We start from the raw sequence: 57,671 nt of genomic DNA on the forward strand, positions 1-57,671 counted from the left end.
TCATAGGCGGCACGGGAAGCGTTGCGCAGAACTTCGGATGCGTTGAACTGCTCCCGGCCTTCTAACGCTGACTTATACCGTGAAGTCGCTGCGAGCATGTCACCGATGCTGTAGAAGCACGCGCCGAGGTTCTGGACGATATCGACTTCGTCAACCGTGCCGTCGAACTCCTTGCGTAGCTGCTGCAGCCGGTAGATCGCTCGCTCCGGGTCTCCGCTCCAGCGGGTCACTTCCGTGTCCAGCAGTCGTAAGCGGATATTGCGTGGGTCCATGAGGCGGGCATCGGCAACAAGTTCGGATGCAGCTGCCAATCGGCCTTGAGCGATCAAAGCCACAACGCGGTCTCCGGCCTCCCCGTTCTGCGCGGTCTCTTGAGCCAGCTGCTCGTCCACGACGATGGGCCGCAAGTCGGGTAGGCGGAACTCAACACCCGGGATGCCCGTGCTAATGCTTTCCGTCTTCCTCACGCAGCAACCTCCTGGAATGCTGTAAACAATAGGTGATCCTCCGGGCCTTCAAGGATGCCCGGTCGCGCAAGACCGTCCAGCACGACGAAGCGCAGCAAGCGACCGCGCGCTTTTTTATCACGTCGCATGGTTTCTAACAAGCTTTGCCAGCGGTCTCCCCGGTAGTTTACAGGTAACCCCAACGAAGTGAGGATTTCGCGGTGGCGGTCCGCTGTCGCATCATCGAGCCGGCCGACGAGCCGGCCCAGTTCCGCGGCGAAGACAAGCCCCACGGACACCGCCGCTCCGTGGCGCCACTGATAACGCTCGGCATGCTCGATCGAGTGCCCGAGCGTATGGCCGTAGTTGAGGAACTCACGACGGCCCGCTTCCTTGAGGTCCTGAGACACGATGTCCGCTTTGACCTTGATGGTGCGCTCAATCAGTTCGAAGAGGCGTTCACTTGCCGGATCGGTGGCTTCGTCAACGTCTTCTTCGATGAGCTCCAGAATCCGAGGGTCGGCAATGAAACCAGATTTCACGGTTTCAGCCATTCCGGTCACGAGCTCGTTTCGCGGCAAGGTATGCAACGCATCGAGGTCCGCAAGAACGCCTGCCGGCGGGTGGAAAGCACCCACGAGGTTCTTGCCTTCAGCGGTGTTGATACCGGTTTTGCCGCCCACCGCAGCATCCACCATGCCCAAGTATGTGGTTGGGATGTGTACAATACGGACACCACGCAACCAGGTTGCGGCAACGAAACCAGCCAGGTCAGTCACCGCGCCTCCACCGACCGATACCACCGCGTCGGTGCGTGTGAAATCCGCCTGCCCCATGACCTGCCAGCAGAAAGACGCAACCTCGACCCGTTTGCCTTCTTCCGCATCGGGGATCTCAGCCGAAAGGGCTTCGACGTTGTCTTGAAGCAAGAACTCACGTACGGCTTCGCCTGTGGCGCGCAAAGCACGCGGATGGATGATGAGGACCTTCTGGACCTTCTCACCCAACATGGGACGCAAACGGTTTAAGAGGCCACGGCCAATCACCACGTCGTAACCAGTTCCATCCGAATGGTCGACGCGGACGGTGCTCACGCGCTCAGTCATAGCGGTGTACTCCTCTAAGGATTGCGGGTGGATACGGAATGAGTGCTGGATGCGGCATCGAGCATACCTTGCAGGGTTTGCGCGACTTCTCCCGGACGCATTGTGGAAGTGTCGATCGGGCCGATGCCGCATTCGCGATACAGCGGTTCGCGTTCGGTTCTAATTGCTTGCCAGCGCGCGAACGGGTCATCCCCTGCCAGAAGGGGTCTTCCGGTTCCCCCGCGCATACGGCTGAGGGCGACGTGCGGGGAAACATCGAGCCAGAAAGTCACCTGATCTTGCAGGAGTTCACGGTTCTTCGCGGCGAGCACCACACCGCCGCCGGTCGCGATAATCTGTGGCTTCTTGCGTGCCAAAGCACGCGCGAAAATCACTGATTCCGCTACACGAAACGCGTCCATCCCGTGTTGTTCAATGTATGCCGGGATCGGGCCGTGCTCTGTGACGAACTCATCATCCAGATCCGTCCAAGCGCAGCCCAGTAGCTCAGCGAAGGACCGCGCCGCCGCGGACTTACCCGAACACATCGGACCGATCAAGACGATATGCCGGGAAAGGGCTGCAGGCTGTGAACTCGCAGAAGCTGCGCAGTTCAGGACCGGTTCACTACGCCCGCCGGCAGGTGGTTCAGTGTGTTGCGTCATCGGCAGATGTGTCAGGATCAGATGCGCGAGCCGAAATGTCATCAGCAGTCTCGCGGTAGTTTTCGATGTTGGCGCGGACCTCTTCAACAGAGTCGCCACCGAACTTCTCAAGGACCGCGTCAGCAAGAACCAACGCGACCATCGCTTCGGCAACCACACCGGCTGCTGGAACTGCGCACACATCCGAGCGTTGATGATGCGCTTTGGCAGGCTCGCCGGTAGCCACGTTGATGGTGCTCAGCGCCCGCGGAACCGTGGCGATCGGCTTCATGGCCGCACGCACACGCACCGGCTCGCCGTTGGTCATGCCGCCTTCAATACCACCAGCGCGATTGCTCAAGCGCACCGCGTGGCCTTCAGCGTCGAGGGAAATCTCGTCGTGGGCCTGGGACCCGCGGCGGCGAGCGGTCTCGAAACCATCGCCGACCTCGACACCCTTAATCGCTTGGATCCCCATTAGCGCTCCGGCAAGGCGAGAATCCAGCCGACGATCCCAGTGCACGAAAGAACCCAAACCAACCGGGCAACCGGTAGCGATGACCTCAACCACACCACCGAGGGTTTCGCCCTCGGAATGTGCCGCATCGACCTCAGCGACCATCCGCTGGGAAGTTTCAGGGTCAAAGCACCGCAACGGATCAGCATCAAGTACCTCAACATCGGCTTTGGTAGGCAGCAACGCGTCAGCTGGGGAGGCGACCTCGCCGATCGCGGTGGTATGCGAAACGAGTTCGATGCCGAGGCTGGCTAAGAACTTCGACGCGACTGCCCCCAAAGCCACGCGTGTAGCGGTTTCGCGGGCGCTCGCGCGCTCAAGTGCCGGGCGGGCCTCTGCGTAACCGTACTTCTGCATACCGGCTAGATCAGCGTGCCCCGGACGAGGGCGCGTCAGGGCCGCGTTGCGGGCTTTACCCTCCAGAACCGAAGGATCGACCGGGTCCGGGTTCATGACATCCTGCCACTTGGGCCACTCGGTGTTACCCACCTCGATAGCAACAGGCCCACCCATCGTCACGCCATGGCGGACACCGCCCAGCATCGTGACCTCATCTTGCTCGAACTTCATCCGAGCGCCGCGGCCATAACCGAGCCGCCTGCGAGCCAAGGCCGCCTGAACCTCAGGCGTCGTGATCTCTACACCGGCGGGCAAGCCTTCAAGGATGCCGACCAGCGCTTTACCGTGGGATTCACCTGCTGTAAGCCAACGCAACATTGTGCCATCATCCCACAACCACCGTGTCCGTACCGTCTGGTGTGATGCCCACTACGTCACAAAGCGTTGCCAACGATTCTTCGCGTGGCTCAAAGCCGATGAATCTGCGGCCCTGTTCAACGGCCTGGTGAACAAGCATCGCGAGACCATGGACCGCTACCCCGCCGCCTTCGCGCCACAGCTCGACAAGTGCCGATGGCCAACCGGCATAGGCGACATCCAGGAGGTAAGAATCCGGTGAGACAAGGTGGGCTGCTTGTTCGCTCCACTGTTGGATAGCTGGCGCAGGAAGCGTAGAGATCAAGACAGCTGGTTTCAACAGCGAATTAGTCAGTGATCTCAGCTCACACAGTTCAATGTGCAAGCCATAGGCTGCTATCACGCCGGAGAGTTCGTCGCGGGCTTTCTGCGGATCCCTGACCGCTACCACGACCCTGGTTGCTCCCCACTCCATGAGGGCAGCGATAGCGGCAACGCTTGTGCCACCACCGCCTAAAATCGCCGCGGGTTCGTTGCGAAGACGCTCAGGCTCAAAACCTGCTCTCATTAACGCCTGCTTGATGCCATCGACGTCAGTGTTATCCCCCACCAAGGCGAGTTCGCCATCGGGTGTGTGCCTGACCGTCACGGTGTTCAGCGCACCCGTGAGCTTACCCCGTTCCGATACCGAATCCATGAACGGGACCATGGCTTTCTTCATCGGCATCGTCACCGATAACCCCACCCAGCCAGGTTCGCTACGAAGCATCGAAGCTAAGTGTTGGGCATCCTCCGGCTGGGCCTGGATACGGGAATAATGCAACTCGACGACCTCAGCTGCTACATCGCTCGCTACAGCGTTACGCAGTTTCGCCATCGCGGTATGAAGCTGAGGGGAACGCGAATGATCGATAGGGTCACCGATCACAGCAGCCCGGAACACCCCTGCAGGAGCCTCCAATGAACGCTCCAGCGGAACATCAGGCATTGCATTCATCCGGATGATCAGCACACCACTTGCGGTACTCACGCACGTAGCGTTCGTGCTGCTCGAGGTTATCCGAATACTTCGTCTCACCCGTGGTCAGGTTGACCGTAACCCAGTAATAGTCGCCGCTCTCATCAGGCTTCGCAGCGCCAGCGATCGCGACAGGGCCAGGGGAACCGATCGGGGTTGGGGGCAAGCCTTGATGGGTGTAGGTGTTGTACTTGTTCTTCTTGTCTTCCAACTCGGATTGGGTCAAGTGGACCGTAGTTTTATCCAGGCCGTAGGCCACTGTCGAGTCCAGCTGGAGGTATCCGCCGGTCTCTCGGTTGTCCTTGTGCAGGCGGTTCTCGATGATCCCTGCAACGTGCGGGTAGTCATCCCGCGGAGCCTCGCCTGCGATGATCGAGGCGATCTTGAGCACACGGTACTGCTCAGCCGGGTCCGTCACGCCGTTCTTCTTGAGTTCTTCCTTGGTCTTATCAATCAGGGTCTGAAGGACCTGTTCAGGTTTAGTCTTCAACGGGAAGCGGTAGTCCCCCGGATGCAGATAACCCTCAATGTTCTTCGCTTCCTCAGGCAGGCCGAAGCGTTCCGGGTCGTTAGCTAGTTCTTCCAATGTGGCTCTTGGAATATCGGTTCCTTCAGCTATCGCTTGCAAAGCAGCATCCAGGCGCACATTGGCAGGTAGTGCAAAATACGTGACTGCTTCACGGTCAGTCAACATCTTGATTGCCGCGTCAGAGGACATCTCTTTACGCAACTTGTATTCGCCAGGCTGGAAGACCGGTGTTGGTGAACTCGCACCGACCTTCTTCACAAACGTGGATGCGTCCATCACAACGCCACGGTCTTGAAGGTGAGCGGCAATCTGACGGGTGGTCCACCCCTGCTCGATCGAGACATCAACCTGCCCCTGACCACTTCCTACATAGTCAGGATCCGGTTTATTCAGCTCGCGATGCAGGAAGAAGCCAGCGCCACCAACGACCAGGATCAAAACTAAAACGACCGCCACGAGGTTGAAGCGGCGGCGTTTACGGCGGCGGCGGCGCTCGGTGAGGTCAGCCTCGGATTCAGAGAAGAAATCTTCGGCCGGAAGATATCCCGCCGGCACATCGTCGAAATGACGAGCTAACGCGCCAGCGAACCCAACATCTTCAGTGTCGTGTTCAGCAGCTTCTGCATCGGCTTGTGAAAGCCATTCACGCTCATCAAAATCAGCGTCAGGTTCCGGCCGGGAAGAAAAAGCAGCATGCGAGCTAGACGCTGCGCCTGCTGGTGCGGCACCCGGAACCACAGCGAGAGTCGAAGTCCCACCTGGAGCTAAATCGAGCTCGTCATCGACGTGGTTCTCAAAAGAAGGAGTGTCCTGCAGATCGTATTCGTCTGAGAAGTCAGCTTCTAAAGGTTCGTCCAGGCGGGTATCTAAGGGAGCCACCGGCTCAAGCTGTGCCGCCAAATGCATCTCGATGACCGCATCAGTGACCCGGCAGTGACGCCCCACACCGGTGAAACGCGAAGCACCATGAGAGCGCGTCGATTCGGCACGGCGGCGCGCTCGACGCGAGGAATAACCCTCTGGTGGTATGTATGTCACTGATTAATCCTTACGTGTCATCTGCAGATAACGAAACCATAACGCACAACGAGCTTATCGAAAAGACGAGCAAAAGCCCCAACCAGTGAATTCTTGGAGCTATCGCTCAGACAATCAACCCGTTATAGCCTCGGCGATGGTCTTACCTGCCCAGCTATCGAGCCGTTTCTCTGCATCCAAAGCATTCTCGAGGATCTCAACTGCCGCGGCCTGGTCAATCACTGACCGTGAGGACTTCACGCTACGGCCTGCCTGATGCAATTGGCGCTGCGCCGAAACCGTGCTGAGCCGTTCATCAACCAAACGGACACGGATCCCATCAAGCATGCGCTCCAAGCCGCGGGCGAACCGTACAGCGTCCTTCGTGGACGGAGTGTGTTCCCCACCCAGATTCACCGGCAACCCAACATAGACGCACACCGCCTCATACTCGCGTGCTAGATCAGCGATGAACCGCAAGTCAGTGCGCTGCTTCTTATCGCGTGGCAATGTTGCCACGGGGTTAGCCATGACCCGGTCAGGATCGCTTTTGGCTACCCCCACGCGAGCTTTGCCGACGTCGACCCCGATGCGGGGGCCACGTTCAACGAAAACGTGGCCCCCGCCCTCGGAATCAGCCTCCGGCGCCAAAGAATCAGCCACGCTCAGCTACCTCGCGGCGGATACCTGCCAACGCCTCCGGGACCGCCTCAGCGTTCTGGCCACCGCCCTGAGCGACATCGTCCTTACCGCCGCCGCCACCGCCAAGAGTCTTCGCCGCAGAACGGACCAACTGACCAGCCTTGATGCCTTCAGAACGAGCTGCCTCATTCGTGGCCACCAGAACCATAGGCTTGCCCTTAGCAACACCGATCACTGCGACAACGGCAGCGTCTGAGCCCAAACGGTCACGCAAAGGCAACGCGAGCGAACGCAAGTCATCCGCGGATTCGACGTGGCCTGCGTCGTGGGCAATCAAGCGGACTCCACCTACGTCTTCGGCGGTATCAACCAGCGCGGCCGACGCGGCTTGTAGCTGTTCACGCCGCAGCTTCTCAATCTCCTTCTCGGCAGCACGCAAACGCTGAACCGTCTGGTCGATGCGTTCGCGCAACTGATCGGCAGGCACGCGCAGCATCTCCGTGAGGTCAGAGACCAGCGCACGCTCAGCGGCGTTGTGGCGGAAAGCATTCATGCCCACGAGTGCCTCGACACGTCGGTTACCCGCACCCACTGAGGCCTCACCGAGCAGAGAGAGCGTACCGACCTTTGCAGTACGTGCAACGTGGGTGCCACCACAGAATTCACGCGACCAAGCGCCATCGATCTCAACCACACGCACCGTATCGCCGTACTTCTCACCAAAGAGGCTCGTGGCACCCAGCGCAAGGGCTTCGTCCTTTTTCATCACGCGCGTGATGACCTCGAAGTCCCGGTCGATCGCCTTGTTGGTGACCTCTTCAATCTCAGACTGGGTTGCACGCGAGAGTGCCTCAGCCCACGTGAAGTCGAAGCGCAAATAGCCTTCCTTGTTGAAGGAACCGGACTGCAACGCCTCCGGGCCAAGCACCTCGTGCAAAGCCGCGTGAACTAAGTGGGTCGCGGTGTGCGCTTCTTCGCCTGCGTGGCGGCGTTGGGCATCCACCGCGGCACGCACCACAGCGTTCTCCGGTAGTTCACCCTCACGCACCGTCACCGTATGGACCGACAAGCCCTTCACCGGCGCCTGAACATCGGTGACTTCAAGAACGAAACCATCGCCGGTGATCACACCGGTGTCAGGGGCCTGACCGCCGGCTTCGGCATAGAACGGGGTTTCATCCAGGACGAGCTCAACCGTGCTACCCTGCTCGGCAACAGGAACACGAACACCATCGCGAATCAGCCCGCGCACACGCGATTCGGTGACAAGCTCGTCATAACCGGTGAAATGCGTATTTCCTTCTTCTACCAGCTCGTGATAAATCGCGATATCGGAGTGGCCTGACTTCTTCTTTTTAGCGTCAGCCTTAGCACGTTCACGCTGCTCAGCCATCAAAGCCCGGAACTTCTCAGTATCAACCGATAAGCCAGCTTCCTCGGCGATCTCCAGAGTCAGGTCAATCGGGAAACCGTATGTGTCGTGCAACTGGAACGCGTCCTCACCCGAGAGGTTCGCGCCGTGGCCTTTGGCCTCCGCTATCGCTTCATCCAACCGCGCAGTACCGGATGCGATCGTGCGGCGGAACGCACGCTCCTCGGCATAGGCGATGCGGGAGATCCGCTCATAATCCTCAGCAACTTCCGGATACACCCCAGCCATCGCGTCCCGGGAGACCGGCAACAGCTCAGGTAGCACCGGTTCTGTGACACCCATGAGGCGCATCGCACGCACCGCACGGCGAATCAGGCGCCGCAAAACATAGCCGCGGCCCTCATTCGATGGAGTCACCCCATCGCTGATGAGCATGAGCGCTGAGCGCACATGGTCAGCCACCACCCGCAGACGAACATCGTCTGCGTAGCTTGGATCCTCAGGATCCTCAGTCGAAGAATAGGTTTTACCGGAAAGCTCAGCTGCCCGGTCAAGAACAGGGCGGACCTGATCGGTCTCATACATGTTCTCAACGCCCTGCAGAATCATCGCAAGACGCTCAAGCCCAAGGCCCGTATCGATGTTGCGTTGTGGAAGTTCACCAGCGACATCGAAATCGGTCTTGGAGCGTACCGCGGAGAGACGGTACTGCATGAACACAAGGTTCCAGATCTCAATGTAGCGTGTCTCATCAACCGCCGGCCCGCCTTCCTCGCCGTATTCGGGACCACGGTCATAATAGATCTCAGAGCATGGACCACCAGGCCCAGGCTGGCCGGTGTTCCAGTAGTTATCGGCCTTACCCGTGCCGATGACCCGTTCACGCGGGACACCGACCTTCTCTTCCCAGATGCGGCGGGCCTCGGCATCGCGGTCATCGCCGTCTTCATACACCGTGACCCACAAGCGTTCAGGATCCAAACCATAACCGCCATCGGCGGTTGACGTGGTGAGCAGGTCCCACGCCCACGTGATTGCTTCTTCCTTGAAGTAATCACCGAACGAGAAGTTACCGTTCATCTGGAAGAACGTACCGTGGCGGGCCGTCTTGCCAACCTCTTCAATATCCGCGGTGCGAATACATTTCTGGACCGAGACCGCCCGAGGGTACGGAGCCGGCTCAACAGCCGTGAGGTACGGGATAAACGGAACCATGCCCGCAACGGTGAACAGTAGCGACGGGTCGTTGGAAACCAACGATGCGCTAGGAACATGCGTGTGACCGCGCTTGACGAAAAAGTCGATCCACCGCTGTGCGATTTCCTGAGATTTCATGAGGTTTGGATTCTCCGAATGGGCGTAGACGCCCTGTATTGAAATGGGCGAAGACGCCCTACATTGAATAAAGCCCAACTATGAGTGGGCTCCTTAATATGGGTTGGGTTTAGCGTGCAGCGCGGCGCCCGGATGGAGCCTTGTCAACTCCGAGGGCGGAACGCAGCTCAGCTTCCCGCTCGGCAGAGCCTTCCTTGAAGGCCGCGATCGTGGACTCGACAACGCTCGCGGTGCGGTCCAGGACTGAGTCTGCGCTCGAACGCACACCCTGTGTGCGGATGCGTTGCAACTGGCGGCTAGCCATCACACCGATGGAGACGCCGAGGGTCAGCCAAAAAAGCTTCTTCATGGTCTTCCTTAACGAGTCTTTGGGGCGCCATTCATGAGCGCATAAACGGTTAGCGTCCGGTTGAAGCTACAACCGAAGGCAAGGGCAAATATCGACTGCTAGCGGCGACGCGAGAATGCGGCGCGCACACCCGCAGTGAACGATGCCGCGCGGATCAGTGGACGGCCCACAACGGCGGCGGTCAGCGAGGTCACCGAGGCGACGTTGGCGGTTGCGTCCTGAACATTCGAGGTGATCGCATCAACGCGTTCAAGCTGCTGGTTACCGTTACGTACCGTAGTTGCGGTCTCTTGCAGGATCGGCGTGGTCTCCTCCGTGAGGTCTTTGACCGAATGCCGCAATTCGTCGAAAACTTTCCCCAGCTTGATGATCGGTACAGCCAAAAGAATGACGAGGATCGCGAAGAATCCTGCAGCGATCAAACCGGCGATGTCGCCAATGCTCATGTTCTCTCCTCGAGTGTGTGCGCAGGTGTCTGCCAGTCAAGCCTACCGAACGTTGGCCGCAAAGATGACCAGCAGATAAGAACGATGCCGCGGTCCCGTTGATAACGGAACCGCGGCATCGGCTACTAAAGATTAGCGAGCGTAGTACTCAACGACGAGCTGCTCTTCACACTGAACAGGGACCTCAGCGCGCTTAGGGCGGCGCACGAGCTTAGCCTGCAGCTGATCCAGCTTGACGTCCAGGTACTCAGGGACAGCCGGCAGAACGGCGGCGTGTTCACCCTGGGCAGCCATCTGGAATGGAACGGTCTTCTCAGAGCGCTCCTTCACGTGGATGAGCTGGCCTTCCTTCACGCGGAAGGATGGGCGGTCAACAATCTGGCCGTTGACCAGGATGTGGCGGTGAACAACCAGCTGGCGTGCCTGCTGGATGGTGCGTGCGAAACCAGCGCGCAGAACCAGGGCATCGAGGCGCATTTCCAGCAGCTCAATCAGGTTCTCACCGGTCAGGCCAGCCTCGCGGCGAGCCTCGTCGAAGACGCGGGTCATCTGGGCTTCGCGAATGCCGTACTGTGCACGCAGGCGCTGCTTCTCACGAAGGCGAACTGCGTAGTCAGAGTCCTGGCGGCGGCGCGCGCGGCCGTGCTGACCTGGGCCGTACGGACGGCGCTCCATGTACTTCTCTGCCTTCGGCGTCAAAGCGATGCCGAGGGCACGGGACAAACGCACGGTGTTGCGTTGACGATTATTGGCCACGAATGTGTCCTCTTTCGTATGTCTGCGAGCTCATGGTTCTGGCCTCCGGTCACGTGGAGAGATGAGGGAACCCGCTTCCTCGAATCTGCAACCGCCTCACGTACCGAGTGGGCCCCATCGGGCACGCTCACATGGACGGCTTGCCAGCCAACGGTCTAGCTTATCAGATCTTAAGTACCAGAACTTAAGTCATGAGAAGATCTCTGCTCCGATTCGAACTCAGCCCAGACTGAATCTATGCTCCGTTGTTGCGCAGGATTGAACGAATCGAGTCGATGCGCTGGGATACGGTTCGCTCGAATCCGTGCTGGGTCGGCTCGTAATAGTCGATACCTTGCAGGTCATCCGGCGCATACTGTTGCGGGACAACCCCGAGTTCGTGATCGTGGGGGTACACGTAGCCTTTGCCGTGACCAAGCGCTTTAGCACCTGAATAGTGGGCGTCGCGCAAGTGCGCCGGAACACCGCTTCCCTTGCCTGCGCGCACATCGGCGATAGCGCGATCGATCGCGCGGTAGGCGGCATTTGATTTCGGTGCGCTCGCTAAGTGAACCACGGCTTGGGCGAGAACGATGCGCGCCTCCGGCATGCCTATCAGCTGTACGGCGTTCGCCGCGGCAACAGCTGTTTGCAACGCTGTTGGGTCGGCCATCCCAATATCTTCCGATGCAGAGATCACGAGTCTGCGGGCGAGGAAGCGTGGGTCCTCCCCCGCCTCCATCATGACCGCGGCATAGTGCAAGGCCGCATCGACGTCGGAACCGCGGATCGACTTGATGAGAGCACTCGCGGTGTCGTAGTGGTTATCCCCTTGTTTGTCGTAGCGTCGCAGAGCGGTATCGACTGCGCGTTCAGCGTCTTCCCGGGTCACAACAGGCACCGTGTTTGCTTGTTGGTCGGAGTCTTGCGTTTCGTGGCGGGCGCGTTCCAGCGCAACCGCGGCCGCCGCCTCAAGGCTTGTCAGAGCACGGCGAGCATCTCCGCCGGATAGGTCGATGAGCTGATCCATGACATCCTCGGGTAACTCAACAGAGTTCCCGAGCCCGCGAGGGTTCTCAAGCGCCCGCAACAAGAGACGGCGCACATCGTCTCGCTCCAGCGGCTTGAGTTTGAGCAGGAGGGAGCGAGATAAAAGCGGCGAGATGACCGAGAATGAAGGGTTCTCCGTGGTCGCGGCCACCAAAACGACCCAACCGTTCTCAACCCCGGGCAGCAACGCATCTTGCTGTGCCTTATTGAAACGGTGGATCTCATCGAGGAACAGCACTGTCGTGGTGCCGCGCATCGAACGGTCAGCACGAGCCTGATCCATGACCTGCCGAACATCTTTGACCCCAGCAGAAATAGCTGAGACCTCAACGAAGGTGCGATGCGGACCGTTGGCGATCACATGTGCCAAGGTCGTCTTACCAACCCCTGGAGGTCCATACAAGATGAGCGAGCTCAGCCCGGCGGGACCGCCCCCATCGCTTTGTGCAAGCTGACGCAACGGAGAGCCCGGCTCTAACAAATGCTTCTGCCCCGCTACCTCGTCGATCGTTTTAGGACGCATCCGGACAGCCAGAGGCGGACGCGGGCGCGGGCGGTCCTCATCACGGTCGCGGTCATCATCGGTGTCATCGTCGGCAGAAGAGAAAAGATCCATCGCTATCAAGCCTAGCCCCGGGCACCGGCTTCCCCGGGCTTAGGGCCGTTACGCTTCACAGGCCTACTACGGTTCTCAGTCCCGTTACGCTTAGGGCAAGGTATTGAAGGCGCCGCTGCTTCACGGCGGGGCTCTATCGAAGAGATGTAGAGAGGTTGGATATGCGCGCGGTTGTGCAGCGGGTCAAGAACGCAAGCGTTGTGGTTGAGGGCCATGTGGTGGCCGAGTTTGAAGGCCAGGGGCTTGTGGTTCTGCTCGGGGTTGCGGTCGATGACGGACACGCCGAAGCCGCAGCTGTCGCTTCGAAGATCGCGCACCTTCGCATTCTGGAGGCCGAAAAGTCCGCGGTCACCGCGCAGGCGCCGGTCATCGTGGTCAGTAACTTCACCCTCTACGGGGATGTGCGAAAGGGCAGGCGGCCTTCATGGTCGAAGGCCGCCCGCCCTGAGGCTGCTGTGGATCTCTATGAAGAGGTCGCCGCTACCCTTCGTGGTTTCGGTTTAGAGGTCGGAACCGGCGTGTTCGGGGCCGAGATGGAGGTCAACCTCACCAACGACGGACCGGTCACCTTGATCATCGACTCAGCCGAGCTCGCTCTCTAGTGGCAACACTTACTGACCAGACTCAGTAGCGCCCTTCTTCTGTTTTTCAGGCTTGGTGTCCACGCCGGCTTCTTTACGCTGCTGAGGCGTGATCTCCGCCGGTGCTGCCGTGAGTGGATCGAATCCGCCGCCGGTCTTCGGGAACGCGATGACTTCACGGATCGAGGTTTCACCTGCTAGCAGTGAGACCACGCGGTCCCAACCGAAAGCGATACCGCCGTGTGGGGGCGCACCGTACTTGAACCCCTCCAGCAGGAAGCCGAACTGCTCCTGCTGTGTTTTCTCATCCACACCCATGACCTTGAACACGCGTTCTTGAACGTCACGGCGGTGGATACGGATCGATCCGCCGCCAATCTCGTTGCCGTTGCACACGATGTCGTATGCGTTAGTCAGTGCCGAGCCTGGGTCGGTGTCAAACGTGTCGAGGAACTCAGGCTTCGGTGCAGTGAAAGCGTGGTGGACCGCGGTCCAGGAACCCTCGCCGACCGCGACATCGCCCTCAGCGACAGCTTCAGCGGTGGACATGAACATTGGGGCATCAACAACCCAGACGAACGCCCAGTCGCCGTCCTTGATCATGCCGGTCCGGTGCGCGATTTCGACGCGGGCTTGCCCCAGAAGCTGACGGGTCGAGTTGGTTGGGCCAGCCCCGAAGAAAATGCAGTCTCCAGGGTTCGCGCCGACCTTCGCAGCAAGGTTCTCACGCTCAAAGTCGGTGAGGTTCTTAGCCACGGGGCCAGTGAGCTCACCGTCTTCTTGAACCAATACATAAGCTAGGCCTTTGCCGCCGTGCTGCTTGGCCCACTCTTGCCAGCCATCGAGCTGACGGCGCGGCTGGGACGCCCCACCCGGCATGACCACGGCCCCGACGTATTCTTGCTGGAACACCCGGAATTCGGTGTCTTTGAAGAACTCCTTGAGTTCGGTGATCGGGTTATCGAAGCGCAAGTCTGGCTTATCGGAGCCGTACTTGGTCATCGCTTCCTGATAGGTCATGCGTGGGATCGGGGTTTGAATTTCAACGCCGATGAGCTTCCACAGTTCTTTCACGATCGCCTCACCCAAAGCGATGATGTCTTCTTGGTCAACGAAGGATGCTTCGATGTCCAGCTGGGTGAACTCAGGCTGGCGGTCTGCACGGAAATCTTCGTCACGGTAGCAACGCGCCAGCTGATAGTAGCGCTCCACGCCACCGACCTGCAGTAGCTGTTTGAACAGCTGAGGCGACTGCGGCAACGCGTACCACTTACCTGGAGCAAGGCGCGCAGGAACGATGAAGTCGCGCGCTCCCTCTGGGGTCGAACGGGTCATCGTTGGGGTCTCTACCTCGAGGAAGTTGCGTTCCTCGAGCACACGACGAGCAGCCTTATTGGCCTCGGAACGCAAACGCAAGTTCGCGGCTGGCTTGGGGCGGCGCAAATCCAGGTAGCGGTACTGCAGGCGGGTCTCTTCGCCGACCTCGACGTGTTCGTCAACCTGGAACGGCAACGCTGCTGAAGCGTTCAAAACCTCAAGAGTGTCAGCATGAACTTCGATCTCACCGGAGGCGAGGTTCGGGTTCTCGGATCCCTCGGGGCGTGCCTTGACTTCACCGGTGACTTTCACAACAAACTCGTTACGCAGTGGCGAGAACGTCTCCTCATCGTGAACAACCACCTGAGCAATACCGGAGGCGTCACGCAGATCGAGGAACGCGACACCGCCGTGGTCACGGCGACGAGCAACCCAACCAGCAAGCGTCACGGTCTGCCCCACGAGCGAGGCGTTGAGGGAACCGGCGTCATGAGTACGGAGCACGGTGATGAAATCCTTTCAGCGGTCCACCTTGCTATACGTTCACTCGTCACGGTGTTAGGCGACGTACACGCTGGGGTGGGCCGGTTGTCTACAGAGAAACCTAGTCGGCAGTGATGAATTAACTACGAATCAGTCTAATGGCTGATCAGCGCGAGCTGGCATCGGCGCTCGGGCCTACCGTGGGCCGAAGATCAACTTGCGCCGGCATCCAGGTGTGTGGGTCGGCGGTAACCTGCTCACCTGAACGGATGTCTTTGACTTCGTGCACACGGTTGCCGGAAGCATCTTTGGACATGAACCACACGTACGGGATACCTCGGCGGTCAGCGTGACGGATCTGTTTACCGAACTTCTCGGGTTTACCCATGATCTCGGTCGCCACTGCTCGTGAGCGCAGCATTTCAGCGATTTCGACGGCTTCAGCGAAATCATCCTCGCTTGGAAGTGCCATGAGCACCGCGGTAGGGACGGCACGGTGCGCCACCAGATGCTCAGTGGCAAGCAGACGCGATACAAGGCGGGAAACCCCGATCGAGAGCCCAACGCCTGGATAGTTCTTCTTACCCTTGGTGGCTAGGGATTCGTAGCGGCCACCGGAGCAGATCGAACCGAGGGATTCGTGCCCGATCAATGTCGTCTCATAGACAGTGCCCGTGTAGTAGTCCAGGCCGCGGGCAATAGAGAGATCAGCGACGATGCGGTGAGGCTTGATCTTGGATGCGACCTCGATCAACGACTTCAGCTCAGCAAGTCCCTCGTTCAACAGCTCGTGTTCAACCCCGAGGGCTTCAACCTCGTGGGCGAAAGAAGCGTCCGCGGACTTGATCGAGGCAAGCTTCAACGCCTTCTGCGCCTGGTCATCGTTCAACCCTTGAGCAGTGAGTGCCTCATGAACCTTCTGAGCGCCGATCTTTTCGAGCTTGTCGATCTCGCGCAATACCGCCGCTGGATCCTCGACGCCGATGCCGCGGTAGAAGCCCTCGGAAAGCTTGCGGTTGTTGACCCGCACCTCGAAGTCACCCAGCTCCAAACGCTCAAGCGCATCGGCCATCACCAACGCCAACTCGAGGTCATAGGTCAACGGGAGTTCGCCATCGCCCACAACATCGACATCCGCCTGAGTGAACTCACGGAAACGACCATCCTGAGGCCGTTCACCACGCCACACCTTCTGGATCTGATAGCGGCGGAACGGGAATGTGAGGTAGCCGGCGTTATCCGTAACGTAACGGGCAAACGGGACCGTCAGGTCAAAGTGCAGGGCAAGCGCGTTCGGGTCATTCACGCTGGCAGGTGACTCGTCAGCAAGACGCGAGACACCATAGACCTCTTTGTCGATCTCGCCCTTGTTCAGCAGCGTCCCGACCGTCTCCACAGCGCGGGTTTCAATATTGGAGAAGCCGTGAAGCTCAAACACTTCCCGCAAGGTATCCAGAACATGGTTCTCCACAATCCGCTCCTGCGGAAGCCATTCAGGAAAACCAGTTAGGGACAACTTACGGGACATGATCTCGTGACTCCTCACAACAAAACTCGCGCACTGACCAGCTCACGCACTGACCAGCGGAAGCAACTCTCACACGTGCACGACTGTGCACAAGACGCCTCTCATTCTAAAGCCAGCAGCCAGCTGGGAGAACCTGGGAGCACGCGCGTTGCGCAACGCACCGGAATTCAGTGTCCACACTCAACTGCGTCAGAACTAATGTCACAAGGCTAAAACCCGGGTAGAATCTGGTGCGTACGTGTGTGCCTCTCCCCTGGACCGTTCCCATGCACCGGCATCAACGGCCCGGTGGGCGTGGCAGTCTCAAAACTTGAGCGAAAGTGTTGACCGTTGACTGAACAGCAGCCTCACTCCCAGGAAACCGCGGCACAGGAGAACACCTCCCAGCAAGCCACGGAGAACGCATCCGCAACAGATGCGCAGCCTGCACAGCAGAACCCAGCCCCAAGCGGCACCCCAACCCCAGCGACCCCGAAGGCCCCTACCCCTTCGATGATCGCAGGAAAGGAAACCGCTAAGGACACGGTGATCCCAGCCCCACAGGTGCCAGCCACTAGCTTGGAAGAGGCACGAAAGTTTGCGCGAGTCACCGATGACGGTCATGTGTTCGTGATCGTTGACGGCAATGAGCATGCAGTGGGCCAATATCCTGACGCGACTGGAGATGAAGCACTCGCCTACTTTGTACGCAAATACGACGAGCTGCTGGGCGAGATCATGTTGCTTGAACAGCGCGTTGTAGCCAAAGCCCCAACCGCTGAGATGCCGAAGGCCCTCAACGCGATCGATGAGCGCGTCAAAGCTCGCGACGTCGTGGGCGACATCGCGATGCTGGAGTCCCGTGTCGAGAACCTGCGTGTAGCGATCGAGAACCTGCGCCAGCACGAGCGCGCCAACGCTGAGCAGCTGCGCGCCGAAGCCACAGCCGCCCGCGAGAAGATCGTTTCAGAAGCCGAAGACCTTGCCGCTAAACCGGCCGAGCAGGTTCAGTGGAAGAGCGCATCGCAGCGCATGGCTGAACTCTTCGACGAGTGGAAGGCCGCCCAGAAGAACGGCCACCGCTTGGCTCGCGCTACCGAGGACGAGTTGTGGAAGCGTTTCCGCTCTGCACGCAACAAATTCGATAAGAACCGCCGCACCTTCTTCTCCAAGCTCGATGACCGCAATGCTGAAGCTAAGCGCATCAAGGAAGACTTGATCAGCCGCGCCGAAAGCATGCAGAACTCGACTGACTGGGGTGCTACCTCAGCCGAGTACCGCAAGCTCATGTCCGAGTGGAAGGCTGCACCGCGTGCATCGCGTAAGGACGATGACGCGTTGTGGACCCGCTTCCGTGCCGCCCAAGACGTGTTCTTCAATGCACGTAAGAAGGCTAACGATAAGATCGACGCCGAGTACGCCGAAAACCTCAAGGTTAAGGAAGCCCTCCTGGAGGAGGCCCGTGCGATCCTTCCAGTGAAGGACCTCAAGCAGGCACAGCGTGCACTTGGTTCGATCCGCGACCGCTGGGAAGCTGCCGGCAAGGTTCCACGTTCCGATATGCACCGCATCGAAGCCGGCCTGCGCCAGGTTGAAGACGCTGTTCGCTCAGCGGAGCAAGACGAATGGCGCCGCACTGACCCGGAGACGAAGGCTCGCTCGAACTCGATGTTGCAGCAGCTTGAAGACGCGATCGCTGATTTGGAAGCTGACCTCGAGCGCGCCCAGGCAAGCGGTGATCAGCGGAAGGTCGCTAAGGCTCAGGAAGCACTAGATGCACGCCGTGCGTGGCTTGAGACCGTGAAGCGTTCAGCCGCCGAACTGGGCTAAGAAAATGTTGAGGTAGCTCGAGATTCCCTACCCCGGTAGATCTCCGCTAGCGCAAGGGCCTGGAGTTGTCCACAGGACAGCGCCGGGCCCTTGTCGTATCTGGACGCTGGAACGCACCATGAATGCATGACGCCAACCCAGAATGATCGCGACCTGCCTCTTCCTGATCTTCCACCGCCTCGCAAAGATCTCCTACCGCTACCTGCCACGCGTAGCCGGCTCTGCGAGGTTCCCTTATGGGATGCGATGCGTGAGAACCTCACTGAAGCCGAGCTTGCGGCGGCTCTTCGTGATGACCTAATCCGCCACGTTGTGGGCCCGCTCTATGCCCGTTTATCGGTCAGCCACCGTCCGATGGTGCGGTGGGCCGCACTCTACCGTTTCCAAGTGGCCTTGGCTGAAGACGGCATCAAGAATACGGTCTTCGATCACCAGACTGCGTTGTGGGCGTGGCTCGGTGGCAAGCCGCCAACGAGCCTCAACGTGCGGGCGCGCGTGCACAGTAGACGCTTCAGGAACATTGGTGGGCTCAATATTTATATCGATCCGTTGAACCTCAGCCAACGAGACATCGCATATGTTGAAGGGGTCAGGGTCGTGACACCGTTGACGGTCGCTGTCGAGTTAACGGCTGCGATTGCGCGCGATGCTGATGTGCCAGCGCCTCGAGTCGCTCGGTTACTCAGTGATATTCCAGAACGTATCGCGATGGGCTGGCAACGAACCCTGAAGGATCCCAATCCAACGGTTGGGGATCAGGTAACACAAACTCTCGAGCTAGAAGACATCAAGCCAGTCGATATGGACCGCTTGTTGGACGGTAGCGATCGATTCGCTCGTTTAGGTACAAAGCGTCAGACCCTCGTGCGGCGGCGGTTGCGGGAGATTAGCGCCGCTCTTCTGAGGCCCCACCTAGCACCCGGCTGACATCATAGACGCCTTCAATCCGGCGGATTGCAGCGAAGATATGGCTCATGAAGTCCGGCTCCCCCAGCTGGAAACGGAAACGTGAAATCGCGGTCCGGTCCTTGGTGGTCCACAGGTTCGCAGACAAGATATTGACGTGGTTCTCCGAGAGCACTTTGGTGACGTCGCTCAAAAGCGAGTGCCGGTCGAGTGCCTCAACCTGGATCTCTACCGTGAATACGGTGTGGGAACGAGGATCCCACGCGACATCGACAATCCGCTCGGCTTCAGGACCGCTCAGATTAGCGATGTTCGGGCACGCTGAACGGTGTACCGTGACGCCCGAGCCGCGTGTTACAAAGCCTTTGATCGCATCCGGTGGCACCGGCGAGCAACACGGGCCCAGCTTAGCCACAACATCACGTGAGCCCTGGACGATAACCCCGGAAGAGCTCGGCTGTGAGCCACGCGTCTGGTTTTGGTCCGAGGTGAAGTTCATGCCTGGTTCAGGCTGAGCTACCTCGGGTTCTCCCGTCAGGCTCGTGATGTGCTCCATCACGTTCTTGGAAGAGACGTGGCCTTCGCCCAGGCCCGCGTACAGACCAGTGATGTCGTTGTAGTGAAGCTCTTTCGCAACCGCTGTGAGGATCTCTGCCGTCATGAGCTTCTGGAGCGGGAGCCCAGCCTTACGAATCGCTTTAGAGAGCAGATCCTGGCCTTTTTCTATCGCTTCCTCGCGGCGCTCCTTGGAGAACCATTGCCGAATCTTGGTGCGGGCTCGTGGTGAGGCGACAAAGTCTTGCCAATGGCGTGACGGGCCGGCGTTTTCTGCCTTCGAGGTCAGTATTTCAACCTGATCGCCATTGTTGAGCGGTGTATGCAACGGAACAAGTTTCCCATTGACTTTAGCGCCAACGGCCCTGTGCCCCACATCCGTGTGGACCGCGTAGGCGAAATCCACGGGTGTGGAACCCAGTGGCAGCGAACGCACCTCACCGGCCGGGGTGAAGACATAGACTTCAGCGGAGTTGATGACATAACGGAAGGAATCGAGGAACTCATCTGGATCCTCAGTGTCTTTCTGCCAGGCCACCAACCGGTTGAGCCAGTTGATGTTGGTTTCTTTATCGTTCTCTGCAGAGCCTTGCTTGTATTTCCAGTGTGCGGCTACACCGTATTCGGCACGCTTATGCATTTCGTGGGTGCGGATCTGCACCTCGACGGGACGGCCGCCGGGACCGATCACGGAGGTATGCAAGGACTGATACATGTTGAACTTAGGCATCGCAATGTAGTCCTTGAACCTGCCGGGAAGCGGGTTCCAATGCGAATGGATGATGCCCAAGACCGCGTAGCAGTCTTTGACGGAGTCAACCAGGATCCGAACACCCATGAGGTCGTGGATCTCGTTGAATTCTTTCTTCCGGACTACCATCTTCTGATAGACCGAGTAATAGTGTTTAGGCCGGCCCGTGATGACCGCGTTGATCTTCTCTTCAGAGAGATTCGCCTCGATCGCTTGCCGAACTTCGGAAAGATACCGTTCACGTTCAGGCGTGCGGGCGCCCACCATGCGCACGATCTCTTCATACACTTTCGGGTGCAAAACCGCGAAAGAAAGATCCTCAAGCTCCCACTTGACGGTGTTCATCCCCAAACGGTGGGCCAACGGAGCGTATATCTCGAGGGTTTCCCGGGCTTTACGGGACGCCGATTCAGGGTTGACGTAACGCCATGTGCGGGCGTTATGCATTCGGTCGGCAAGCTTGATCATGAGTACACGGATGTCTTGGGACATCGCGACGATCATCTTCCGGACCGTCTCTGCCTGAGCGGCCTCGCCGTAGGTGACCTTATCGAGTTTGGTGACCCCGTCCACGAGCAGAGCGATCTCATCGCCGAAGTCCTTGCGCAGTGCTTCAAGCGAATATTCGGTGTCCTCGACCGTGTCATGCAACAGCGCCGCCGCCAGCGTAGGGCCAGTGAGCCCCATCTCCGCAAGGATCGTTGCGACCGCCACAGGGTGGGTGATGTAGGGATCCCCGGATTTCCGCTTCACGCCTTCGTGCCAACGTGCAGCGACATCGTAGGCGCGCGTGATGAGTGAAAGATCTTCTTCCGGATGTTGCGCACGCACGGTACGTAGCAGGGGCTCAAGGATGGGAGGGGCCGCCGGAAACGTTGACCGGCCTGAGAAACGGATCAGACGCGAAAGCGACCTTCCCCGCCTTGGTTGCTGTTCACCCACTCGCTGTTGCGCCATGGCAGCGATTCCTCCTCTGCTACCAAGCGCAAGGCCTGGCTGTATGTACACAATACGGTGATTGGGTCAGTCTAGACCACAGAACAGAAACGGAACACCTCGTGAACCGGTGAGTCTCACGAGGTGTTCCGTCACGCGGTGCGTTCGGCACCGTTCCCAGCTAGTGGTGAATACGCGTATCAGGCCAGCGCTGCCTCTGAATCCTTGCGGTTGTCATGGACCTCAGCGTCGAGCTCCTTGATCTCTTCATCGTTCTTGCGCAGCTGATAGTACAGCGGTGCCTGGATGAAGAGGGTGGACAACGTCGAGACGATGATGCCGACGAACAACGCAAGCGCGAGGTCACCGAGCGTGCCCGCGCCGAGCAACCAATAACCGATGAACAGAATCGAGCCGACTGGCAGGATCGCAACGACCGAGGTGTTGATCGAGCGAACCAGGGTCTGGTTCACAGCACGGTTGACCTTCTCCTCGAAGGTCATGACGTACTTGAGGGAGGCGTCAGAGGTATTCTCACGGATCTTGTCGAAGACCACCACGGTGTCATAGAGACAGTAGCTAAGAATCGTCAAGAAACCGATGACCGCACTCGGTGTCACTTCGAAACCGACTGCAGCATAGATCCCGGCAGTAACGATCATGACGACGATCAGGCCGCCGATTGCGGCAAGCGACATCTTCCAGGTCCGGAAGTACACCGCCATCAGCAAAGCAACCAAGACCATGAACACGACCAAACCGATCGCCGCTTGGCGCGAGACATCAGCGCCCCATGTCGGGCCAATCGCTGAGACAGAGACCTTCGAAGCATCCGTCTCGTATGCTTTCGCGAGTGCTTCCTTCAAGTCGTCGGCTTGCTGACCGGTGAGCGGGTCAGTCTGGACGCGCATCGTGGTCGCAGCCAGATGCGTCGTCCGTGCGTTCTTATCCGGCACGACCTCGCCGGCGGCGTCGTCACCGAGCTTAGGGTCAGTCTTGTGGGCCTCGGCCACCTGGAACTCGTTGCCACCACGGAAATCGATACCCAGGTTGAAACCGCCACGCACAACCGGAACCAAGACCGAAAGCACGATCAGAACGAGCGCGATAGCAAACCAGAGTTTGCGCTTGCCGATGAATGGATACGAACGCTTACCGGAGTAGAGCTCGTTACCCCACGTTGCTAACTTCGCCACGTCAGTTCTCCTCTACCTTGCGTGTATCTGCGTTCCTACCGCTCTCGCGCGCAGCAAGCTCTTCAGCCCGGCGCCGCTCAGCGATCGTCATGCGACGCTGAGCCTCACGGTTAGCCCCGCCGCCGTGCTTGCCGGCCTGCTTCGCTTCACCGCTCTGCCGGCGCACACGCACTCGGCCCGCCCCGGCATACAGCGGCTCAGCGCCCAAAAGGCGCGGATCCAGACCGGAAAGCCTGTGACCTTCAGAGAAGAAAGTCATACGGCTGAGCAACTGCAACATCGGGTGCGTGAACAAGAACACCACGAAAATATCCGCAACAGCTGTCAGGCCCAGGGTGAACGCGAAGCCCTTGACGTTACCCACAGCAACAAAGTACAGAACAACGGCTGCCAGAATGTTGACCGCTTTAGAAGCCAGAATGGTTCGGCGAGCACGCTTCCAACCGGTTTCGATCGCCTGCTGGAGCCTGCGGCCTTCACGCAACTCATCACGGATACGTTCAAAGTAGACGATGAACGAGTCAGCTGTCAGACCAATCGAGACAATCAAGCCGGCAACACCAGCCAGAGACAACCGATAGTTCGCGCCCCACCCCAACAAGACAATCGCGAGATAGGTCAGCGTACCCATGATGATGAGCGAGGCCATCGTCACCAGACCCAAAACGCGGTACTGGAAGAAGGAGTAAACAGCCACCAAGACCAGGCCGATCAAGCCAGCGATCATACCGGACTTGAGCTGATCAGCACCGAGCTTGGCCGAAACCTGGGTTTCGGTCGGGATGTTGAAGCTCATCGGCAAGGCACCGTAACGCAGCTGCTCGGCGAGCTCTTGAGCCGATTCCTGAGTGAAGTTACCGGTGATCGAAGAGCGGCCATCGGAAATGACGGCCAGCGACTGCGGAGCCGAAACCACGCGGCCATCCAACACGATCGCGAACTGGTTCTTAGGCGGCTGAGCTGACGTCAAACGCTGGGTGACCGTCTTGAACGCCTCAGCGCCCTTGTTGTTGAACGTCAACGCAACTTCCCAGCCACCGGTCGTGAAGCCCTGCGAGTTCTGTTCAGGACGTGCCTCGGCATCGGTGATGTCAGAGCCGGAAACCTCAACCGGACCCAAGAGGTACTTAGCCTGCAACGGCGGGTCCATCTCACACGCAATAGCTGGCTCTTCAGCCTTGAACGTCGTGCGGTCTTTCTTATTGAGCTCAGCGGCACAATCCCACGCCTGGAACTTACGCAAAAGCTCAGGGGTGACCCACCGATCATCAGAACCGTTCTGCGGTTTACCCTCAGGCTTTGGGATGTCTTTGATCGGTGTGAGGTCCTTCTTTGGCGTCGCCGTGATGTCTTGGTTTGCCGCGATCACTGGCCGGAACTGCATCTGCGCGGAAGACTTGATGAGGTTACGTGTCTTCTCATCTGGGATGCCAGGCATAGCAACCACGATGTTCTGGTTGTTCTGCGTGGTGACCTCAGCTTCAGCAACACCAGTGCCATCAACGCGTTGACGAATGATCTCGACCGCTTGCTGAAGCTGCTCGGAAGTGACCTGCTTGTTCGGGTCATCCAGTTTAGGGGTCAGCACCATCTCGGTACCGCCCTCAAGGTCCAGCGCAAGCTTAGGAAGCGCACCAGTTTTTCCTGCGACAACACCACCGATGAGCACACCGATCAGCACGAGGTGGATCACCGCGAGCCAGATCAGTGCGCTATGAGCCTGCCGCTTGGGGCTAGTTGTTGACATAAAGGTTTCTCTCACACGTGAGCAATGAATGAATAAAGACTAGGTATCTGCCTCAGCGTGTGAAGTGCATCGGTTCGCAACGCTGGGCTGCTGGTTCTTAGCGCTTATCTGGGCCTTCCGAACCGTCGAGGTCACCCTGGTTGTCCTCTTGCGAAGCCTCATGGGTCGAGTTGTCTTCTGGGAACTGAGCGATCGCTTGGACGTGGAACATGACACGGTTACCTGGAGATAGTTCCAAGAGCACCTTGTTCTCGTCTTTGAAGGTGTCAACGACCGTGCCGAAGATACCGGCGGTCGTCATAACTTCTGCACCCGGGACGAGCTTAGTCTCACGTTCCTGCTGAGCTTGCTGCATCCGCTTGCGGTTACGGAACATCGTGAAGACCAAGAAAATGACCATGAGGCCCATGATCAAAAGAAGAGGGCTAATACCCCCGGCCTGTCCTTGCTGACCTTCAGCCAAAATCTGCTGCGCGGAGATCACGTGGCATCCTCAATTCACATTATCGATATCGCTGCACACCCTCGCGCGCGCATTGCAGGCGCAAGGAAAACACCGATCTAGCCTAACCTACCCCGGCAAGCAGAAGTAGTAACTGCAAGCTCACGCCGTAACTCTGGGACGGCACTATCGGTTGCTGGAAGACAGAAATAGATAGGCCAATGCTTTCTCCAGCTCGGTCGATTCTTCAGATGAGGCGGGCAGTCCCGCCGGGATCCTGCTCCCCCGAAGGTAGGGCGCCAGGAGCACCCTCCGGCGGAGTCAGGCCTAGGTGCACCCATGCCGCTGGGGTTGCTATTCGTCCGCGTGCGGTTCGGCCGAGGAGGCCTTCGCGCACAAGATAGGGCTCAGCTACTTCCTCGACAGTTTCGGTTTCCTCCCCCACCGAGATCGCAAGTGTTGATAAGCCGACGGGCCCGCCACCGAATTTGGTGCACAACGCTTGCAAAACTGAACGGTCGAGCCGATCCAGTCCACGTTCATCGACGTCATACATGTCCAGGGCCGCTGCGGCTTGAACCGCATCGATCCGCTCGATGCGGTGTACAAGCGACCAGTCCCTGACACGGCGTAGGAGCCGGTTAGCGATACGCGGGGTTCCGCGTGAACGTGAAGCGATCTGCTGATAGCCGTCATCGGTCAAGCGCACATCAAGCATGACTGCCGAGCGCCGCAGAACCATTTCAAGTTCTTCAACCGAATAGAAGTCCAGGTGGCCGGTGAACCCGAAACGGTCACGCAGAGGTCCTGGCAAAAGACCGGCACGCGTGGTCGCACCCACCAGAGTGAACGGAGGAAGATCCAATGGGATAGCTGTGGCACCAGCACCCTTGCCGACCACGATGTCGACGCGAAAGTCTTCCATCGCAAGGTAGAGCATTTCCTCTGCTGGGCGGGCTAGACGGTGGATCTCATCCAGGAATAAAACTTCGCCTTCAGATAGCGAAGAGAGGATCGCAGCCAGGTCCCCTGCGTTTTGGATCGCTGGACCGGAGCTGATGCGTAGCGGTGCTTGCATCTCCGCGGCAACGATCATGGCTAGCGTCGTCTTGCCCAAGCCTGGAGGCCCGGAGAGCAGAACGTGATCGGCAACCCGTTCACGCAGCTTCGAGGATTCAAGTACGAGGGAAAGTTGCTCGCGAACACGTGCTTGGCCCACGAATTCATCGAAGTTCTTGGGCCGCATCGCAGCCTCGAGCGCGCGTTCCTCCGGCTCTCCGGAGGCATCCACCAGACCGCGCGAGGAATCTGATGCCATCTTGCTACGTTCCTCTCCCCTAGCTTCTCAACAGTAGTTTCAAGACCGTTCCGGCATGCTCACGAGCGCACTCCGGTCCCGGCCCCCACGCCCCGCAATGCAGCGCGCAACAGCTCTGGAACCGAGGCCCCGGCCAATTCCGGTTGTGCCTTGAGCGTGGCTGCAAGAACCTTCTTAGCTTCCTTCTCAGTCCACCCCAGGCCTGTGAGACCCTCGACCACTTGGGCCTCGGCGGCTTGAGCCAACGCTTCGGCTTCGGTCTGGGCGGCCGGGGCGGCAGTGGCAGTAGCATCCGCCGAGAGCGTCAGCTTGCCCTTGAGTTCAAGGATAATTCGGCTTGCCGATTTAGGGCCCACACCCGAAACGCGGGTCAGCGCTTTCGTGTCTTCGTTCTGAACAGCCGCGGCGAGCTCTTCTGCAGAGTGAACCGCCAAAATAGCTAAACCCAGTTTCGGGCCGATCCCTGAAACGCTCGTGATGATGTCGAAAACGTCCCGGTCACGTGCACTAGTGAAACCGTAGAGAGTCATCGAATCTTCACGCACCACCAAACTCGTTGGAAGAGTGGCTTCTTGACCTACCGTGAGTTCCCCTAACGTCCGCGGAACCGCGTTGACGAGGTAGCCCACTCCGCCCACATCAAGAACCACCGAGTTCAGGTTCAACGTCGTAACGGTGCCTCGAAGCTGAGAAATCATGGGTACGAACAACCTTTCACGGACATAACAGCGCGCCGACGGCACGCCTCACACATAAGAGAGCACCACAAACACGGAGAGTGATACGAGAAGTCTATCCGAATATATCTTCGAACTATCCGTATGTGTGCTAGATACGCCCCGTGTCACAGCGCTCACGAGCCAGCACGGTCAACCACGCGGCTTACGTGCACGCGCCCGCAAAGCAGACTCCGCACGCGCCGCATTATTAGCGGCCTGAGCCTGCGCCTTGAGCCAGGCTCGCTGTGCTGGGGCCACACCACTTTGATTCGATGCTGAAGCCGCCGCCTTGGATGCCGGGTCAGCCCCACGCCACCCGTGAGCCAACGCGATCGCTATCGCATCGGCCGCATCGGCTGGTTTCGGGGCGGCCGCTAGGCGCAGAATCTTGGTCACCATCCGCCCCACTTGCTGTTTATCAGCCTGGCCGCTACCGGTCACAGCGGCTTTGACCTCAGTCGGGGTGTGTAAGGCAACCGGAATGCCGCGGCGCGCGGCAGCGGCAATGATCACGCCCATCGCCTGGGCGGTACCCATCACCGTAGAGACGTTCGTGTAAGTGAAGACGCGCTCAATCGCCAAAGCATCAGGCCGGAATTCATCCAGCCACTCATCAATCCGCTCAGAAATCGTGAGCAGACGGTGGTCCAAGGCAACCTCAGACGGGGAACCGATCACCCGCACGTCCTCGAGCGTTGCTGTGCGGTCAGTACCAACAGAAACCAGGGCCAACCCGCAACGGGTCAGCCCTGGATCAACTCCTGCTACGCGCACGCACCAACCACCTCGGAAGCCGTTACGCGAACCGAATGCAACAGTCTCTACTCCTCGCCTAGCGCCTCAATGACCTCAGGCGTCATATCGACATTCGAGTACACGGCCTGCACGTCATCGAGCTCCTCGAGCGCTTCCTCAAGTTTGACGAACGTGCGGGCCGCATCCACATCCAGCTCAACCTTCATCGTCGGCACGTACTCGACTTCATCAGAGCTGTATTCGACACCGGCTTCATCCAGCGCGTGAGCAACTGACTGCAGCTCCGAAGGCTCCGAAACGATGGTGAAAGAATCGCCGACCTTGGTGATCTCCTCGGCATCAACATCAGCCATGAGGACAACCTCCATGAGGGAATCCTCGGTGTGATCAGCCTCAGGGACCACCACGACACCCTTACGGTTGAAAAGGTAGTTGACCGAACCCGGGTCGGCGATCGTGCCACCGTTACGGGTGATCGCCACGCGAGTCTCAGAGGCCGCGCGGTTGCGGTTATCGGTCAGGCAGTGCACCAAGAGAGCCGAGCCCTGCGGACCGCGTGCCTCATACATGATCTCGGTGTAGTCAATGACCTCACCAGTCAGCCCGGCACCACGCTTGATCGCACGGTCGATGTTGTCGTTAGGAACGGAGTTCTTCTTCGCCTTGTTCACGGCGACTTCAAGAGCCGGGTTACCTTCTAGGTCCGGACCACCAGCACGCGCGGCAACCTCGATCTTCTTGATGAACTGCGCGAAAGCTTTCGCACGCTTCGCATCCAACGCAGCTTTCTTGTGCTTGGTTGTCGCCCATTTGGAGTGGCCAGCCATAGTTCTTCCGTCCCTATGTCAGTTAGTTCTAGCGTCAGACCATTCTATAGCCTGCCCTCACCGTAGCGCCGTTACTCGGCATGGCGTCGATGTACTTAGTGTGAAAGAGTCTTTTCATGACTTGTCTTACGGAGCCTAGCGGGCTTGATTACAACTTCCCTGATTTCTCTACCGTGACCCCGGATCTGTTGCGCAGCTCGGTGCGTGCCGGAATCGAGGCTCAAGAGAAAGCCGTCGCGGCCATTGTCAATGATCCGCACGAGGCGGACTTCACCAACACGTTCGAGGCTTTTGAGCTCTCAAGCGAAGCCCTTGATCGTGCAACGGCGGTCGCGTTCCACCTGTTCTCAGCTGATGCCACGGAAGAAATCCAGGCTATCGAGGCTGAAGTTACGGCTATGGTCGCAGCGCATCAGGACGCAATGACGCTCTACCCTGGCCTGTACGCCCGGATGCAGCAGGTCGATGCGGGCGCGCTTGAAGGCGAACAGGCACGCCTCGTTGAGGTCACGATGCGATCCTTCCGCGCGAGCGGCGCGGAACTGGACGCTGAGGGCCAGGAAAAGCTCAAGGCCTTGAACGCGAAGCTCACCGATTTACAGACAGAGTTCGGTCGCCTCGCGATGCAGAACCTCGTGGATGCAGCGCCTGCCCTCACGGAGGCGGAAGCTACGGGCCTCTCCCCTGCCCGACTTGAAGCGACCCGCGCCGCAGCTCAGGCCGCGGGAGCGGAAGGCCACCGTATCTCGCTCGTGTTGCCAACCGTTCAACCTGATGAAGCGATCCTGACCACCGCTGAAGGCCGCAAGAAGTTGCACGAGGCATCGTCTCAGCGTGCATCTGACGGCAAGAGCTCTGCGATCGCCGCGCAGATCGCGGCATTGCGCGTAGAGCGCGCACGCTTGCTCGGTTTTGAGACGCATGCAGAAGAGATTCTGTCTCTGCGGTCGGAAACCTCGGTTTCGGCTATCAACGATCTGTTGGCGCAGTTGGCTAAGCCTGCGCTCGCGAACGCGGCCGCCGAGGATGCGCGGATCGCTGAAGCGCTCGGCCTCGAGCCTCTGTCCCCCGAGGCTCCTGTGGCACCGTGGGATCGCGCACGCGGGCTGAGTCTTGTTGGCTCGCAGTCCGATGGGGTCGACGCGGAACTGTTGCAACAGCACCTTGAACTCGACACAGTTCTGACTGAAGGCGTTTTCCGTGCCGCTGGATTGGTCTATGGGCTGAGGTTCACGGAACGCCACGACCTTCCGCTTCCTCACCCGGATGCCCGGATTTGGGAAGTTTTCGAGGAGAACGGGGATGCCGTCGGGCTGTTCGTGGGCGATTTCTTCGCCCGCGACACCAAGCGTGGTGGGGCATGGATGAATGAGCTTGCCCAAGGTGCTACCGCAACCGGTTCACGCCCGATCATCTGCAATACGCTGAACATCCCTAAGCCAACCGGCGGGAACCCTGCATTGTGCACGTGGGATGAGGTCAACACACTATTCCACGAGTTCGGGCATGCGCTCCACGGCCTGCTGAGTGCCGCACACTACCCTTCTTTGGCGGGCACCAACGTTGGGCGCGACATCGTCGAGTTCCCGTCCCAGGTCAACGAGATGTGGACAGTACACCCCAAGATTCTTCCGCACTACACCAAGCACGCACACACGGGTGAACCGCTTCCTGCCGATCAGATCGAAAAACTCACCGCGACCAGCACGTGGGGCGAAGGCTTCTCGACGAGCGAATACCTCGCCGCATCGATTCTAGACCTCGCGTGGCACCAGCGCACCGGTACCGACGTCGAGGCTGACCCGGCCGGGTTCGAAGACTCAGCATTGCGTGATGCTGGCTTCAACCCGGACTCGATCGAGTCTCGCTACAAGACCGGCTACTTCCAGCACATCTTCGCTGGCGGTTATTCGGCAGGTTACTACTGCTACATCTGGTCCGAGATCCTTGACGCCGATGCGGTCGAATGGTTCAAGGAGCAAGAGGACATCCGTGCCGCTGGCCAGCTGTTCCGTGAGGAGTTCTTGAGCCGCGGTAACACGCGCGACGCACTGGAAAGCTATCGCGCATTCCGTGGACGCGATGCCCGCATCGAGCCTCTGCTTGAACGCCGCGGGCTGAAGGCATAAAAGCCGGCTAGACCAGAGTCGAGAACAAAGAATGGTGTGGGTAGATGCAGAACGTTACGAACTTCATCCACCCACACCATTTCGATATGACGAAGGGCGCGCTTGGCGTGTGTGTGCTACCAGCCGCGGTCTTCGAGGCGGTGGTGCACTGGGATCTCATCTACGTTGAGGCCGACCATTGCTTCGCCGAGACCACGGGATACGTCAGCGATCACCTTCGGGTCGTTGTAGTTCGCGGTCGCCTTGACCACAGCGGCGGCGCGAGCCTCAGGGTTACCGGACTTGAAGATGCCGGAGCCAACGAACACGCCTTCGGCACCGAGCTGCATCATCATGGCTGCGTCTGCTGGGGTTGCGATACCGCCTGCGGTCAACAAGGGCACCGGCAGCTTTCCTTCGCGGGCGACCTCAACGACGAGATCGTAGGGCGCCTGCAGTTCTTTCGCGGCAACGAACAGTTCGTCCTCAGCCATCGAAGTCAGGCGGTTGATTTCCGCGCGGATCTTACGCATGTGGCCGGTCGCGTTCGAGACATCGCCGGTTCCGGCTTCACCTTTGGAGCGGATCATCGCAGCACCCTCGTTGATGCGGCGCAAAGCCTCACCGAGGTTCGTCGCGCCACACACGAATGGTGCCTTGAACGCGAACTTGTCCACGTGGTTCTCGTAGTCAGCTGGGGAAAGAACCTCGGACTCGTCGATGAAGTCGATGTCGAGGGCTTCAAGAACCTGGGCCTCAACGAAGTGCCCGATGCGTACCTTCGCCATCACTGGAATCGATACGGCTTCCTGAATACCAACGATCATGTCAGGATCCGATGCCCGAGAAATACCGCCCTGAGCGCGGATATCGGCAGGTACACGCTCCAAAGCCATGACAGCCTTAGCGCCTGCGGCTTCAGCGATGCGAGCCTGTTCAGGGGTCACGACGTCCATGATGACGCCGCCAGTCAGATGGTCAGCAAGCCCACGACGGACGCGGGAGGCCTGCTGGGACGGTTGAGTGTTCACGCGAACAATACCTTTCGGTCATCGAAATTGAGTGGAAGGGAAAACAACGGCTGGTATCGGCCAAACCCTAGTTCATCGTATCTGTCACACCGTGCACACGCTGAGCGGTTGCGACACATCTGGAAATACGCTGAATAAGAGTCACGACCGAGCCAATACATACAGCTACGACTCCCCCGAACCACCACCACGGATTCAATCCCAGGCCGGTGAAACCGGTGAGGACAAGCACGACAACGAGACGCTCCGAACGCTCCACGAAACCGACCGAAGCATCGAAACCAAGCGATTCAGCCTTAGCCCGCACATAAGAGACGAGCCCACCAAGGCTCAAAAGGATCAGTGCTGCTGCGCCGAACATCGGGCGCGCGCCACCTGTGAACCACCAGAACGCGAGCGTTCCGAAGATCGTGAAATCCACGAGCCGGTCGAGGGAAGAATCGAGGAAGTTCCCTAGCGCTCGTTCGGTGTGTGAGCGCGGCTGACCTACCCCAGATTCGGCTTGGTTGTCGAGGTGCCGGGCGAGTTGGCCATCGACCATGTCAGAGAAAATGAACAACGTGATGGCAACAGTGCCCCAGAACAGTTGACCCCAACTGTAGAGCGCGACCGCGGACACGGCCGCGCCCACCGAGCCCAGTACCGTGACCAGGTTCGGTGTCGCGCCTACCCGCGCTAGGACTTTCACGAGCGGACGGAACAGAGCCGTGAAAAACCCGCGCGCGTACCGGTCCAACATGCCTAGGTGACCTCGCCCCAGCCTTGCTTCATGAGCCGCAGCGTATCCCCTAACACCACTGGGATCGCTTTGGATTCAGCGATGATCGGGAAGAAGTTCGTGTCCCCACCCCAACGCGGGATCACGTGCTGATGCAGGTGCGCGGCGATACCGGCACCTCCGGCTTGGCCCTGATTCATGCCGAGATTAAAACCGTCAGGGCCCGAAACGTGGGCCAGCACGCGCATCGCTTTCTGGGCAAGCTCGCCCATCTCAGCTGTTTCTTCCGCTGTGATGTCGGTGTACATCGGGACGTGGCGGTACGGGATCACCATCATGTGGCCCGGATTATATGGGTAGAGGTTGAGGTTCACGAAGCAATGTTCGCCTCGATAGACGATGAGTGCGTCTTCATCGCTGCGTTGAGGCCCGGAACAGAACGGGCACGTGTGCTCGTCCTTGACCTGGTCCTGCCCCTTCTCGACGTAGGCCATACGGTACGGGGTCCACAACCGGCCCAGCCGGTCTGGTGCTGAAGCGAGTTCGAAGTCGTCGGTGACCTCGGCATCGTGCTCGGCTTCCGTGTGAGCGGTTGATTGAGGGTTCTCAGTTTCAGGCATGATCGGTGTTGATCCGTTCGCGTACGTGCTTCACGATGCGTTCGATCGCTTCATCGACAGGCACCTGGTTGTCTTGCGAACCGTCACGGTAGCGGAAGGAGACCGCGTTGGCTTCTTGGTCTTCCCCACCTGCGATGAGGGTGAACGGGATCTTCTCCTTGGACGCGTTGCGGATCTTCTTGGGGAACCTGTCGTGGCTGTCATCGAGTTCCGCGCGGATGCCCTCGGCTTTAAGACGCTCGACGATCTCGGTGAGATAGTCGTTGAATACCTCAGCAACAGGGATCGCACGCACCTGGACGGGGGCGAGCCATGCCGGGAACGCACCCGCGTAGTGCTCGGTGAGCACGCCCATGAAGCGTTCAATCGAACCGAATTTGGCGGCGTGGATCATGACTGGTTCCTGCCGGGTTCCGTCAGCTGCCTGATATTCGAGTTCGAAGCGGGCTGGCTGGTTGAAATCGTACTGGACCGTGCCCATCTGCCATGTGCGGCCGATCGCATCTCGCGCCTGGACGGAGATCTTTGGCCCGTAGAACGCCGCCCCACCTGGATCCGGGACGAGCTCAACACCGGTCGAGACAGCGACTTCCTCCAAGATGCGGGTTGCTTCTTCCCACTGTTCTTGAGAACCGATGAACTTATCGGAGTCCTCATCTCGGGTTGAGAGCTCAAGATAGTAATCATCCATACCGAAGTCCCGTAGCAGGGACAGCATGAATTCGATGAGGTGGCGGACCTCTTCCGGTGCTTGTTCCTTGGTCACGTAGGAGTGGGAGTCGTCTTGAGCGAAACCGCGCACGCGGGTCAGCCCGTGGATCACGCCGGACTTTTCGTACCGGTAGACGTGCCCGAACTCGAACAGACGCAGAGGCAGGTCGCGGTAGGAACGGCCCCGTGACTTATAGATGAGGTTGTGCATCGGGCAGTTCATCGCTTTGAGGCGGTATTCCTGACCCGGCTTGGTCACGTTGCCGTCGTCATCGTGCTCGGCGTCCACGGTCAGCGGCGGGAACATCGTGTCCGCGTAGTACGGCAGATGCCCTGAGGTGTGGAAGAGGCCAGCACGTGAGATGTGGGGGGTGCCGACGTAATCGAAGCCTGCGGCCACGTGGCGGTCGCGAACGTAGTCTTCCATTTCGCGTTTGATGATGCCGCCTTTGACGTGGAACACCGGCAGGCCGGAGCCGAGCTCATCCGGGAAGGAGAACAGGTCGAGTTCGGTTCCGAGGCGGCGGTGGTCGCGGCGTTCGGCTTCTGCGAGGCGCTCTTGGTAGTCCTTGAGTTCCTGCTTGGTTGGCCACGCCGTGCCGTAGATACGTTGCAGCTGTTTGTTGTTTTCGTTGCCGAGCCAATATGCTGCCGCGCTACGGGTTAGCGCGAATGCGTTGGAGATGATCTTGGTGTTCGGCAGGTGCGGGCCGCGGCAGAGGTCTCGCCAGATGACTTCGCCGGTCTTGCGGTCGATGTTGTCGTAGAGGGTGATTTCGCCTTCACCGATCTCAACGCTCATGCCTTCGCCCGAGGTTGCGGCTTCATCGGCTTTGGAGAGCAGGATGAGCTTGTATGGCTCGTCTTTGAGTGCTGCGCGTGCTTGTTCAGCGGTGACGGTTTCGCGGCGGAAAGACTGGGTCTGGTTCACGATGCGCAGCATGCGCTTCTCAATAGCCTTGAGGTCTTCCGGGGTGAAGGGTTCATCGACGTCGAAGTCGAAGTAGAAGCCGTCGGTGATGTAGGGGCCGATGCCGAGTTTAGCTTCCGGGTAGAGTTCCTGGACGGCTTGAGCCATGACGTGGGCGGTCGAGTGGCGTAGAACGTTGAGTCCGTCTGGGCTGCTGATGTCCACCGATTCGATGACAGCGTCGGCTGGCACTTCGCGATGAAGGTCCCACAGTTCACCGTTGACGCGCATCACTACGGTGGTTTTCTGGTCTTTGAACAGGTCGAGTCCAGTTGTTCCCTGTTCCACCTCCCGCGCTTGTCCGTCGATCGTGAGGTTCAGGGAATCAGCCATGGTGGCCCGCCTTTCTTGTTCTATGGCTTTATGGTGAGTGGCATACCGAGGCCACGACCAGCCAATGTCTCATTCTATGGCACTGTTGAGTTTCTATGTCCTTATTCAGTGTGAAGCGCGGCATGTTTGTTTCGTGTATGCGGTGTTTTCGAGGTAGCCGGGTTGCGGTGGGAGTTTTTCGGGTGGGGTTTCGGGTGTGATGGGTTCTTGGAGGTCCCATGCACGGATCGCTTGGATGCTCACGGCTCTCGGGCCGGTGCGGCGTGTGGTGCCTTCTACGAGCATGAGTCGTGATGAGAAAACGATCGGGCCGGCATCGTTTTGCGCTTGGGTGAAGAAGGAAATATCGGCGCAACCGTGCCCGTCATCGAGGCTAATGAAGACGACCCTCTCCCCTGAACGCATCGGCGGGGTTTGAGTTGCCACACGCACCCCAGCGACGAGGACTCGGGTCCCTGAGCGTAGTTCCAGAAGCCGGTTGGATGGGGTTGCGCCGATGGCTTCAAGATAGGAGGCGTGGGCGTCCATGATGTGGCCGCTGATGTCAGCGGCGGTGAGGTCGAGTTCGGTTCGGACGTTTTGGGCTGGTGTCGGATCAGGGATAACCGGTGCTAGCGCCGCGGTTTCAAGGTCCACCCCTAGATCGAGTGCGCCTTGGCCTGGGATGGGTCGGTCTTTGTGCGCGCGTTGTGGTGTGTTGCGTTGGGTTTCGAGGTGGTGAATGAGGTCGGCTCTGCCTCCTCTACCGGGTGTCAGGAAACGGTCGAGTGCTCCGAGTTGGGCTAACCGGACCATGCTGGCTTTAGTGATGCGGGCGCGGGAACGAACGTCTGCGACTGATGTGTAGGGGGCGTTGGCGCTTAAGCGTTGGGCTTCAGGGGTGCTGAGTCCGCTGACCAGTGTCCAGGACATGCGGATGCCAAGATCTCCGCGCACCCGATACCCGGGTACTGGTTCACTCGGTGTTTGGGCGTGTTCGGGGATGCGTTCAAGCTTGAAGGATGTACTCGAGGCGTTGACATCCAGCGGGAGTAGCGGGATACCGAGCCGGCGGGCTTCTGCGATGAGCAGCCTTTGCGGGTACATGCCCGGGTCGTGTTCGAATAGTGCGGCCATGAACGCTTCTGGGTGGTGGGTTTTCAGCCACGCGGATTGATATGTGGGGATGGCGAACGCGGCTCCGTGGGCTTTGCAGAATCCGAAGGAGCCGAAAGCGGCCAGGATGGACCATACTTCATCGATGACGTCGACCGAATACCCTTTCGTGAGCGCATCGCGCCTGAACGTTTTTTCGAAGACCGGTTCCCGCTCAGGGTTGCCGATCCAGCGCCGGTACACGTCAGCACGTGCGAGCCCGCACCCTGTCATGAGGTCGATGATGCGCAGGACTTGTTCGTGGAACACCACAACCCCGTGGGTTTCTTTCAAGATCGGGGCGAGATCCGGGTGCGGGACTTCCGTGTGCCGGAATCCGTGACGTTGTTCCAGGAACGGTTTGACCATGTCTGATTGCATCGGGCCTGGACGGAACAGGGAAATGTCGATGATGAGGTCGTTGAGTTCAGTCGGGGCGAGCTTCCCGATGAGTTCCCGCTGGCCTGGGGATTCGATTTGGAAAACCCCCAGCGTGTTGGTTGTCCGGATCATCTGGAAAGTGGCTTCATCATCGAACGGAATCCGGTCTAAATAGACCGAATCCGTTACCCCGTGTATCCGTTTGATTTCTTCGAGGGTGTAGGCGATTGCTGACTGCATCCGGACCCCGAGCACATCGAGTTTGATGAGCCCCATGTGGTCCATGTCGTGTTTATCGAATTGGCTCATAGCCAGCCCCATACCGGAGGGCTGGACCGGGGTCCGGTCTAATAAGGAACTGTCTGAAAGGATCACCCCGCACGGGTGCATTGAGATGTGGCGAGGCAACCGGTCAAGCCGCTCTGTGAGATCGACGAGTAAGTCCCACCGGTTGTTACCGGTTTGGCGTTCAGCTTCAAGCCGGTGCGCGAGCGGGGCGAGCTCCGGCATTTTCGCAACCGCGTCCCGCACGTTCGAGGCGTTCAGCCGCCACAGGCTCTTAGCTGCTCGGTCGATATCGTCGCTTTCCATGCCGAGCGCATAGCCTGCATCGCGGACCGCTCCCCTTGCCCTGTAGGCGTTCTGCATCGACATGAGCGTGGTGCGGTCTTCACCGAAGCGTTTGAACAGTTCCCTATAGACCGCGTGACGTTGAGCGGATTCAACATCCACATCGATATCCGGCAGGCTTGCTCGTTCCCGTGAGAGGAAACGTTCAAAGATCAGGTCATGTTCAAGCGGGTTCACATGCGATATCCCTAAGAGGTACACCACAAGGCTCGATGCGCCTGAGCCTCGCGCGGCGGCCCTGACCCCCATGCCGTGGATGATGTCGGTAGCCGCGGCGACGGTGAGGAAATAGCTTGCAAACCCGAGCTCTTCGATGATGCCCAGTTCATGCTCCAGGACGTCCAGGGCACGCTGACGCATCCGTTCAGCGCGCGCCGGTGAATGATGCAGAACAGCTTCGCCGCCTGGAGCGAATAACCGTTCGAGGCTCGCCAGGCACCGTTGCCGTAATTCAAGCATCGGGTTGTGCCTAATCCCGATCACGTGCGCCTCAGGAACAACCGGGGTTCCCCAGCCCATATGTTTGACCGGATCAAGCGCGCTCAGAGACGCACACCGTTGCGTTGAGCGCAGCAACTGCTCGGCCCCCTGGGACCCTAGCCCCGCGGCCGAGGCCAGCTCGGCAGCCACCTCGTGCATCTGGGCGCTTGGCTTGAGCCATCCTTGCCCGTTGACTTGCGGGCTCTCACCGCGGGCAGCGCTCACCGCGGGAACGGTGCCTTTCGGTGCGGTAACAGAACCTAGTGGGCTCATCAGGCGCACCGCGTCCACAACATCGGCGGTGGCGGCGCCGTCCGGGGTCGCATACCGCACCGCGTTCGTCACAACCGCTTCCATACGGCTTTCGCGGGCGGCTTTCCACATCCGTAGAGCATGCGCGTGGCTACAGCGCTGCCCGGGCCGGGACATGTGGCTCACCAGTTCTATAAACAACGCATCGGTATGGAGTGTGTCCTGCCATGCTTTAAGCCGGCGCCGCATGTGCGCATAGCGGCGACGATACGCGGCATGGCCCACATCCGAGTCAGGCCCTAGGAGCACACTGAGGCGTACATAGCCATCGGGCCCGAGTACTGCTTGGCGCACATCAAGCCGGCTCACCCCCACAATCCCGTGGGCTTCTCTCCCCCGCTGATGCGCTACCGACACGAGCCGAACCAGCGCCGAATACCCCTCCGAGGAACCACGGGCGAGCACAACAATCCGACCTGCAACGCTCACCTCGCCGGCACTGTTCACCCCAGCTGCGGTGCTCGCCCCGCCTACGATATTTTCTTCGTCTGCGATGCTCGCGCCAGAAACGCTCGTGCTTTCGAGCAGAGCAAGATCTACGCCCAGAATCGGGGTGACCCCATGCTCGATGCACGCCGCAACATGTTTGATAGCCCCGTATAGCCCGTCGCGGTCAGTGCACGCTAGAGCCCAAGCACCATCAGCTGCAGCCTGTTCCACTAACTTCTCTGGCCGGTCAACCCCGTAGTGGGCGCTATACGCGGTAGAAACATGCAGATGCGGGAAACCCACTTTTCCCTTCATACGCTTAAGCGACTGCCTTCTCTACGCGCTACGTTGTAAAGGCTGCGAAGGCAGTTCAACATTGATCAGCCGCCACCGGCCCGTTGCGCAGTGCTGAGAAACATACATTGTCTGCGGCTCAGAACTTGGATTCAACTGCACCTGCAACTGCCACACCAAATGATCAACAGTCCCGGGTCCAGAACCTTTAACGGCTCTAGGGTCCTCCTCCCACCAGGCCCTACGCTCAAACCACTTCACGGGCTCTGCGCACACCGTCCATGTGCGCCCTTGCCACAGCACGGCACTCGGCGCGCCCTGCTCGTCACAACGCAATTCCACAGATTGGGTGAACATACTCATGTTTCCTACTTCTCACCGGCCGCCTGTGAGCTGGCTCGGCCGCAACGCTGGATGTGCGGGGCCTGGGAAGCGGAACCTCACACAACGAGATTCGAACATGTGTTCGATAGGAAGACCTTAAGAATACCCCCTGACAGTTTGAACCGCACACCCGCCCTAACCTCTGCGCGCTTGCGTTACACACACGTTCTGCCCCATCGGAGACAATAGGGACCATGCCCCTTCAACCCCTCGATAGCGCTACCCCGACCTCTCCGGACAACACCCCTTCTCAGCAAGAAACCATGCCTGCCCCGCCGAGCCCTCTATACGAACGTCTCGGCTGGGACTCACTCGACGCCGCGCTCGCCGCGACCAGCCGGGCATCTGAAAGCCGTGGCGTTGCACTCGATCCACACCAGATAAGCGCAGCCCACACAATCCTGGGCTCGCACCGTTCGGGGGTCTACCTTGTGGGCGAGGTCGGACGCGGTAAGACCTGGCTCATCGACAGCATCCTCCGCAACGCCCCCGCAGCAACCCTGCGGATGCATTTGACCGCGTTCTTCCGCGCGTTAACCCACAGCATGCACACCAACGGGCACGCCTTCGCGCAAGCCGTCACCGACGTCGTAGCAGCCAACACCGTGATCTTCATCGATGAATTCCACGTCCACGATGTCGCCGACGCCGTCATGCTGCGCCGCGCACTCAGCATCCTCGCCGAGCACGACATCGCACTCTTCACAACATCCAACGCCGCGCCCGGTAACGGTCACGACGACCCCATGATCGCTGACGCGCTCGGCCCCGCAGCACGCCACATCCATGAAAACCTCGAGGTCCTAACCCTCACGCATCCACAGGACTACCGCGCGCTCCAACACCACACAATCCCGCCTCACCCAAACCAGCACCAGCCAAGCCCGCACCAAGCTACCGGCTTCGCAGCGGGCACCTGGACCATCGTCAACAGCCCCGCCTCATCCCCAGCCACCGGCACCACAACAGGCAACACCACAACAAGCAGCGCAACCATCCCGCTACCCGGGACTGCACGCACCCTGACCGTCAACCCCACCAGCCTAGACAGCACGGACTCAGAAAACGCCACACTAGACACAACCTGGGAATACTTATGCGAAGGCAGCATTTCCCCAGCAGATCTGCTCGCGCTCGCCGATGACTATTCGACCTGGGTCCTCCGGGAGGTCCCCGCGCCTGAAAGTATGACGCGCAACGCGATACAGCGGTTCGCGCACATGGTCGATGTGTTAGCCGATGCGGACATCCCGCTACACGTCTATGCCCCGGTCCCACCGGAGGAGCTTGCCCGCGCACCCCGCGGGCCGGTCTATCCCGAACGCATGTTTTCGCGCCTGCAGCTGCTGACACCGGTTGCTGACACGCGCCCTTGATGCGCGGTAGCCTCGAAACTATGAATCAAACCCTTCAGACACTTCTCAACGCAACACGCGTCACGGGCCTTGAAGCCAGCGCTAACGGACGCGTCGTCGCCACCGTCCAACAGCTGGATGCCGATGGCACCGGCTGGCAGAGCCAGATCGTTGAACTCCCGAAGGGTTCAACACAACCCCGTACTTTGACCCGCCACGAGAAGGGCGCATCAAGCCCCGTCTTGGATGCGCGGGGTCGCTTGTTTTATATGGCGTCCAACCCTGAGGGCGCGAAGGCCGGCAGTTGCATATGGCACCTTCCGCAGGCGTCTGCTTCCCCATTGTTGCTTGGCTCGCGTCCGGGTGGGTTCCGTAGCTTGCAGGTCAGTAAGAGCACACTGTTCGCTCAAGCGGGTATGCATTCGCAGGCGAGCACTGAAGCGGAGCACGCAGAGTATTCGCGTAGCCGCTCCACGATGCATGTGTCCGGGATCCTTCATTCCGCGTTCCCTTCGCGTTATTGGGCGAGCGATCTTGGGCCTGCAACGGACGTGATCCTGGTGGCTGAGTTGCCCGAAAACATCGAGGCAGCCGCCTCTGAACATGAGAAGAACGCTCGCCTCAAGAAAGCCGCCGAGGCGGCTAGCAAGGACGCTGTCAGCAAGGACACCGCTGGCGAAGACAGCGAGGCGGATAGCAAGGGCAACGACACTAGCGAGAACAACGACGCCGCTGAGGGAACGGATTCGCTGCTCTCCTGGCGTGTTGTACGGATGCCGAAGGGGCGATTGCTTTCGTGGAAGGCGGCCCCGGATGCCTCGTTCATTCTCGCAGCGATCGAGGTCAACGTCGCTGATCTCATCACGGGCACGCAGTTGTGGCGCATCGATGTCGCTACGGGTGAGAAGACCATGCTTACCGACGTCGACACGGTTCCTGGTCATCACCTCAGCCTGGTCGATATTTCTCCTGATTCAGCCAAGGTTGTTCTCAACTGCGCCCGTGATTGGACCCCGCAGCAGTCGCTGAGATCGACCTCCCACATCATGGATATCGCGACCGGTGAGCGCACCGAGCTGTGGCCGGAGCTGGACCACTGGGTCGCTCCGATCTGGGTCACGAATTCCGAGCTCGCGGCAACGAGCGATGACGCCGGTAGCGGTTCCGTATGGTTCGGTTCGGCGACCGATGCCGCGCCGCAGCGCATCGCCGGCGGCCCAGGTACCGGCGAGGTTTTCACTGGCCTGGCACGTGTGGGTGCCGCGGACCGCTCGGTAAGCGGGGATGAAGCGCCCGCCTTGATTTCATTGCGTAACGGGATCTCTGTTGCACCGCATCCGGTGCGCATCGGGCTACCGAGCGACGCCGGAGCAGCAGAAAACACGGCTGAGGTCACGGTCGAGGAACTCGCTAACCCAGCTGATGCAACGGATCAGCCGGGCCGTACAGAAAACATCACGGCAACAGCGGAGGACGGAACCGAGATCCGCGCGTGGCTACGGTTGCCGGAAGGCAGCGGCCCTCACCCGCTCGTCGTGTTCGCACACGGCGGACCGTGGGGTTCGTGGAACGCGTTCACCTACCGCTGGAACCCGGCACCGTTTGTCGCCGCGGGCTTCGCGGTCCTTCTGCCGGACCCGGCTATCTCGACCGGCTATGGCCAGGCGATGATCGACCGTGGCCAGCAGCAGCTCGGCGGAACCCCGTACACGGACATCATGGCGCTCACTGACGCCACCATCCAGCGGGCAGACATCGACGAAACCAAGCAGGCGTTCGCTGGCGGTTCCTACGGCGGCTTCATGGCTAACTGGGTTGCCGGGCATACGGGCGACCGGTTCAAAGCCATCGTGACCCACGCCTCGCTATGGAATACGACCTCGATGGGCCGCAGCACCGACAACGCGTCCTGGGACCGTGCGATGCGGGAGCAGGGAGCGGAGTATTCGCCGCATCTCTTCGCGGAGAAGATCACAGCCCCGATGCTCGTGATCCACGGCGATAAAGACTACCGTGTTCCGATCGGTCAGGGGCTCGAGCTGTGGCACGCACTCCATGTGCATGCGTCCACACCACGTGCTGCGGACGGGTCGCTTCCCCACCGCTACCTCTACTTCCCGGATGAGGGTCACTGGATCGAGTCCCGCGGGAATGCTGAGGTCTGGTACCGCACGTTCATCGGCTTCCTGCAAGAGCATGTGCTCGGCGAGGGACCTGAGAAGCCGCTCTCGCTCGGATAGCCGTTATTGAGCAACGTTCTGGCCGCCTAGCCGTTGGTGGTTAGCCGGCCAGAACGATGCAACAAAACTAGAGCAGCGTCGGCTCTTACTTCAGAACGCACCCGTGAATACACTGTATTCACAACGTCCGTAGGGGGTAACCATGAGCACCATAGCCATCCGTATGAACGAGCAAGACGCTGAGCTCGTCCGCAAGTTCGCCAAATTCGAGGGGCTCGCCATCTCCGATTTCGCCCGTGCAGCGATCCTAGAGAAGGTCGAGGATTCGTACGATTTGGCGGAGCTACGTGAAGCCATGGCGCAGGATTCCGGTGAACGCTTCACCATCGAGGAGATCCTAGACGACCTCGGCCGATGACCATGCAACTTACCCTGTACCGCGTCGAATTGACCGTACAAGAAGCTAAAACAGTGGCGGGTCGGTGTTGTCGATAGGCGTGATGAGTTCTGGGCCGTTGTTCCGCACATTGCCTACAGCCGGGCCGACTTCGTGCATCTCCCACTCCCCAAGCGAATCGTAAGCGTGGGCTACAGCTTCAGCGACGAGCGTTGCAGCGTCCTGGCTTTCCGGATCCAGCCATGCGCTCAGCGCGGCTTCGTCCCCGAGCGGAACCGGCAAACGGTCATGGAGCAGTCCAAGTTCACCCGCCATCCCTGGGGCTTCGTGTGATGGCGATGCGCACGTCAGTATCGTGCACGAAAGCACCCACGGATTCTCCTCGCCACTGTCGCCTGTGTTCGAGTCTCCGGCTACGTGCGGGGCTGAGTCTTGCTTCGGGTTGGGGTCCTTCCACCATTCATACAGGCCCGCGAAGACGATCGGGGCGCCGTCTTTACGGTGCACGAAGAACGGCCTTTTGCGTCCGCCTGGCTTCTCCGGTGCGAGCCACTCGTAATAGCCATCCACAGGGATCGCGCAGCGTCGAGCTTTCACAGCTGACCTGAACGTCGGCTTCGACGTCACGGTTTCAGAGCGTGCATTGAACGCTCGGGAGGAGAACGAGAGGTCTTTCGCCCAGATCGGAACCAGACCCCAGCGAGCTACATGCAGTTCACGACGATACCCCGCGGCCCCGCTACTGTTCTCAACCCCGCCGGCACGGTCACCCGGCTCGATGAGCCGTTCCAGCACGATCGGGACGTCCTTGGTGGGTGCGACGTTGTAGTCGGGCCGAAGTTCTAGCTGTTCATAAGCGTCTTCGGTGCCGTCCGCATCGGGCATTTTGATGCCGAGCGCGTCCATGAGGTCTCCGGCAGCCCGGGCGATCACATAGCGTCCACACATGTATCCATCGTGGCACACGCAACCCGCACGATGAGGCAGGCGCGGAGAGCAACTACCTACCCGCGCTCGTCGAACGTATAGCCGTGCTCGCCCCAGACCTCTAGGAGTGTCTCGATGAAGTGTTCATGCGTGATGGATTCAGCGACGAGGTCTTGCACGGATCCGATGGTGTTGGGATCCAGTTCCAGCCCCATCGCCTCGTAGACGGATTCGGTTACGGCGGCGATGGGGTCGGTGTCTTCGAGTATGACGGCCGATGAGAACAGCCACGCCCCTTGAACCACGCGCTGAGCCGTCCCGACGAGCTTTACTTTGCGTCCTCGCCCGAAGCGTCCGTGCCCGGTTGCGATCCCGTGAACCGAGTATTCACCAGGGCAGTATTCTCCGGGTAGCTCCCCCACTGCGGACGGAACGCCGAGGCGTGTGAATACTTCGACGAAGAGGTTTGCGAAGTGTTCGAAGCGGTGCTGGTGTGTGAGCATCGCGTCTTTTTCGGGTTGGATGTGGTCGATGACCCAGCTTCCTGGATGATAGGCCATTGCCCGGCCCCCTGCTTTGCGGATGAGTGGGGCGAATCCGGCGTCGCGGCCTGCTTGGGCGGCAGCCTCGTAGCCGGGTGCTCGGGTGTCGCGTTGGCCGAAGGCCAGGGTCGGAGCGGGACGGTAGATGCGCAGCAGCGGCCCACGTTTGCCTTGTGCGACCTCTCGCAACAGTTCGATGCCGCGGTCAAGATCCGCCGCGGGGTCACCGGAAGGTTCCTCACGTAAAAGTATTCCGGCTGTCGGCTGCTGTTCGGGGATCGCAGTGCTCACGGAGCCTTAGTTTAGCCCGCTTAGCGCTTGCAAGGACGCTAGGGCGTTATTCCGCAAGCCAACCTACCCGGACGTCAGTAACGCGCTCGGCCCTGTTCCTCCCACACCGGGTGCAGGTCGAACAGGGCCGAGGCTCAACGTGATGGGAGCCTGTCAAGAAGTCCCGTGTTCTTAGAAGTCCCAGTCTTCGTCTTCGGTGTTGACGGCGGTACCGATCACGTAGGAGGAGCCGGAGCCGGAGAAGAAGTCGTGGTTCTCATCCGCGTTCGGGGAGAGCGCGGAGAGGATCGCCGGGTTCACGTTGGTGACCGAGCTTGGGAACATCGCCTCATAGCCGAGGTTCATGAGCGCCTTGTTCGCGTTGTAGTTCAGGAACTTCTTGACGTCCTCAGCAAGACCCACTTCGTCATAGATTTCGTGGGTGTAAGCGACCTCGTTCTCATAGAGCTCGAAAAGCAACTCATAGACCCAGTCCTTGAGTTCGTCACGGCGTTCCTGGGTCTCTTTTTCGAGGTTCTTCTGATACTTGTAGCCGATGTAGTAGCCGTGGACTGCCTCGTCACGGATGATGAGGCGAATCATGTCGGCGGTGTTCGTGAGCTTCGCGTGCACCGACCAGTACAGCGGCAAATAGAAACCCGAATAGAACATGAAGGATTCAAGCAGGGTTGAAGCCACCATGCGCTTGAGCGGATCTTCGCCGTCATAATATGACTGAATGATCTGCGCCTTCTTCTGCAGGTAAGGGTTCTCGTGTGCCCACCGGAACGCATCATCGATCTGACGGGTCGAAGCCAGGGTCGAGAAGATCTGCGAATAAGACTTCGCGTGCACCGATTCCATGAACGCGATGTTCGTGTACACCGCTTCCTCATGTGGGGTGAGAGCGTGCGGGATGAGGGATACCGCACCGACCGTGCCCTGCAGCGTGTCAAGCAACGTCAACCCGACGAAGACCCGCATCGTCATGAGCTGTTCAGCTTCGGTCAGCGTCGCCCAAGACTGTACGTCATTAGATACCGGGACCTTCTCTGGGAGCCAGAAGTTGTTGGTCAGACGGTTCCAGACTTCAACGTCTTTATCGTCTTCGATGCGGTTCCAGTTGATGGCGGTAACGAGCGGGTTGCCTGCGTCGGTGGTCATGTCACCTCTCCCTTTCAGAGGATCTCATGGGTGGGGAATTCTTGAGTGGCGTGAATATGGTGGGGCACCCAACTGTTACTTGGATGCCCCACCACTGTCAGTACTGCCGTGTTGCCCGGAGTACTGCCGTGTTTAGAGCATGCAGGATACGCAACCCTCTACTTCAGTTCCTTCCAGCGCCATCTGACGCAAGCGGATGTAGTAGATGGTCTTGATGCCTTGAGTCCACGCGTAGATCTGTGCACGGTTGACATCGCGTGTCGTTGCGGTGTCACGGAAGAACAGTGTCAGCGAAAGTCCCTGGTCCACGTGCTGGGTAGCAGCGGCGTAGGTGTCGATGACCTTCTTGTATCCGATCTCGTACGCGTCTTCGTAGTATTCACGGTTGTCGTTGGTGAGGTACGGTGCTGGGTAGTAGACGCGGCCGATCTTGCCTTCTTTACGGATCTCGATCTGCGATGCGACCGGGTGGATCGAGCTGGTCGAGTTGTTGATGTAGGAGATCGAACCGGTCGGTGGGACTGCCTGCAGGTTCTGATTGAAGATGCCGTGCTCCATGACGGAAGCCTTAAGCTCTTCCCAGTCCTGCTGGGTCGGGATATGCACCTGAGCGTCTTCGAAAAGCTGGGCGACCTTAGGGGTCTCCGGAACCCATGCCTTCTCGGTGTACTTATCGAAGAATTCACCGCTTGCGTACTTCGACTCCTCGAAACCATCGAAAGCCTGCTGCTTCTCGATCGCAAGTTGATTCGATACACGCAGAGCGTGGTACAGCACCGTGTAGAAGTAGATGTTAGTGAAATCCAACCCTTCTTCCGAACCGTAGAAGATGCGTTCGCGGGCTAGGTATCCGTGCAGGTTCATCTGGCCAAGGCCAATCGCGTGAGTCTTGGCGTTGCCCTTGGCGATCGATGGAACCGACTGGATATCGCTCATCTCAGACACCGCGGATAGAGCCCGGATCGCAACCTCAACGGACTTACCGAAGTCCGGGGAGTCCATCGTCTTAGCGATATTCATCGAGCCGAGGTTGCACGAGATGTCCTTACCGACGTGCGCGTAGCTCAAGTCAGCGTTATAGGTCGAGGCTTCAGAGACCTGGAGGATCTCCGAGCACAGGTTAGACATCGTGATCTTGCCCTTGATCGGGTTAGCCTTGTTCACCGTGTCTTCATACACGATGTATGGGTAACCCGATTCGAACTGCAGCTCAGCCAGCGTCTGGAAGAACTCACGCGCATTGATCTTGTACTTGCGGATCCGCTTGTCATCAACCATCTCGTAGTACTTCTCAGAGACGCTGATTTCAGAGAACGGCTCACCGTAGACGCGCTCGACGTCGTACGGCGAGAACAAGTACATGTCTTCGTTGCGCTTAGCGAGGTGGAACGTGATATCCGGGATCACAACACCCAGAGACAAGGTCTTGATACGGATCTTCTCGTCAGCGTTTTCACGCTTGGTATCAAGGAAGCGATAAATATCTGGGTGATGTGCGTGCAGATAGACCGCGCCGGCGCCCTGACGCGCACCGAGCTGGTTGGCATAGGAGAAGGAGTCCTCGAGTAGCTTCATGACTGGGATGACGCCCGAAGACTGGTTTTCGATCTTCTTGATCGGTGCACCGTGCTCACGCAGGTTGGTGAGGTTGAGTGCTACACCGCCGCCACGCTTGGACAGCTGCAGCGACGAGTTCACGCCACGGGCGATGGATTCCATGTTGTCTTCAACACGGAGCAAGAAGCAGGAGACCAATTCACCGCGCTGAGCCTTACCAGCGTTGAGGAACGTTGGCGTTGCCGGCTGGAAGCGACCCTCAATGATTTCATCCACCAGGGACGTCGCGAGTTTCTCATCGCCGCGGGCAAGGTGGAGAGCCACCATGCACACGCGGTCCTCAAAGCGTTCAAGGTAGCGGGCCCCGTCGAAGGTCTTCAGCGCATAGGAGGTATAGAACTTATATGCACCCAGGAACGTTTCGAACCGGAACTTCTTGGAGTACGCGAAGTCGTAGAGCTCCTTGATGAACTCGCGCGAGTACTGCTCGAGGGTCTCAGGCTCGTAGTACTTCTTCTCCACGAGGTAGTTGAGCTTCTCATCGAGATCGTGGAAGAAGACGGTGTTGTTGTTGACGTGGTCCAAGAAGTACTGACGGGCAGCGTAGCGGTCAGCGTCGAACTGAATCTTCCCGTCAGCGCCATACAGGTTCAGCATCGCGTTGAGCTCGTGATAGCTCAACCCTTGGTACTGTTCAGGGATTTCCTTGAAGCTGGTTTTCACTGAGGATTCAGCGAGAGGTGTGTCCAAAACTCGTCCAGTCCTTCGTTAACGCGGGCCACGTCTTCTTCCGTGCCCATGATTTCGAATGTGTATAGCAGTGGTACGTCCAACTTCGCAGCGATCTTGTGCGCTGCGATGTTGTATTGCGCACCGAAGTTGGAGTTCCCAGCTCCCATGACTCCACGCAGATACTTCCGGTTCTGAGGTTCCCTCAGAAAGTTCAGAATCTGCGGCAAGATCGACCGCTCCCCCTTGGTGCCGCCGTATGTTGGCACGAGCAACACGTAGTCAGTCTCTGCAACAAGATCCGGCTCTGAGCGGTGCATAGGGATGCGAGCTGCTCGACGGTTGAGCTTCGTGACGAAGCGGTGCGTGTTACCTGAAGCGGATGAATAGTAGATCAACCGTTCACGGGTTTTTTCTATTTCCTTTTCCGGCGCAGACTCTGCCTGCTCTGGGACCAATGTTGTTGCCATGCTCCCTCTCCCCGACCAAGGCGTCGTGATAACGGCTGATGAGACTACATCTGCCCCTAACGGCTCTCCCTCACCGTGTGGTCAGCCATCAGCCACAGACCGGAGGGGATATATGAATCGCTAGGCCGCCGTTAGGCTACGGAAGCCTTGAGCGAGTTCTCCAGTTCGCTGATCTTGTCTGGGCGGAAGCCTGCCCAGGAATCGGTTTCCGTCACAACGACTGGCGCCTGCATGAAGCCCATGGAGCGTACACGCTCAAGAGCGTCAGCGTCCTGCGACATATCGACAACGTCGTATTCGATGCCCTTCTTATCGAGCGCGCGGTAGGTCGCGTTGCACTGAACGCATGCTGGCTTGGTGTAGACGGTTACTGCCATGATTTTCTTTCCTTCCTGAGCCACTTCTGTTCAGAAGCGTCCCAGCTTTGAGCTTCCTCGAAACTTTCGATTTCCTTAGAAACTACTGTGCACTTCCAGCGGTTATGGGTTCCATACTACCCCCCACCACTACATATTGTGTACAGCAGGAACCTAGACCACCATATCCTGTCTTACATCGATGTGATTTCACAGGCGCTCGTCCACAGCTTCTGTGGAGATGTTCACGGCTGGAAGTGCGAGATTCCGCGGCTCACACCCAGTTGTCCACAGCGTGTGCGGTTCATAGTCCCCAGCCATGTGCACAGAAAAAGAGGGAAAAATTAATTTTTACTCACCGTGTTTTGGGCGTGTTGCGCTCCCCTGCAATGACACCTTCAGTGTGGCCTGTTCCCCTGACAGATTGAACGAAAAGGGCGAGACATCGACTATTCGACGTCTCGCCCTTCTAGCCCTCTCCAACAGGCACGGCCACCGCTAGACGGGGCATGCGGTCCCCGTACCGCGGTCCTCGTACTAAAGACCCGCCAAAGTCCTAAAGACCCGCCGCACGGTTTCCTGCGCCTGCAGTTGCTGCGTCTAGAGTTCCTGAGGTTGCCGCTCAGCTAGCTCAATCGCTGGCGCGTCCGCCCAGACGCGGTCCAAACCATAGAAATCCCGGTCTTCTTCGTGCTGAACATGAATCACGATGTCACCATAATCCAGCAAAACCCAGCGCCCGCTGCCGCGACCTTCACGCCGCAACGGCTGGTCCTCATGATTGATCCGCAGCTCATCTTCAACGGCTTCAGCGATAGCTTCCACCTGCCGTTCCGAAGATCCACTAACAATCAAAAACGCATCAGCTAACCCGAGGCGCTCCCCCACATAGATCGCGGAGATCTCTTCCCCGCCCTTGACGCTGGCTGCACGTGCGGCAGCGTTGAGGCGATCTGTGACAATGCTCGGAACGTTCACGGTCCTCCAAGAAACGATGGGTTATACGATCTGCCGACTACTTGGACAACAATGTAAAGAGGGCAGCGGAGACTGCGATGACTGCAGAGCCACCCACCACGCCCATAGCGAGGATGCGTGGACGACCTCCGCCTTCCTGATAGGTCAAAGGATCTAGACCGTGTGCGGCAATAGCGGAGACCGGCTCACCATCCACGTGGTGTTGGTTATCCTCCACACGCCCCATCCCGGGAGCAGATATCGGCTCTGGTTGTTGCCTGAAGGCGTCGCTACCGGCGCCGTAGAATTCTTCTTCATCCGCCAGGGACGGCTGAGGCACAACGAAACGCACGTTGCGCGTCACTGGGCTGATCACGCCCGTAGTCTCAAGCTTGCGTTGGGCATCCCACTGTTCTTCAGGGGCAATGCCGAGGACATCGTTGAAACTAGGTGAAGCCTCAATGCGTGCGTCCTCCAACGCCGCGCGTAGCTTCTCAACACGCTCGGACTCATACTCTTCGAGGGCCACTTCGTCATCGAATTGCCCACGCAAACCGGAAGAGACAGGCGTCGAAAGTGCACGGCGTGTGCGTTGCCCCCGCGAATCCTGCGGTTGGCCGCCAGGCGCTTGTGCCTCGCCACCAATCCCCTGGTTGTTCTCGTCGCGTTGTGGACGGCGTGCATCACGGCGGCTTGGATACCTGGGCTGCTCCCCTGTCGAGGCTTCCGGCTCAACCTTGTAGGCCGCCTCGCCCCGGTAAGGTTCCGCGCGATACGCATCAGCCCTGTACGGCTCGGCCCTGCGCGGTTCACTTCGGCGCGGCTCAGTTCGACGCTGTTCAGTTCGGTGCTGTTCAGTGAGGCGCTGCTTGGTGCGGCGCGGTTCAGCACGGTACGAATCTGCAGGGTACGGCTCTGCGCGGTAGCTTTGAGCTGGTGTCGAGCCCGTACGAGATTCGTAGCGATCACGCAACGGTTCGCGGGCGGAATCCCCTGCAGACTGACGGGACTGCGGCTGCGACTGACGCCGCGAATACTGTTGCGAGCGCCCTTGGGATTGCGGCTCGGACTGCCGCCACGGCGGCGTTGAATTCTCCTGCCTCGACTCAAGTTGATCATTGTCCCGCGACGCGGGTAGATCGTGGTGCCGCGACCCGGGTTGATCGTTATTGCGTTCCTGCCAGCTACGTTGCTGTGGCTGAGGCCGGTGCTGCGAATACGGCTGCGCGGATGTCGTTTGCCAGCTGGATTCCGAGCTCCGCGTTTGTGACTGCGTCCGCGAATACGGCTGCGACTGTGAATATTGCTGCGACTGCGGCCGAACCTGTGGCTGGCGCGAGGTCTGCGGCTGATGCGAAGCCTGCGTGCGCCCTTGCTGTTGGCGCTGCCCCTGCGATTGCCGTGGGTTCTGCTGCTGCCGCGGCGTCTGTGGCTGGCGTGGCGTCTGTGTTTGGCGCGGCGCCGGCTGTTGACGCGGGGTCTGCGGTCGCGCTGTTGGTGCCTGTTGCGCACCAGCCGAGCCGGCTTCAGCCTCCTCTACGTCAGATAGGCGCATGAACAGAGTCTCAGTGGACGAATCCCTCTGGGCTTCTGCTCGACGCTGCGAAGCTGCGCGCTCTCTTTCGCGGAGTTCACGGCGCGTCAAGGGACGCGATGTCGGATTCTGGTCTTCAGCCATGGTCTTTCGCCTCCCTTAGTGATATCGATCGATCGACGTAAAGTTCATATTTATTGATGTACTGTACGACTCCGTCTGGAACTAAATACCAGACCGGTTCGCCGCGAGCTACGCGTTCTCGACAGTCAGTCGATGAAATGGCCATCGCAGGAACTTCGAGGAGTTCAAGTCTTTCAAGCCCGTTGTCCTGAAGTATGTGCCCAGGGCGTGTCACACCAATAAATGAGGCGAGGGATTGCAACTCGTCGATATCTTTCCACGTCATGATTTTCGCGAGTGCGTCCGCCCCAGTGATGAAGAACAGTTCGGCGTCTGGGCGTTGTGCATGCAGATCACGCAACGTGTCAATCGTGTATGTGTACCCGGGGCGGTCGATGTCCACTCGGGATACGGTGAACCGCGGGTTCGAAGCGGTTGCAACAACGGTCATCAAGTACCGATGCTCGGAATCGGTAACGTGATCCTTCGGGTCCTGAAGCTTCTGCCATGGTCTTCCCGTAGGAACGAAAACTACCTCGTCGAGCTCAAATTTCGCCGCAACTTCACTCGCGGCAACGAGGTGGCCGTGATGGATCGGATCGAATGTCCCACCCATCACGCCGATTCGTTGACGTTGTGTTTGCGGCTGTGGCACGGCTTAGCGGCCCGCTCCGAGGGAACCAACCTGACGGTTCGGATCGATCAGCTCGATGTCCTCTTTACCCATGGTGTGGTTGTTGGAGAACGATGCGGTGATCAGCAGGAGGATCAGGAAGGTCAGCATGATGCTGCCGCCGATGATCAGCGGCATGACCAAGCTGTGCTCTGAAGTTTCTGCAGCGTTCTCAGCTAGCAACATGAGGTTATTCGCCAGGGTCAGCACGTAGACGCTCCTTGGGCTCGTAAAGGGTGTTTAGCGGTTCCTCGCCGGTTCCGCTCGCGTGATGAATTTGTTAACACGGAAGTGTTCACAGCCAGTCTATCCGGTAGCGCGCAGAGTTCAGGCATTGCTTCCTAAATTATTGTTATCGAGCAACCCTATCCTGAGTCGCTAGCCTTCTAGTTACGTATGTTGTAGTCGCCTTCGATGATCCATTTCCACGAGGTCAAAGCGGCGGCTCCCATCGGGCCGCGGGCGTGCATCTTCTGTGTGGAGATGCCCACTTCCGCGCCCAGCCCGAACTCTCCGCCATCGGTGAAGCGTGTGGACGCGTTCACGACCACGACTGCGGAATTCACCTTCTCCAGGAATGCCTGTTGGCTTGAAACGGATTCAGTGATGATCGCGTCGGTGTGTCCGGTGCTGTAGCGTTCGATGTGCTCGAGGGCTTCATCAAGCGAGTCCACGATTTTCACCGCGATATCAAGGTCGAGGTATTCGTCGGTGAAGTCTTCCTCAGTCACCGGTATGACCTCTTCGGCGACAGCTCGCGCTACCTGCTCATCACCATGCAACGTCACCCCTGCCGCTGAGAGGGCAGAAAGGACTGTCTTGCCGGTCGTTTCGAGAGCATCCGTGTGAATCAGCAGGGTCTCAACTGCGTTACATACCGATGGGCGTTGCGTCTTGGCGTTGAGCACAATCTCTGTTGCTTGCTCGGCTGGCGCGCTCGCGTCAAGGAAGATGTGCACGTTGCCTTCGCCGGTTTGAATGACCGGGACTTTGGCGTTGTTGACCACAGACTGGATCAGGTTTCGACCGCCGCGGGGAATCAGGATGTCGATCTTGCCGACTGCTTCCATCATCGCGGTCGCCGCTGGCCGTCCGCCGTCATCTACTGACTGAACTGCGGCAACAGGAAGACCTTGCTTCTCAAGGACCTCCTGGATGAGGCGTACGAGCACCTTGTTCGTGTGTGCCGCTGCACTTCCCCCGCGCAGAAGAACAGCGTTACCGGAACGGATCGCGATGCCGGCGATGTCCACTGTCACGTTCGGGCGAGCTTCATAGATCACGCCGACCACGCCCAACGGGACGCGCACCTGACGAAGCCGCATTCCGTTAGGTAGCAAGCGGCCACCGATGACCTCGCCCACGGGGTCTGATTGGTTCGCTAGCTCTTCCAAGGCTTTCATGAGCCCGTCGATGCGGGAGTCATCCAGCTTGGTGCGGTCCAGTAGCGCTTTCGAGGTGCCGTTGTCTTGTCCGGCCTTCATGTCGGCGGCGTTGGCGTCCAGGATCTCAGCGCGGGCCGCGTCGATAGCTGTAGCGATCGCTCGTAGTGCTTCATCTTTAGCCACTCGCGGCAGGCTCGCCATGACGTGTGAGGCCTTACGCGCTTGATCAGCACGTTCGGTCACGAGGGCGGTTGCATCAACATCTGTTGCCATATGTTCTCCTCCGTCCGTTCCAGCGGTTCAGTCAGTCTCGGGTTTAGCTCTAGCGAAAACTGAGCCGAACACTGCGAGTTCATCGGCGTGAACTACGGGGCGTTCGAAGCGTTCCCCTAGATTCTCGCGTAACTGTTCGCTTGTCAGCCCCAACATGTCCGGGATTTCATCGGAAGCGAACGATGAGAAGCCGCGGGCAATCACCACATCGTTGCTGTTGGTGATGTCCACGGGGTCGCCTTCGATGAACTCACCGCGAACGTCGATGATGCCCGCCGCAAGGAGTGAATTGGTTCCGCTCGCGATCGCGGTGACGGCGCCATCGTCGAGCACAAGCCGACCCCGACCTTCAGCGAGGTGTTCGAGCCACAACCGTTTGAGTGAGCGGCGCCCGCGTTGGGCCGCGAAGAACGTTCCGACGTCCTCGCCGCTGAGTGCACGCGAGGCGTTGGCGGCCGATGTCACGAGCGTTGGGATACCGGACTGCGCGGCGATCGTCGCTGCCGCTACCTTGGTCTGCATGCCACCGGTACCCACACCCGCGCTACCTGCAGACCCTAGCTCAACTCCGGCCAGATCGCTGGGGTGCCTTACCGAATCGATGGCTTTGCCGCCGCGCTCAGGGTGAGCGGTATAGACCGCATCCACGTCAGAGAGCAACACCAACGCGTCAGCTTTAACCAGGTTGGCAACCAAAGCGGCCAGCCGGTCGTTATCGCCAAAGCGGATCTCACGGGTCGCCACAGCGTCGTTCTCATTCACAATCGGCACAATTCCTAAGGAAAGTAGCCTGGAGAGGGAGCGAAAAGCGTTCGCGTAGTGTCCCCTGCGGATCAGGTCATCAGCGGTCAAGAGAACCTGGGCCGCGGTCTCACCATAACGGCCGAACTCTTTCGAATACTGTGCAGCCAAAACCACCTGGCCCACCGCAGCGGCGGCCTGCTGAGTTGCAAGGTCCTTAGGGCGCGAACTCAGTCCCATAGGTGCCAACCCAGCAGCGATAGCCCCTGAAGAAACTAAAACCACCTGGTTCCCGCGTTGAATAACCTCACCCAGCGCATCCACCAAGTCGATAACAGCCTGGGTATTGAGCCCGCCTTGGATATCGGACAACGAAGATGAACCAATCTTCACAACGATCCGATGAGCGTGTGGAATATCGGCGCGCTGTTGAACCTTGGCGTGTTCAATGTTGTCTGAAGACACTCAGTGATCCCTTTCTACAGTCGCGGAAAAATCTTCATGATCGGTCCAGAGACCAGATTTTCGTTCAGCATCCATGGCTTCACGGGTAGCGGCACGGCGGTCCTTACGCGCCTGATACTGGGCTCGGCGCTCAGCTGTGGTGCGCCGCTCGTTGGTATCCAGGCGTGGATCCTCACCGCGGTTACCAAGTAGCTCGGCGCCGGTCGTCATGGTTGGCTCCCAATCGAAGATCACGCCTCCATCACCACCGATGACGACCGCGTCCCCTGGTTCAGCGCCTTCTTCGAACAAGGCTTTCTCAATGCCGAGCTTCTCTAGACGGTCAGCGAGGTAACCGATCGCTTCATCGTTTCGGAAGTCCGTCTGCTCTACCCAACGCTCAGGCTTCTCACCACGGATGCGATACAACGGCTCCCCTGAGCGTTCCTCACGCTTGATGGTGAACTCTTCAACGTTGACCGCCCGAGGCCGCACGACCTGTGGAACGTCAACAACATCGGCGTCATGAACTACCTGAGCGCGAGCCTGCTCAACCAACTCGGCCATCGCAAAGGACAGTTCCTTGAGTCCTTCACGGCTCACGGCCGAAACTTCATAGACCTTATACCCGCGCGCTTCCAGCTCTGGCCGCATCATCTCAGCCATGTCTTTACCGTCTGGGACATCGACCTTGTTCAAAGCGATGATCGCGGGACGGTCAATCAATGGAACCGCACCGGACTCGGTTCCTTCGAAGTCCGCATCAGCTTTATACCGTTCAAGCTCAGCCAAGATGATGTCAAGATCAGAAACAGGGTCACGGTCCGTTTCCAGGGACGCGCAATCAAGCACATGGACCAGCGCGGCACACCGTTCAACGTGTCGCAAAAACTCAAGCCCTAGCCCGCGGCCATCAGCTGCCCCTTCGATCAGGCCCGGGACATCGGCAATCGTGTACCGCACATCCCCTGCTTGAACCACCCCGAGGTTAGGCACCAGGGTTGTGAACGGATAGTCAGCGATCTTCGGTTTCGCAGCTGAAAGCGCACCGATAAGCGAGGACTTACCAGCCGATGGGTAGCCCACCAACGCAATATCTGCTACGGTCTTCAGCTCCAGAACATGCCGGGTTTCTTCGGCTTTCGTCCCCAAAAGAGCGAAACCTGGGGCTTTACGCTTAGTTGAGGCTAAAGCCGCGTTGCCGAGGCCGCCCTGACCGCCTTTAGACAAGATGTACTCTTGCCCCGGCCGCATCAAGTCAGCCTTGATCTCGCCTGATTCGTTCTTGATCACGGTGCCCTCTGGCACCGGAAGAACCAGGTGCTCGCCATGCTTGCCGTGGCGCAGGCTCCCTTTCCCGGGTTCACCGTTCTCAGCCGATTGGTGTGGAGCATGGTGGAAAGACAGCAGTGTGCTCACTTGCGGATCCACGCGCACGATCACGTCGCCTCCGTGACCGCCGTTGCCTCCATCCGGGCCGCCAAGAGGCTTGAACTTTTCACGATGCACGGAAACACAGCCGTGGCCTCCGTTTCCACCGCGCGCAAAGACAGTCACGCGATCAACGAACGTAGCCATGATGACCTCCCTTTGCCCACCTCGTGGGCAGCTGTCTGCACTGACCGGTTCAAGCCGGAAGCTTTACGGCTGTAACTGCAATGCGGTTGCCGGATATACCAATGCTATTGCCGCTTGGAAAAGAAAGCGGGGAAGACCCGTAGGTCTCCCCCGCTTCCGGTGAAAGATATTGATGCGACGAGGATTACTCGCCGACAATGCTGACGGTCTTACGACCGCGACGCGTACCGAACTCAACCGAGCCTGCGGCAAGTGCGAACAGCGTGTCGTCCTTGCCGCGGCCAACGTTGGCGCCTGCGTGGTAACGGGTGCCACGCTGGCGAACCAGGATCTCGCCTGCCTTGACGGTCTGGCCGCCAAAGCGCTTGATGCCCAGGTACTGCGGGTTGGAGTCGCGACCGTTACGAGTCGAGCCAACGCCCTTCTTTGATGCCATTTCTGCCTACCTTAGAGCTTGAGGGTTATGGTTTTCCGGGTATCAGGCGATCGAGGTGATCTCGACGCGCGACAATGCAGCGCGGAAACCCTGACGCTTCTTGTAGCCGGTCTTGTTCTTGTACTTCTGGATGACAATCTTCTTGCCACGTAGGTTCTCCAGGACTTTAGCCTGAACCTTGACCTTGGCAAGCTTGTCGGCATCCGACGTCACGTTGTCGCCGTCGACCAGCAGCACCGCGGGGAGCTCGATCGTGTCACCGATCTCATCGCGGACGCGGTCGAGGGTCACGATGTCGCCAACAGCGACCTTCTCCTGGCGCCCACCAGCGCGAACAATCGCGTAGACCACTTGGTACTCACTTCTCTCGACTTTGGACAATGCAAAGTGGATCCCTGCTGCAATACAGCTCATCCACATGAACGTTCGAAACGTGCACTACCCGACCAGAACAACCCTTGAGCCTCTAACACGATCCTTGAATCACAAACGGATCTCGACTCGAGGTCACTATAAAGACCTGACCCGGGCACACGCACCGACAGTCCATCTTACGTTTAGACGGCGTTACAAGCAAATAGGCGCTTGCGTGCGTGGCGCAATTGCTCTTGTTTGTTTGCTAGCCGCTCTTAGCAAGACGGATGTGTCCCGTGTATTAGCCGCGCTTAATCTGATCC

52 protein-coding genes (2 of these 52 only partly in view) are annotated in these 57,671 nt (G+C 59.1%); 8 read left to right on the plus strand and 44 right to left on the minus strand.

Annotated features, from left to right (window positions below; translation table 11 throughout):
- The 12 genes from J2S67_RS04045 to J2S67_RS04100 all read right to left on the minus strand — a co-directional run.
- Window positions 1-467 carry the 5' portion of a tetratricopeptide repeat protein gene (locus tag J2S67_RS04045; protein ID WP_035755164.1) on the minus strand. 76 nt of this gene lie to the left of the window's left edge, so 467 of the gene's 543 nt are visible here — the first part of the coding sequence; its start codon is at window positions 465-467; its stop codon lies off the left edge, out of view.
- On the minus strand, window positions 464-1,552 hold the full coding sequence (gene aroB / locus J2S67_RS04050; RefSeq protein WP_035755162.1) for a 3-dehydroquinate synthase: 1,089 nt from the start codon (window positions 1,550-1,552) through the stop codon (window positions 464-466). The genes J2S67_RS04045 and aroB overlap by 4 nt, the downstream gene beginning before the upstream one ends.
- 14 nt (window positions 1,553-1,566) lie before the next feature.
- Entirely contained in the window at window positions 1,567-2,196 is a 630-nt protein-coding gene (locus J2S67_RS04055) for a shikimate kinase (RefSeq protein WP_239446138.1), read from the minus strand.
- Window positions 2,180-3,409, minus strand: coding sequence for a chorismate synthase (aroC, locus tag J2S67_RS04060; RefSeq protein ID WP_083285574.1), 1,230 nt, complete (start codon window positions 3,407-3,409; stop codon window positions 2,180-2,182). Before aroC ends, J2S67_RS04055 begins: the two co-directional genes overlap by 17 nt.
- A 7-nt stretch (window positions 3,410-3,416) precedes the next feature.
- Window positions 3,417-4,418, minus strand: coding sequence for a shikimate dehydrogenase family protein (locus J2S67_RS04065; protein WP_310246561.1), 1,002 nt, complete (start codon window positions 4,416-4,418; stop codon window positions 3,417-3,419).
- Window positions 4,369-5,973, minus strand: coding sequence for an endolytic transglycosylase MltG (mltG, locus tag J2S67_RS04070; protein ID WP_052048309.1), 1,605 nt, complete (start codon window positions 5,971-5,973; stop codon window positions 4,369-4,371). The genes J2S67_RS04065 and mltG overlap by 50 nt, the downstream gene beginning before the upstream one ends.
- A gap of 114 nt (window positions 5,974-6,087) precedes the next feature.
- Window positions 6,088-6,615, minus strand: coding sequence for a Holliday junction resolvase RuvX (ruvX, locus tag J2S67_RS04075; RefSeq protein ID WP_232219252.1), 528 nt, complete (start codon window positions 6,613-6,615; stop codon window positions 6,088-6,090).
- The gene (alaS, locus tag J2S67_RS04080) at window positions 6,608-9,301 is read right to left on the minus strand and encodes an alanine--tRNA ligase (RefSeq protein WP_310246565.1); all 2,694 of its coding nucleotides are present in this window, start codon (window positions 9,299-9,301) and stop codon (window positions 6,608-6,610) included. Before alaS ends, ruvX begins: the two co-directional genes overlap by 8 nt.
- Window positions 9,302-9,410: 109 nt before the next feature.
- Window positions 9,411-9,650 carry a hypothetical protein gene (locus tag J2S67_RS04085; protein ID WP_035755157.1) on the minus strand — a complete coding sequence of 80 codons (240 nt, stop codon included), beginning with the start codon at window positions 9,648-9,650 and terminating at the stop codon, window positions 9,411-9,413.
- Between the two features lie 98 nt (window positions 9,651-9,748).
- Window positions 9,749-10,096, minus strand: a complete 348-nt coding sequence (locus tag J2S67_RS04090) for a DUF948 domain-containing protein (protein ID WP_035755155.1) — start codon at window positions 10,094-10,096, stop codon at window positions 9,749-9,751.
- Window positions 10,097-10,228: 132 nt separating this feature from the next.
- Window positions 10,229-10,852: a 30S ribosomal protein S4 gene (gene rpsD / locus J2S67_RS04095; protein ID WP_035755153.1), complete on the minus strand. Its 624-nt coding sequence runs from the start codon at window positions 10,850-10,852 to the stop codon at window positions 10,229-10,231.
- A 235-nt stretch (window positions 10,853-11,087) separates the two neighbouring features.
- Window positions 11,088-12,497, minus strand: a complete 1,410-nt coding sequence (locus J2S67_RS04100; protein WP_070508014.1) for a replication-associated recombination protein A — start codon at window positions 12,495-12,497, stop codon at window positions 11,088-11,090.
- Between the two features lie 161 nt (window positions 12,498-12,658).
- Between J2S67_RS04100 and dtd the strand changes: the two genes are divergently transcribed.
- Complete coding sequence (dtd, locus tag J2S67_RS04105; RefSeq protein ID WP_070508012.1) at window positions 12,659-13,099, plus strand: D-aminoacyl-tRNA deacylase; 441 nt, start codon at window positions 12,659-12,661, stop codon at window positions 13,097-13,099.
- A gap of 9 nt (window positions 13,100-13,108) precedes the next feature.
- Here the strand turns inward: dtd and aspS are convergent, their stop codons facing one another.
- Both aspS and hisS read right to left on the minus strand, forming a co-directional pair.
- Entirely contained in the window at window positions 13,109-14,899 is a 1,791-nt protein-coding gene (aspS, locus tag J2S67_RS04110; protein ID WP_310246579.1) for an aspartate--tRNA ligase, read from the minus strand.
- A gap of 145 nt (window positions 14,900-15,044) precedes the next feature.
- Window positions 15,045-16,406, minus strand: a complete 1,362-nt coding sequence (hisS, locus tag J2S67_RS04115; protein ID WP_070492234.1) for a histidine--tRNA ligase — start codon at window positions 16,404-16,406, stop codon at window positions 15,045-15,047.
- 330 nt (window positions 16,407-16,736) lie between these two features.
- Between hisS and J2S67_RS04120 the strand changes: the two genes are divergently transcribed.
- Window positions 16,737-18,215, plus strand: coding sequence for a DUF349 domain-containing protein (locus J2S67_RS04120; protein ID WP_310246582.1), 1,479 nt, complete (start codon window positions 16,737-16,739; stop codon window positions 18,213-18,215).
- A 126-nt stretch (window positions 18,216-18,341) separates the two neighbouring features.
- Entirely contained in the window at window positions 18,342-19,142 is an 801-nt protein-coding gene (locus J2S67_RS04125; protein WP_141739888.1) for a hypothetical protein, read from the plus strand.
- Here the strand turns inward: J2S67_RS04125 and J2S67_RS04130 are convergent.
- The 8 genes from J2S67_RS04130 to J2S67_RS04165 form a co-directional block, all read right to left on the minus strand.
- Complete coding sequence (locus J2S67_RS04130; protein WP_310246586.1) at window positions 19,102-21,384, minus strand: RelA/SpoT family protein; 2,283 nt, start codon at window positions 21,382-21,384, stop codon at window positions 19,102-19,104. The two genes, J2S67_RS04125 and J2S67_RS04130, sit on opposite strands and share 41 nt — an antisense overlap.
- A gap of 179 nt (window positions 21,385-21,563) precedes the next feature.
- Entirely contained in the window at window positions 21,564-22,559 is a 996-nt protein-coding gene (secF, locus tag J2S67_RS04135; protein WP_035755136.1) for a protein translocase subunit SecF, read from the minus strand.
- Between the two features lies 1 nt (window position 22,560).
- The gene (gene secD, locus J2S67_RS04140) at window positions 22,561-24,306 is read right to left on the minus strand and encodes a protein translocase subunit SecD (protein WP_310246590.1); all 1,746 of its coding nucleotides are present in this window, start codon (window positions 24,304-24,306) and stop codon (window positions 22,561-22,563) included.
- A 97-nt stretch (window positions 24,307-24,403) separates the two neighbouring features.
- Window positions 24,404-24,790, minus strand: coding sequence for a preprotein translocase subunit YajC (gene yajC / locus J2S67_RS04145; RefSeq protein ID WP_052048308.1), 387 nt, complete (start codon window positions 24,788-24,790; stop codon window positions 24,404-24,406).
- Window positions 24,791-24,995: 205 nt separating this feature from the next.
- Complete coding sequence (gene ruvB, locus J2S67_RS04150; protein WP_310246594.1) at window positions 24,996-26,066, minus strand: Holliday junction branch migration DNA helicase RuvB; 1,071 nt, start codon at window positions 26,064-26,066, stop codon at window positions 24,996-24,998.
- A gap of 59 nt (window positions 26,067-26,125) precedes the next feature.
- Window positions 26,126-26,764, minus strand: a complete 639-nt coding sequence (gene ruvA, locus J2S67_RS04155) for a Holliday junction branch migration protein RuvA (RefSeq protein ID WP_035755132.1) — start codon at window positions 26,762-26,764, stop codon at window positions 26,126-26,128.
- 171 nt (window positions 26,765-26,935) lie between these two features.
- Window positions 26,936-27,559, minus strand: coding sequence for a crossover junction endodeoxyribonuclease RuvC (ruvC, locus tag J2S67_RS04160; protein ID WP_052048306.1), 624 nt, complete (start codon window positions 27,557-27,559; stop codon window positions 26,936-26,938).
- A gap of 47 nt (window positions 27,560-27,606) precedes the next feature.
- The gene (locus tag J2S67_RS04165) at window positions 27,607-28,368 is read right to left on the minus strand and encodes a YebC/PmpR family DNA-binding transcriptional regulator (RefSeq protein WP_035755130.1); all 762 of its coding nucleotides are present in this window, start codon (window positions 28,366-28,368) and stop codon (window positions 27,607-27,609) included.
- Between the two features lie 116 nt (window positions 28,369-28,484).
- Here J2S67_RS04165 and J2S67_RS04170 point away from each other — a divergent pair, with 116 nt between their 5' ends.
- Window positions 28,485-30,497: a M3 family metallopeptidase gene (locus tag J2S67_RS04170; protein ID WP_310246600.1), complete on the plus strand. Its 2,013-nt coding sequence runs from the start codon at window positions 28,485-28,487 to the stop codon at window positions 30,495-30,497.
- A gap of 116 nt (window positions 30,498-30,613) precedes the next feature.
- Here J2S67_RS04170 and pdxS read toward each other — a convergent pair whose 3' ends face one another.
- The 6 genes from pdxS to J2S67_RS04200 form a co-directional block, all read right to left on the minus strand.
- On the minus strand, window positions 30,614-31,507 hold the full coding sequence (pdxS, locus tag J2S67_RS04175; RefSeq protein ID WP_035755125.1) for a pyridoxal 5'-phosphate synthase lyase subunit PdxS: 894 nt from the start codon (window positions 31,505-31,507) through the stop codon (window positions 30,614-30,616).
- Window positions 31,508-31,574: 67 nt separating this feature from the next.
- Complete coding sequence (gene pgsA, locus J2S67_RS04180) at window positions 31,575-32,246, minus strand: phosphatidylinositol phosphate synthase (RefSeq protein WP_310246603.1); 672 nt, start codon at window positions 32,244-32,246, stop codon at window positions 31,575-31,577.
- A 2-nt stretch (window positions 32,247-32,248) separates the two neighbouring features.
- A complete protein-coding gene (locus tag J2S67_RS04185) occupies window positions 32,249-32,845 on the minus strand; it encodes an HIT family protein (protein WP_035755121.1) in 597 nt (198 codons plus the stop codon).
- The gene (thrS, locus tag J2S67_RS04190) at window positions 32,838-34,859 is read right to left on the minus strand and encodes a threonine--tRNA ligase (protein ID WP_035755119.1); all 2,022 of its coding nucleotides are present in this window, start codon (window positions 34,857-34,859) and stop codon (window positions 32,838-32,840) included. Before thrS ends, J2S67_RS04185 begins: the two co-directional genes overlap by 8 nt.
- A gap of 105 nt (window positions 34,860-34,964) precedes the next feature.
- Window positions 34,965-38,540, minus strand: a complete 3,576-nt coding sequence (dnaE, locus tag J2S67_RS04195; RefSeq protein WP_084590349.1) for a DNA polymerase III subunit alpha — start codon at window positions 38,538-38,540, stop codon at window positions 34,965-34,967.
- A gap of 21 nt (window positions 38,541-38,561) precedes the next feature.
- Complete coding sequence (locus J2S67_RS04200; protein ID WP_035755117.1) at window positions 38,562-38,882, minus strand: DUF6504 family protein; 321 nt, start codon at window positions 38,880-38,882, stop codon at window positions 38,562-38,564.
- 215 nt (window positions 38,883-39,097) lie between these two features.
- Between J2S67_RS04200 and zapE the strand changes: the two genes are divergently transcribed.
- From zapE to relB, 3 genes are all read left to right on the plus strand, one after another.
- Window positions 39,098-40,279: an AFG1/ZapE family ATPase gene (gene zapE, locus J2S67_RS04205; RefSeq protein ID WP_035755114.1), complete on the plus strand. Its 1,182-nt coding sequence runs from the start codon at window positions 39,098-39,100 to the stop codon at window positions 40,277-40,279.
- A 20-nt stretch (window positions 40,280-40,299) separates the two neighbouring features.
- Window positions 40,300-42,498, plus strand: a complete 2,199-nt coding sequence (locus J2S67_RS04210; RefSeq protein WP_310246612.1) for a S9 family peptidase — start codon at window positions 40,300-40,302, stop codon at window positions 42,496-42,498.
- A gap of 142 nt (window positions 42,499-42,640) precedes the next feature.
- Window positions 42,641-42,856 carry a type II toxin-antitoxin system RelB family antitoxin gene (gene relB / locus J2S67_RS04215; RefSeq protein ID WP_035755112.1) on the plus strand — a complete coding sequence of 72 codons (216 nt, stop codon included), beginning with the start codon at window positions 42,641-42,643 and terminating at the stop codon, window positions 42,854-42,856.
- Window positions 42,857-42,901: 45 nt separating this feature from the next.
- Here the strand turns inward: relB and J2S67_RS04220 are convergent, their stop codons facing one another.
- The 8 genes from J2S67_RS04220 to J2S67_RS04255 form a co-directional block, all read right to left on the minus strand.
- Entirely contained in the window at window positions 42,902-43,783 is an 882-nt protein-coding gene (locus J2S67_RS04220; RefSeq protein WP_052048304.1) for an SOS response-associated peptidase, read from the minus strand.
- Between the two features lie 56 nt (window positions 43,784-43,839).
- Window positions 43,840-44,595 carry a lipoate--protein ligase family protein gene (locus tag J2S67_RS04225; protein WP_310246616.1) on the minus strand — a complete coding sequence of 252 codons (756 nt, stop codon included), beginning with the start codon at window positions 44,593-44,595 and terminating at the stop codon, window positions 43,840-43,842.
- 171 nt (window positions 44,596-44,766) lie between these two features.
- Window positions 44,767-45,738: a class 1b ribonucleoside-diphosphate reductase subunit beta gene (gene nrdF, locus J2S67_RS04230; protein ID WP_310246619.1), complete on the minus strand. Its 972-nt coding sequence runs from the start codon at window positions 45,736-45,738 to the stop codon at window positions 44,767-44,769.
- A gap of 132 nt (window positions 45,739-45,870) precedes the next feature.
- A complete protein-coding gene (gene nrdE / locus J2S67_RS04235; protein WP_035755108.1) occupies window positions 45,871-48,018 on the minus strand; it encodes a class 1b ribonucleoside-diphosphate reductase subunit alpha in 2,148 nt (715 codons plus the stop codon).
- Window positions 48,015-48,494 (minus strand): class Ib ribonucleoside-diphosphate reductase assembly flavoprotein NrdI, encoded by a 480-nt coding sequence (gene nrdI / locus J2S67_RS04240; protein WP_035755106.1) that lies wholly within the window; start codon window positions 48,492-48,494, stop codon window positions 48,015-48,017. The genes nrdE and nrdI overlap by 4 nt, the downstream gene beginning before the upstream one ends.
- Window positions 48,495-48,625: 131 nt before the next feature.
- On the minus strand, window positions 48,626-48,871 hold the full coding sequence (gene nrdH, locus J2S67_RS04245) for a glutaredoxin-like protein NrdH (protein ID WP_035755327.1): 246 nt from the start codon (window positions 48,869-48,871) through the stop codon (window positions 48,626-48,628).
- A gap of 579 nt (window positions 48,872-49,450) precedes the next feature.
- Window positions 49,451-49,828 carry a ribosome silencing factor gene (gene rsfS / locus J2S67_RS04250; protein WP_035755105.1) on the minus strand — a complete coding sequence of 126 codons (378 nt, stop codon included), beginning with the start codon at window positions 49,826-49,828 and terminating at the stop codon, window positions 49,451-49,453.
- A gap of 37 nt (window positions 49,829-49,865) precedes the next feature.
- The gene (locus tag J2S67_RS04255) at window positions 49,866-50,780 is read right to left on the minus strand and encodes a hypothetical protein (protein ID WP_310246622.1); all 915 of its coding nucleotides are present in this window, start codon (window positions 50,778-50,780) and stop codon (window positions 49,866-49,868) included.
- Here J2S67_RS04255 and J2S67_RS04260 point away from each other — a divergent pair.
- Window positions 50,744-51,364 carry a hypothetical protein gene (locus J2S67_RS04260; protein ID WP_310246625.1) on the plus strand — a complete coding sequence of 207 codons (621 nt, stop codon included), beginning with the start codon at window positions 50,744-50,746 and terminating at the stop codon, window positions 51,362-51,364. The two genes, J2S67_RS04255 and J2S67_RS04260, sit on opposite strands and share 37 nt — an antisense overlap.
- Before the next feature lie 113 nt (window positions 51,365-51,477).
- On the opposite strand, the gene nadD is transcribed toward J2S67_RS04260, so the two are convergent.
- From nadD to J2S67_RS04300, 8 genes are all read right to left on the minus strand, one after another.
- The gene (gene nadD / locus J2S67_RS04265; protein ID WP_256276357.1) at window positions 51,478-52,119 is read right to left on the minus strand and encodes a nicotinate-nucleotide adenylyltransferase; all 642 of its coding nucleotides are present in this window, start codon (window positions 52,117-52,119) and stop codon (window positions 51,478-51,480) included.
- Window positions 52,120-52,122: 3 nt separating this feature from the next.
- On the minus strand, window positions 52,123-52,347 hold the full coding sequence (locus J2S67_RS04270; RefSeq protein WP_070492278.1) for a hypothetical protein: 225 nt from the start codon (window positions 52,345-52,347) through the stop codon (window positions 52,123-52,125).
- A gap of 176 nt (window positions 52,348-52,523) precedes the next feature.
- On the minus strand, window positions 52,524-53,795 hold the full coding sequence (locus J2S67_RS04275) for a glutamate-5-semialdehyde dehydrogenase (protein WP_035755096.1): 1,272 nt from the start codon (window positions 53,793-53,795) through the stop codon (window positions 52,524-52,526).
- A 27-nt stretch (window positions 53,796-53,822) separates the two neighbouring features.
- Window positions 53,823-55,001, minus strand: coding sequence for a glutamate 5-kinase (gene proB / locus J2S67_RS04280; RefSeq protein WP_310246630.1), 1,179 nt, complete (start codon window positions 54,999-55,001; stop codon window positions 53,823-53,825).
- On the minus strand, window positions 55,002-56,558 hold the full coding sequence (gene obgE / locus J2S67_RS04285) for a GTPase ObgE (RefSeq protein ID WP_310246633.1): 1,557 nt from the start codon (window positions 56,556-56,558) through the stop codon (window positions 55,002-55,004).
- A gap of 184 nt (window positions 56,559-56,742) precedes the next feature.
- Window positions 56,743-56,994 carry a 50S ribosomal protein L27 gene (gene rpmA, locus J2S67_RS04290; RefSeq protein ID WP_035755092.1) on the minus strand — a complete coding sequence of 84 codons (252 nt, stop codon included), beginning with the start codon at window positions 56,992-56,994 and terminating at the stop codon, window positions 56,743-56,745.
- A gap of 42 nt (window positions 56,995-57,036) precedes the next feature.
- On the minus strand, window positions 57,037-57,345 hold the full coding sequence (gene rplU, locus J2S67_RS04295; protein WP_035755090.1) for a 50S ribosomal protein L21: 309 nt from the start codon (window positions 57,343-57,345) through the stop codon (window positions 57,037-57,039).
- A gap of 304 nt (window positions 57,346-57,649) precedes the next feature.
- Window positions 57,650-57,671, minus strand: partial view of an Rne/Rng family ribonuclease gene (locus J2S67_RS04300; protein ID WP_310246636.1) — the end only. It continues 2,585 nt past the right edge of the window; only the last 22 of its 2,607 coding nucleotides appear in the window; its start codon lies off the right edge, out of view; the stop codon is at window positions 57,650-57,652.

It is taken from the genome of Pseudoglutamicibacter albus, from assembly GCF_031458175.1.
Taxonomy (GTDB): domain Bacteria; phylum Actinomycetota; class Actinomycetes; order Actinomycetales; family Micrococcaceae; genus Pseudoglutamicibacter; species Pseudoglutamicibacter albus.

Excerpts from the sequence above, each read along its gene's own strand:
- rpmA (WP_035755092.1), bottom strand. The coding sequence starts at position 56,994 with ATGGCATCAAAGAAGGGCGTTGGCTCGACTCGTAACGGTCGCGACTCC.
- nrdI (WP_035755106.1), bottom strand. The coding sequence starts at position 48,494 with ATGGCAACAACATTGGTCCCAGAGCAGGCAGAGTCTGCGCCGGAAAAG.
- pgsA (WP_310246603.1), bottom strand. The coding sequence starts at position 32,246 with ATGTTGGACCGGTACGCGCGCGGGTTTTTCACGGCTCTGTTCCGTCCG.
- J2S67_RS04170 (WP_310246600.1), top strand. The coding sequence starts at position 28,485 with ATGACTTGTCTTACGGAGCCTAGCGGGCTTGATTACAACTTCCCTGAT.
- nrdH (WP_035755327.1), bottom strand. The coding sequence starts at position 48,871 with ATGGCAGTAACCGTCTACACCAAGCCAGCATGCGTTCAGTGCAACGCG.
- alaS (WP_310246565.1), bottom strand. The coding sequence starts at position 9,301 with ATGAAATCTCAGGAAATCGCACAGCGGTGGATCGACTTTTTCGTCAAG.
- ruvB (WP_310246594.1), bottom strand. The coding sequence starts at position 26,066 with ATGGCATCAGATTCCTCGCGCGGTCTGGTGGATGCCTCCGGAGAGCCG.
- J2S67_RS04200 (WP_035755117.1), bottom strand. The coding sequence starts at position 38,882 with ATGAGTATGTTCACCCAATCTGTGGAATTGCGTTGTGACGAGCAGGGC.
- nrdF (WP_310246619.1), bottom strand. The coding sequence starts at position 45,738 with ATGACCACCGACGCAGGCAACCCGCTCGTTACCGCCATCAACTGGAAC.
- J2S67_RS04055 (WP_239446138.1), bottom strand. The coding sequence starts at position 2,196 with ATGACGCAACACACTGAACCACCTGCCGGCGGGCGTAGTGAACCGGTC.
- J2S67_RS04090 (WP_035755155.1), bottom strand. The coding sequence starts at position 10,096 with ATGAGCATTGGCGACATCGCCGGTTTGATCGCTGCAGGATTCTTCGCG.
- aroB (WP_035755162.1), bottom strand. The coding sequence starts at position 1,552 with ATGACTGAGCGCGTGAGCACCGTCCGCGTCGACCATTCGGATGGAACT.
- zapE (WP_035755114.1), top strand. The coding sequence starts at position 39,098 with ATGCCCCTTCAACCCCTCGATAGCGCTACCCCGACCTCTCCGGACAAC.
- ruvA (WP_035755132.1), bottom strand. The coding sequence starts at position 26,764 with ATGATTTCTCAGCTTCGAGGCACCGTTACGACGTTGAACCTGAACTCG.
- dnaE (WP_084590349.1), bottom strand. The coding sequence starts at position 38,540 with ATGAAGGGAAAAGTGGGTTTCCCGCATCTGCATGTTTCTACCGCGTAT.
- J2S67_RS04100 (WP_070508014.1), bottom strand. The coding sequence starts at position 12,497 with ATGGATCTTTTCTCTTCTGCCGACGATGACACCGATGATGACCGCGAC.
- relB (WP_035755112.1), top strand. The coding sequence starts at position 42,641 with ATGAGCACCATAGCCATCCGTATGAACGAGCAAGACGCTGAGCTCGTC.
- J2S67_RS04210 (WP_310246612.1), top strand. The coding sequence starts at position 40,300 with ATGAATCAAACCCTTCAGACACTTCTCAACGCAACACGCGTCACGGGC.
- thrS (WP_035755119.1), bottom strand. The coding sequence starts at position 34,859 with ATGGCTGATTCCCTGAACCTCACGATCGACGGACAAGCGCGGGAGGTG.
- J2S67_RS04275 (WP_035755096.1), bottom strand. The coding sequence starts at position 53,795 with ATGGCAACAGATGTTGATGCAACCGCCCTCGTGACCGAACGTGCTGAT.
- obgE (WP_310246633.1), bottom strand. The coding sequence starts at position 56,558 with ATGGCTACGTTCGTTGATCGCGTGACTGTCTTTGCGCGCGGTGGAAAC.
- J2S67_RS04125 (WP_141739888.1), top strand. The coding sequence starts at position 18,342 with ATGACGCCAACCCAGAATGATCGCGACCTGCCTCTTCCTGATCTTCCA.
- secD (WP_310246590.1), bottom strand. The coding sequence starts at position 24,306 with ATGTCAACAACTAGCCCCAAGCGGCAGGCTCATAGCGCACTGATCTGG.
- J2S67_RS04220 (WP_052048304.1), bottom strand. The coding sequence starts at position 43,783 with ATGTGTGGACGCTATGTGATCGCCCGGGCTGCCGGAGACCTCATGGAC.
- dtd (WP_070508012.1), top strand. The coding sequence starts at position 12,659 with ATGCGCGCGGTTGTGCAGCGGGTCAAGAACGCAAGCGTTGTGGTTGAG.
- aroC (WP_083285574.1), bottom strand. The coding sequence starts at position 3,409 with ATGTTGCGTTGGCTTACAGCAGGTGAATCCCACGGTAAAGCGCTGGTC.
- J2S67_RS04185 (WP_035755121.1), bottom strand. The coding sequence starts at position 32,845 with ATGCCTGAAACTGAGAACCCTCAATCAACCGCTCACACGGAAGCCGAG.
- J2S67_RS04130 (WP_310246586.1), bottom strand. The coding sequence starts at position 21,384 with ATGGCGCAACAGCGAGTGGGTGAACAGCAACCAAGGCGGGGAAGGTCG.
- hisS (WP_070492234.1), bottom strand. The coding sequence starts at position 16,406 with ATGTCCCGTAAGTTGTCCCTAACTGGTTTTCCTGAATGGCTTCCGCAG.
- J2S67_RS04085 (WP_035755157.1), bottom strand. The coding sequence starts at position 9,650 with ATGAAGAAGCTTTTTTGGCTGACCCTCGGCGTCTCCATCGGTGTGATG.
- J2S67_RS04165 (WP_035755130.1), bottom strand. The coding sequence starts at position 28,368 with ATGGCTGGCCACTCCAAATGGGCGACAACCAAGCACAAGAAAGCTGCG.